Annotated in this window: 51 protein-coding genes and 1 tRNA gene (1 of these 52 only partly in view); 12 read left to right on the plus strand and 40 right to left on the minus strand. The window is 56.6% G+C overall.

Features of this window, described 5'->3' with window-relative positions; all coding sequences use genetic code 11:
- The 3 genes from AB3U87_RS07140 to pmbA all read right to left on the minus strand — a co-directional run.
- Nucleotides 1-396: the 5' portion of a hypothetical protein gene (locus AB3U87_RS07140; protein WP_394148775.1), read on the minus strand. Its footprint begins 36 nt before the window's first position; the window shows 396 of its 432 coding nt (coding positions 1-396); it begins with the start codon at nt 394-396; its stop codon lies beyond the left edge, outside the window.
- Nucleotides 393-761, minus strand: a complete 369-nt coding sequence (locus AB3U87_RS07145) for a tlde1 domain-containing protein (protein ID WP_125290340.1) — start codon at nt 759-761, stop codon at nt 393-395. Before AB3U87_RS07145 ends, AB3U87_RS07140 begins: the two co-directional genes overlap by 4 nt.
- Nucleotides 762-1,334: 573 nt before the next feature.
- Nucleotides 1,335-2,675, minus strand: coding sequence for a metalloprotease PmbA (gene pmbA, locus AB3U87_RS07150; RefSeq protein WP_125290339.1), 1,341 nt, complete (start codon nt 2,673-2,675; stop codon nt 1,335-1,337).
- A gap of 162 nt (nt 2,676-2,837) precedes the next feature.
- Between pmbA and yjgA the strand changes: the two genes are divergently transcribed.
- On the plus strand, nt 2,838-3,380 hold the full coding sequence (yjgA, locus tag AB3U87_RS07155; protein ID WP_253455830.1) for a ribosome biogenesis factor YjgA: 543 nt from the start codon (nt 2,838-2,840) through the stop codon (nt 3,378-3,380).
- A 45-nt stretch (nt 3,381-3,425) separates the two neighbouring features.
- Here yjgA and mpl read toward each other — a convergent pair whose 3' ends face one another.
- A complete protein-coding gene (mpl, locus tag AB3U87_RS07160; RefSeq protein ID WP_125290337.1) occupies nt 3,426-4,778 on the minus strand; it encodes a UDP-N-acetylmuramate:L-alanyl-gamma-D-glutamyl-meso-diaminopimelate ligase in 1,353 nt (450 codons plus the stop codon).
- Between the two features lie 169 nt (nt 4,779-4,947).
- On the opposite strand from mpl, the gene fbp reads away from it, so the two are divergent.
- Both fbp and ppa read left to right on the plus strand, forming a co-directional pair.
- Nucleotides 4,948-5,946 carry a class 1 fructose-bisphosphatase gene (fbp, locus tag AB3U87_RS07165; protein ID WP_253455834.1) on the plus strand — a complete coding sequence of 333 codons (999 nt, stop codon included), beginning with the start codon at nt 4,948-4,950 and terminating at the stop codon, nt 5,944-5,946.
- A 186-nt stretch (nt 5,947-6,132) separates the two neighbouring features.
- The gene (gene ppa / locus AB3U87_RS07170) at nt 6,133-6,660 is read left to right on the plus strand and encodes an inorganic diphosphatase (RefSeq protein WP_125290335.1); all 528 of its coding nucleotides are present in this window, start codon (nt 6,133-6,135) and stop codon (nt 6,658-6,660) included.
- A gap of 50 nt (nt 6,661-6,710) precedes the next feature.
- Here the strand turns inward: ppa and AB3U87_RS07175 are convergent, their stop codons facing one another.
- From AB3U87_RS07175 to tamA, 4 genes are all read right to left on the minus strand, one after another.
- Nucleotides 6,711-7,148 (minus strand): DUF29 domain-containing protein, encoded by a 438-nt coding sequence (locus AB3U87_RS07175; protein WP_394148776.1) that lies wholly within the window; start codon nt 7,146-7,148, stop codon nt 6,711-6,713.
- A 156-nt stretch (nt 7,149-7,304) separates the two neighbouring features.
- Nucleotides 7,305-7,658: a gamma-glutamylcyclotransferase family protein gene (locus AB3U87_RS07180; RefSeq protein ID WP_125290334.1), complete on the minus strand. Its 354-nt coding sequence runs from the start codon at nt 7,656-7,658 to the stop codon at nt 7,305-7,307.
- Between the two features lie 2 nt (nt 7,659-7,660).
- Nucleotides 7,661-11,434 carry an autotransporter assembly complex protein TamB gene (gene tamB / locus AB3U87_RS07185; RefSeq protein ID WP_394148777.1) on the minus strand — a complete coding sequence of 1,258 codons (3,774 nt, stop codon included), beginning with the start codon at nt 11,432-11,434 and terminating at the stop codon, nt 7,661-7,663.
- Complete coding sequence (gene tamA, locus AB3U87_RS07190; protein ID WP_370734835.1) at nt 11,431-13,146, minus strand: autotransporter assembly complex protein TamA; 1,716 nt, start codon at nt 13,144-13,146, stop codon at nt 11,431-11,433. Before tamA ends, tamB begins: the two co-directional genes overlap by 4 nt.
- Nucleotides 13,147-13,670: 524 nt before the next feature.
- Here tamA and paeA point away from each other — a divergent pair.
- Nucleotides 13,671-14,996, plus strand: a complete 1,326-nt coding sequence (gene paeA / locus AB3U87_RS07195; RefSeq protein WP_253455841.1) for a polyamine export protein PaeA — start codon at nt 13,671-13,673, stop codon at nt 14,994-14,996.
- Nucleotides 14,997-15,052: 56 nt separating this feature from the next.
- Here the strand turns inward: paeA and AB3U87_RS07200 are convergent, their stop codons facing one another.
- A complete protein-coding gene (locus tag AB3U87_RS07200) occupies nt 15,053-15,259 on the minus strand; it encodes a DUF1107 domain-containing protein (RefSeq protein WP_246760837.1) in 207 nt (68 codons plus the stop codon).
- Between the two features lie 290 nt (nt 15,260-15,549).
- Between AB3U87_RS07200 and AB3U87_RS07205 the strand changes: the two genes are divergently transcribed.
- The gene (locus AB3U87_RS07205) at nt 15,550-16,104 is read left to right on the plus strand and encodes a YtfJ family protein (protein ID WP_369895295.1); all 555 of its coding nucleotides are present in this window, start codon (nt 15,550-15,552) and stop codon (nt 16,102-16,104) included.
- Between the two features lie 39 nt (nt 16,105-16,143).
- Here AB3U87_RS07205 and cysQ read toward each other — a convergent pair whose 3' ends face one another.
- Nucleotides 16,144-16,884 carry a 3'(2'),5'-bisphosphate nucleotidase CysQ gene (gene cysQ / locus AB3U87_RS07210; RefSeq protein WP_253455845.1) on the minus strand — a complete coding sequence of 247 codons (741 nt, stop codon included), beginning with the start codon at nt 16,882-16,884 and terminating at the stop codon, nt 16,144-16,146.
- A gap of 318 nt (nt 16,885-17,202) precedes the next feature.
- Between cysQ and AB3U87_RS07215 the strand changes: the two genes are divergently transcribed.
- Nucleotides 17,203-19,140: a bifunctional 2',3'-cyclic-nucleotide 2'-phosphodiesterase/3'-nucleotidase gene (locus AB3U87_RS07215; protein WP_394148778.1), complete on the plus strand. Its 1,938-nt coding sequence runs from the start codon at nt 17,203-17,205 to the stop codon at nt 19,138-19,140.
- 68 nt (nt 19,141-19,208) lie between these two features.
- On the opposite strand, the gene AB3U87_RS07220 is transcribed toward AB3U87_RS07215, so the two are convergent.
- Together AB3U87_RS07220 and fklB are read right to left on the minus strand one after the other, a co-directional pair.
- The gene (locus AB3U87_RS07220; protein ID WP_394148779.1) at nt 19,209-19,499 is read right to left on the minus strand and encodes a hypothetical protein; all 291 of its coding nucleotides are present in this window, start codon (nt 19,497-19,499) and stop codon (nt 19,209-19,211) included.
- A gap of 283 nt (nt 19,500-19,782) precedes the next feature.
- Entirely contained in the window at nt 19,783-20,403 is a 621-nt protein-coding gene (gene fklB / locus AB3U87_RS07225) for a BamJ family beta-barrel-assembly machinery protein (protein WP_125290327.1), read from the minus strand.
- A 277-nt stretch (nt 20,404-20,680) separates the two neighbouring features.
- Here fklB and AB3U87_RS07230 point away from each other — a divergent pair, with 277 nt between their 5' ends.
- Nucleotides 20,681-21,220 (plus strand): OapA family protein, encoded by a 540-nt coding sequence (locus AB3U87_RS07230; protein ID WP_253455851.1) that lies wholly within the window; start codon nt 20,681-20,683, stop codon nt 21,218-21,220.
- Nucleotides 21,221-21,337: 117 nt separating this feature from the next.
- Here the strand turns inward: AB3U87_RS07230 and rplI are convergent, their stop codons facing one another.
- The 4 genes from rplI to rpsF are packed head-to-tail and all read right to left on the minus strand — an operon-like array spanning nt 21,338 to nt 22,780.
- A complete protein-coding gene (gene rplI / locus AB3U87_RS07235) occupies nt 21,338-21,790 on the minus strand; it encodes a 50S ribosomal protein L9 (RefSeq protein ID WP_125290325.1) in 453 nt (150 codons plus the stop codon).
- A gap of 38 nt (nt 21,791-21,828) precedes the next feature.
- The gene (gene rpsR, locus AB3U87_RS07240) at nt 21,829-22,056 is read right to left on the minus strand and encodes a 30S ribosomal protein S18 (RefSeq protein ID WP_000135199.1); all 228 of its coding nucleotides are present in this window, start codon (nt 22,054-22,056) and stop codon (nt 21,829-21,831) included.
- 4 nt (nt 22,057-22,060) lie between these two features.
- Complete coding sequence (priB, locus tag AB3U87_RS07245) at nt 22,061-22,378, minus strand: primosomal replication protein N (RefSeq protein ID WP_125290423.1); 318 nt, start codon at nt 22,376-22,378, stop codon at nt 22,061-22,063.
- A 6-nt stretch (nt 22,379-22,384) separates the two neighbouring features.
- Nucleotides 22,385-22,780, minus strand: coding sequence for a 30S ribosomal protein S6 (gene rpsF, locus AB3U87_RS07250; protein WP_125290324.1), 396 nt, complete (start codon nt 22,778-22,780; stop codon nt 22,385-22,387).
- A gap of 386 nt (nt 22,781-23,166) precedes the next feature.
- Here rpsF and AB3U87_RS07255 point away from each other — a divergent pair, with 386 nt between their 5' ends.
- Nucleotides 23,167-23,370 (plus strand): hypothetical protein, encoded by a 204-nt coding sequence (locus tag AB3U87_RS07255; protein ID WP_253455853.1) that lies wholly within the window; start codon nt 23,167-23,169, stop codon nt 23,368-23,370.
- A gap of 6 nt (nt 23,371-23,376) precedes the next feature.
- On the opposite strand, the gene yjfP is transcribed toward AB3U87_RS07255, so the two are convergent.
- Entirely contained in the window at nt 23,377-24,126 is a 750-nt protein-coding gene (yjfP, locus tag AB3U87_RS07260) for an esterase (RefSeq protein WP_253455855.1), read from the minus strand.
- Nucleotides 24,127-24,301: 175 nt separating this feature from the next.
- On the opposite strand from yjfP, the gene AB3U87_RS07265 reads away from it, so the two are divergent.
- Nucleotides 24,302-26,236: a methyl-accepting chemotaxis protein gene (locus AB3U87_RS07265; RefSeq protein WP_301730300.1), complete on the plus strand. Its 1,935-nt coding sequence runs from the start codon at nt 24,302-24,304 to the stop codon at nt 26,234-26,236.
- Between the two features lie 48 nt (nt 26,237-26,284).
- Complete coding sequence (gene bsmA / locus AB3U87_RS07270; RefSeq protein ID WP_394148780.1) at nt 26,285-26,608, plus strand: biofilm peroxide resistance protein BsmA; 324 nt, start codon at nt 26,285-26,287, stop codon at nt 26,606-26,608.
- On the opposite strand, the gene AB3U87_RS07275 is transcribed toward bsmA, so the two are convergent.
- The 21 genes from AB3U87_RS07275 to nnr all read right to left on the minus strand — a co-directional run bounded on the left by AB3U87_RS07275 (nt 26,582) and on the right by nnr (nt 53,856).
- Nucleotides 26,582-28,189, minus strand: a complete 1,608-nt coding sequence (locus AB3U87_RS07275) for an isovaleryl-CoA dehydrogenase (protein ID WP_394148781.1) — start codon at nt 28,187-28,189, stop codon at nt 26,582-26,584. The genes bsmA and AB3U87_RS07275 overlap by 27 nt on opposite strands.
- Before the next feature lie 100 nt (nt 28,190-28,289).
- Nucleotides 28,290-29,024, minus strand: a complete 735-nt coding sequence (gene rlmB, locus AB3U87_RS07280) for a 23S rRNA (guanosine(2251)-2'-O)-methyltransferase RlmB (RefSeq protein ID WP_253455864.1) — start codon at nt 29,022-29,024, stop codon at nt 28,290-28,292.
- Nucleotides 29,025-29,092: 68 nt separating this feature from the next.
- Entirely contained in the window at nt 29,093-31,546 is a 2,454-nt protein-coding gene (rnr, locus tag AB3U87_RS07285; RefSeq protein WP_394148782.1) for a ribonuclease R, read from the minus strand.
- Nucleotides 31,547-31,565: 19 nt separating this feature from the next.
- Nucleotides 31,566-32,009, minus strand: coding sequence for a nitric oxide-sensing transcriptional repressor NsrR (gene nsrR / locus AB3U87_RS07290; protein WP_253455868.1), 444 nt, complete (start codon nt 32,007-32,009; stop codon nt 31,566-31,568).
- A gap of 186 nt (nt 32,010-32,195) precedes the next feature.
- Nucleotides 32,196-33,494 (minus strand): adenylosuccinate synthase, encoded by a 1,299-nt coding sequence (locus AB3U87_RS07295; RefSeq protein ID WP_253455869.1) that lies wholly within the window; start codon nt 33,492-33,494, stop codon nt 32,196-32,198.
- 131 nt (nt 33,495-33,625) lie between these two features.
- A complete protein-coding gene (locus AB3U87_RS07300) occupies nt 33,626-33,826 on the minus strand; it encodes a DUF2065 domain-containing protein (protein ID WP_125290314.1) in 201 nt (66 codons plus the stop codon).
- 86 nt (nt 33,827-33,912) lie between these two features.
- A complete protein-coding gene (locus tag AB3U87_RS07305; RefSeq protein ID WP_394148783.1) occupies nt 33,913-35,154 on the minus strand; it encodes an alginate export family protein in 1,242 nt (413 codons plus the stop codon).
- Between the two features lie 20 nt (nt 35,155-35,174).
- Nucleotides 35,175-37,451, minus strand: coding sequence for a phosphotransferase (locus AB3U87_RS07310; protein WP_394148784.1), 2,277 nt, complete (start codon nt 37,449-37,451; stop codon nt 35,175-35,177).
- Nucleotides 37,438-39,255 (minus strand): ABC transporter ATP-binding protein, encoded by a 1,818-nt coding sequence (locus AB3U87_RS07315; RefSeq protein ID WP_394148785.1) that lies wholly within the window; start codon nt 39,253-39,255, stop codon nt 37,438-37,440. The genes AB3U87_RS07310 and AB3U87_RS07315 overlap by 14 nt, the downstream gene beginning before the upstream one ends.
- Nucleotides 39,255-40,430 carry a glycosyltransferase family 4 protein gene (locus AB3U87_RS07320; protein ID WP_301252893.1) on the minus strand — a complete coding sequence of 392 codons (1,176 nt, stop codon included), beginning with the start codon at nt 40,428-40,430 and terminating at the stop codon, nt 39,255-39,257. The genes AB3U87_RS07315 and AB3U87_RS07320 overlap by 1 nt, the downstream gene beginning before the upstream one ends.
- A gap of 30 nt (nt 40,431-40,460) precedes the next feature.
- Complete coding sequence (locus AB3U87_RS07325) at nt 40,461-41,666, minus strand: glycosyltransferase family 4 protein (protein WP_394148786.1); 1,206 nt, start codon at nt 41,664-41,666, stop codon at nt 40,461-40,463.
- Nucleotides 41,666-42,688 (minus strand): glycosyltransferase family protein, encoded by a 1,023-nt coding sequence (locus tag AB3U87_RS07330; RefSeq protein ID WP_394148787.1) that lies wholly within the window; start codon nt 42,686-42,688, stop codon nt 41,666-41,668. The genes AB3U87_RS07325 and AB3U87_RS07330 overlap by 1 nt, the downstream gene beginning before the upstream one ends.
- A gap of 467 nt (nt 42,689-43,155) precedes the next feature.
- Nucleotides 43,156-44,160: a protease modulator HflC gene (gene hflC, locus AB3U87_RS07335; protein WP_253455887.1), complete on the minus strand. Its 1,005-nt coding sequence runs from the start codon at nt 44,158-44,160 to the stop codon at nt 43,156-43,158.
- A gap of 2 nt (nt 44,161-44,162) precedes the next feature.
- Nucleotides 44,163-45,395: an FtsH protease activity modulator HflK gene (gene hflK / locus AB3U87_RS07340; protein ID WP_394148788.1), complete on the minus strand. Its 1,233-nt coding sequence runs from the start codon at nt 45,393-45,395 to the stop codon at nt 44,163-44,165.
- Nucleotides 45,396-45,457: 62 nt separating this feature from the next.
- Nucleotides 45,458-46,738 carry a ribosome rescue GTPase HflX gene (hflX, locus tag AB3U87_RS07345; RefSeq protein WP_125290306.1) on the minus strand — a complete coding sequence of 427 codons (1,281 nt, stop codon included), beginning with the start codon at nt 46,736-46,738 and terminating at the stop codon, nt 45,458-45,460.
- 178 nt (nt 46,739-46,916) lie between these two features.
- Nucleotides 46,917-47,228, minus strand: a complete 312-nt coding sequence (gene hfq, locus AB3U87_RS07350; RefSeq protein WP_246760812.1) for an RNA chaperone Hfq — start codon at nt 47,226-47,228, stop codon at nt 46,917-46,919.
- A 100-nt stretch (nt 47,229-47,328) separates the two neighbouring features.
- Nucleotides 47,329-48,279, minus strand: coding sequence for a tRNA (adenosine(37)-N6)-dimethylallyltransferase MiaA (gene miaA / locus AB3U87_RS07355; protein ID WP_301730308.1), 951 nt, complete (start codon nt 48,277-48,279; stop codon nt 47,329-47,331).
- Nucleotides 48,272-50,227, minus strand: a complete 1,956-nt coding sequence (gene mutL / locus AB3U87_RS07360) for a DNA mismatch repair endonuclease MutL (RefSeq protein ID WP_394148789.1) — start codon at nt 50,225-50,227, stop codon at nt 48,272-48,274. Before mutL ends, miaA begins: the two co-directional genes overlap by 8 nt.
- A 13-nt stretch (nt 50,228-50,240) precedes the next feature.
- Nucleotides 50,241-51,872: an N-acetylmuramoyl-L-alanine amidase AmiB gene (amiB, locus tag AB3U87_RS07365; RefSeq protein WP_370734794.1), complete on the minus strand. Its 1,632-nt coding sequence runs from the start codon at nt 51,870-51,872 to the stop codon at nt 50,241-50,243.
- Complete coding sequence (gene tsaE / locus AB3U87_RS07370) at nt 51,869-52,336, minus strand: tRNA (adenosine(37)-N6)-threonylcarbamoyltransferase complex ATPase subunit type 1 TsaE (RefSeq protein WP_253455898.1); 468 nt, start codon at nt 52,334-52,336, stop codon at nt 51,869-51,871. The genes amiB and tsaE overlap by 4 nt, the downstream gene beginning before the upstream one ends.
- Nucleotides 52,333-53,856, minus strand: coding sequence for a bifunctional ADP-dependent NAD(P)H-hydrate dehydratase/NAD(P)H-hydrate epimerase (nnr, locus tag AB3U87_RS07375; RefSeq protein ID WP_301252883.1), 1,524 nt, complete (start codon nt 53,854-53,856; stop codon nt 52,333-52,335). Before nnr ends, tsaE begins: the two co-directional genes overlap by 4 nt.
- Between nnr and queG the strand changes: the two genes are divergently transcribed.
- Nucleotides 53,855-54,994, plus strand: coding sequence for a tRNA epoxyqueuosine(34) reductase QueG (gene queG / locus AB3U87_RS07380; protein ID WP_394148790.1), 1,140 nt, complete (start codon nt 53,855-53,857; stop codon nt 54,992-54,994). The genes nnr and queG overlap by 2 nt on opposite strands.
- A 313-nt stretch (nt 54,995-55,307) precedes the next feature.
- On the opposite strand, the gene AB3U87_RS07385 is transcribed toward queG, so the two are convergent.
- A tRNA-Gly gene (locus AB3U87_RS07385) sits at nt 55,308-55,383 on the minus strand.
- A gap of 533 nt (nt 55,384-55,916) precedes the next feature.
- Nucleotides 55,917-56,153, minus strand: coding sequence for a hypothetical protein (locus tag AB3U87_RS07390; protein WP_370734795.1), 237 nt, complete (start codon nt 56,151-56,153; stop codon nt 55,917-55,919).
- Between the two features lie 790 nt (nt 56,154-56,943).
- On the opposite strand from AB3U87_RS07390, the gene AB3U87_RS07395 reads away from it, so the two are divergent.
- Nucleotides 56,944-57,408 (plus strand): winged helix-turn-helix domain-containing protein, encoded by a 465-nt coding sequence (locus AB3U87_RS07395; protein WP_253455906.1) that lies wholly within the window; start codon nt 56,944-56,946, stop codon nt 57,406-57,408.
- Nucleotides 57,409-57,424: the final 16 nt, after the last annotated feature.

The raw sequence follows: 57,424 nt of genomic DNA on the forward strand, positions 1-57,424 counted from the left end.
TTCTATATTACACTCATAATCATTCGCAATGGTAGAGACAAGGAAAATATCCTCTTTTCCCTCCTTATCTTTAACAGTAAACTTAATTATGAGGTTAACAGGATTATCCTGTGAATATATTTCTTTGTTATCGCTTATCGATAAAAGGGTATCGGTTTTATAGGTTTTTTCGGCATAGTATTGTGATAACAAATCAGAGACAGGTTCGTTGAATAGCAATTCCGTGGTTACCCCATCGGGTGGTATGCTCTTAATGTCAATATGCATTTCCTCATGCATTTTATCCATCATTCTTATGGCAGTACCTGATATGGGCGACTTACAATTATTATCAAGCATCGGCGCGGCAAGCGTACAGGTGCTGCAAATAATTAAGGGGAGAAGAAAATATCTCATTCAACAATAATCTCCTTATCCTTTGAATCCCAAATTGCTTTACGGAACCTTGGATCCAGTATGATGCAGCCATTTGAGGCTTCGCCTGGATGCGTTTGACTTTCTCCATGAATTAGAAAACCACTCCGATTACACATATTGTTGCCTTTATCTGGCTCAAGGCGAAGCGTGAATCGACCCGCTTTTTTATGTGTGAATGGAACGCCTGTGATCCGGTATTTACCTCTGGGCAACGGGCCTCTATCGCGCAGACATTCATACTCAGGATTATCTTTATAGCCCGGAGCACCAGCATAAAGCGCGCTGAACTTGTATTCCCCGTTACGCTTAAAGGTCTTCATCATTACATTATACGTCCATGCCATTGTTACTCTCCTTGTTTACCTCACATGTTATAAAGCCTCTTAGCAAGATTACTTAACAGATATCGCTTAAGCGTTTCTATAGCGGCAGCAAAAAATTTAGGCCTCTTATAACCTCAATCAAAAAAGAATTGATTTTGCATAAACCTGGCGTATTATCGATTCAAGGTGGGATTTCTACGCATGCCACTTACGCATCATGAACCCTGGCAACCGACGGGGTTGTGAAGGCTATATGAGGAAGGTTATCTAATTTTTTCTATTTTACCGGCGATTTCATCGCCTCTATATTTATATAGCGGCGCTAGTGTAGGTTTTTATGGTTGGTATTCTTTGCCTGGCGGGATTTCTAAATTGATAGTTACGATAGCTATCACTTTTTGTGCATTTATTTACGGTTTCAGCATCAAAATTCATTAAAGCCCTCCAAAGCAAATATTAATCCATGCAGAAATCTCACTGTGGCGGAGATCTTTTCATTTTAAGGTTTTACAGGGCAGAACTCATCACCATCAGTAGCAGGCTGGGAAGTAAAGGGAGGCGCAGTCTGCGCCTCCCTTACATAAGCCACCAGAATTATTGTCCGGCGATTTTCATTTCCGGGATCAGCACGGAGCCGCACTGAATATTGCTGCGGGTTTCGATATCGCTGCCCACCGTGACCATATTGCGCCACATGTCCTTCAGGTTGCCTGCGATAGTGATTTCGCTTACCGGATACTGAATTTCGCCGTTTTCGACCCAGAAACCGGCCGCGCCGCGCGAGTAGTCGCCGGTGATGCCGCTAACGCCCTGGCCCATCAGTTCCGTCACTACCAGACCGGTGCCCATTTTTTTCAGCAGCTGGTCGAAGCTGTCGCCCTGACCGTTGATGCGCCAGTTATGGATGCCGCCCGCATGGCCGGTGCTTTTCAGGCCCAGCTTGCGCGCCGAGTAGCTGGTCAGCAGCCAGGTTTGCAGCACGCCGTCTTTGATGATGTCGCGCTGTTCGGTACGCACGCCTTCGCTGTCGAACGGCGTAGAGGCCAGGCCTTTACGCAGGTGTGGCTGCTCCTGGATGGTCAGCCATTCCGGCAGGATCTGTTTGCCCATCGCATCCAGCAGGAAAGTGGATTTGCGGTAGACGCTGCCGCCGCTGATCGCGCCGACCAGATGGCCAAACAGGCCGGTCGCCACTTCCGCCGCAAAAATAACCGGCGCTTTCATGGTGGCGAGCTTGCGCGGCGAGAGGCGTGACAGCGTGCGGCGGGCGCACTCTTCGCCGACCCACTCCGGCGACTTCAGGTCTTCGATAGCGCGGCCGATGGTGTAGGCGTAATCGCGCTCCATATCGCCGTTAGCTTCGGCAATAACGCTGGCTGAAATCGAATGGCGGCTGGATGAGTAGCCCTGGATCATGCCGTGGCTGTTGCCGAAGACCTTCATGCCGATATGGCTGTTGAAGCTGCCGCCTTCGGTATTGGTAATACGCTTGTCGGCTTTGAGCGCAGCCTGCTCGGCCCGCGCCGCCATCTCGATCGCTCTGTCAGGATCAAGATCGGTGGGATGGAAAAGATCCAGATCCGGCGCATCAAAAGCCAGTAGATCGCGATCCGCCACGCCCGCATAAGGATCGGCGGAGGTATAGCGGGCGATATCGACAGCCGCCTGCACGGTACGCGCAATGGCGTCCGGGCTGAGATCGGTCGAAGACGCGCTGCCTTTGCGATTCTGATGATAAACGGTAATGCCTAAAGCGCCGTCGCTGTTAAATTCAACGTTTTCTACTTCGCCGTAGCGGGTGCTGACGCCGATCCCCGTGGTTCTGGTGACGGCGACTTCCGCCCCATCGGTGCTGGCTTTGGCCAGCTCGAGTGCTGTTGCGACCGCCTCTTCGAGGGTTTTACGCTGTTCTGCAACTTGGGAGAGTAATTTCATCGACCTACCATATAATTAACAGAGGGCTTTTCTGGGTATACGCCACCAGATTTCCGGACTCTTCAGGGTTTCAGGTTTACCTGAGTCTAACAGACTCAGCGAACAATTTCGCAGTAGCCTGAGTTTCCTGATAGCATTAGCCTCTTTTTTAGGGAGCCTCCCATGACCAAACAGCCTGACGACTGGCTCGATGATGTACCAGATAACGAAGAAGAAGATGATGAAATTATCTGGGTCAGTAAAAGTGAAATTAAACGTGATGCCGAAGAGCTGAAGCGCCTGGGCGCCGAGCTGGTAGAACTGAGCGGTAACTCGCTGGATAAAATCCCGCTGGATGAAGATCTGCGCGCCGCCATCGAGCTGGCTCAGAAGATCAAGAAAGAGGGACGCCGCCGTCAGCTGCAGCTGATTGGCAAAATGCTGCGCTCGCGCGACGAAGATCCTATCCGGCAGGCGCTGGACAAGCTGAAGAACCGTCACAACCAGCAGGTTGCGCTGTTCCATAAGCTGGAGATGCTGCGCGATCGTCTGGTTGCCGAAGGCGATGACGCGATGGCGGACGTTTTACAGCTTTATCCGAACGCCGATCGTCAGCAGCTGCGCTCGATGATCCGCAACGCCCAGAAAGAAAAAGCGGCCAATAAGCCGCCGAAAGCTTCCCGCCAGATCTTCCAGTATCTGCGCGAGCTGGCCGAAGCCTCCTGAAAACGCTGCGGGTTTGCTTGCCCGCAGCGCCGACTGGCTGGCCCGTTACGCCAGCCGATCCAGCAGCTTCTGATGAATGCCGCCAAATCCCCCGTTGCTCATCACCAGGATGTAGTCGCCCGGCTGCGCCGTTTTAGCAATCATCTCTACCAGCGTATCCACGTCCGCGCTCCAGTGAGCGGGCTGTACGCACGCCTCTGCCACTTCGGCGACCTGCCACGGAATATGGTGCGGCTGCAGCAAAAACACTTCATCGGCCCGGCCCAGCGCAGGCGCTAAATCGTCTTTGCTGATGCCCATTTTCATGGTGTTGGAGCGTGGCTCCAGCACCGCCAGGATACGCGCTCTGCCGCCTACCTTGCTGCGCAGCGCGGTCATGGTCGCCAGAATGGCGGTAGGATGATGCGCAAAGTCATCGTAAACCTTAATGCCATTGGCTTCGCCGCGCAGTTCCAGGCGACGGCGGGCGTTGATAAAGTCGTCCAGCGCCTTACCGGCATCTTCCGGCTTCACGCCTACGTGGCGTGCAGCGGCAATGGCCATCAGGCCGTTATGCATGTTGTGCTCGCCCACCAGCGACCAGTTCACTTCCGCCACGCGCTCGCCGTCCAGCCAGACTTCCCAATGCGAGGCGTCCGGCGTCAGCTTTTTCGCCTGCCAGCGGCCGTTTTCGCCGGTGCTTTCCTGCTCGCTCCAGCAGCCCATCGCTATCACCTGCTTCAGGTTGCTGTCCTGCTCCGGCACGATAATCCGTCCCTGACCCGGCACGATGCGCACCAGATGATGGAACTGCCGCTGGATCGCTTTTAAATCATCGAAAATATCCGCATGGTCGAACTCAAGGTTATTCAGGATCAGCGTGCGCGGGCAGTAATGCACGAACTTTGAGCGCTTATCGAAGAACGCGCAGTCATATTCATCCGCCTCAATCACGAAGAATGGGCTTTTTCCTAAAGTTGCGGAAACGTCGAAGTTACCCGGCACGCCGCCGATGACAAAGCCCGGCTCCAGCCCGCACGCCTGCAGGATCCACGCGGTCATGCCCGCCGTAGTGGTTTTTCCGTGCGTTCCGGCAACCGCAATCACCCAGCGGTCGCGCAGGACGAAATCGTGCAGCCATTGCGGGCCGGAGAGGTAAGGAATATTCCGTTCCAGCACCGCTTCCACACAGGCGTTGCCGCGCGTCATGGCGTTGCCGATGATCACTAAGTCGGGCGCGGGATCGAGCTGGGAAGCATCATATCCCTGAATTAAATCAATGCCTTGCTTTTCTAAAAGCGTGCTCATCGGCGGATAAACGTTGGCATCGGAACCGGTCACTTCATGACCCAGCGATCGGGCCAGCATTGCCAGACCGCCCATGAATGTGCCGCAGATACCGAGGATGTGAATACGCATAAAAGGTCCGTTTACTGAAAGGGTCGGTGCACAGTGTAGCGTCCTCATCGTGCGGAAGAAACGGAATTTGCCCTATGTTCTTTAGCCCTCATTCGGCTAAACTGCCTCGACATACGTTGGCAGTTTGTATCGCAGGCTGCTGTTCAACCGCAGATTCAGGGATTGTGTTATGAAAACGTTAGGCGAATTTATCGTCGAGAAGCAACACGACTTTCCTCACGCCACAGGTGAACTGACGGCGCTGATTTCAGCTATCAAGCTGGGCGCAAAAATCATTCACCGCGACATCAACAAAGCGGGGCTGGTCGATATTCTGGGCGCCAGCGGCGTGGAAAACGTGCAGGGCGAACAGCAGATGAAGCTCGATCTGTTTGCCAACGAAAAACTCAAGGCCGCGCTGAAAGCACGCGGTATCGTAGCCGGTATCGCTTCTGAAGAAGAAGATGAAATCGTTATTTTCGAAGGCGTTGAGAACGGTAAATACGTGGTGTTGATGGATCCGCTGGACGGCTCTTCCAACATCGACGTTAACGTTTCCGTCGGCACAATTTTCTCTATCTACCGCCGCATCACGCCGCCAGGCACGCCGGTAACGGAAGAAGATTTCCTGCAGCCGGGCAGTCAGCAGGTTGCCGCGGGCTATGTCGTCTACGGTTCCTCTACCATGCTGGTTTACACCACCGGCTGTGGCGTGCACGCTTTCACCTACGATCCTTCGCTGGGCGTTTTCTGCCTCAGCGCGGAAAAAATGGCTTTCCCGGAAAAGGGCTACACCTATTCCATTAACGAAGGCAACTACATCCGTTTCCCGCAGGGCGTGAAGAAATACCTGAAGTTCTGCCAGGAAGAAGATCAGCTGACCCATCGCCCTTATACCTCGCGCTATATCGGCTCGCTGGTGGCGGATTTCCACCGCAACCTGCTGAAAGGCGGCATCTATCTCTATCCAAGCACCGCCAGCCACCCACAGGGCAAGCTGCGCCTGCTGTATGAGTGCAACCCGATGGCGTTTCTGGCCGAACAGGCCGGCGGCAAGGCCAGCGACGGCAAAAACCGCATTCTGGATCTGGTGCCGGAAACCCTGCATCAGCGCTCGCCGTTCTTTGTCGGCAACACCGATATGGTTGACGACACCGAGCGTTTCCTGCGCGAATATCCGGACGCTTAAGGCCGACGGCTATGCAGACAGGGCGATCTTCGGATCGCCCTGTTTTTTTTGCGTGCGCTTTGCCAGCACGTTAAATAATCGGCCAGCGTACTGGAGCATTCTGAAAGCCCAAAAAGGGGGCATACTTTCATATCCAGTTGGCTATAATGAGCGTCACTTGATTTAAGACGATTAAAGGAATTCACCATGAGTTTAAACCAGGTTCCAGCGGGTAAAGATCTGCCAGAAGATATCTACGTTGTTATTGAAATCCCGGCCAATGCCGATCCAATCAAATATGAAGTAGATAAAGACTCCGGCACGCTGTTTGTTGACCGTTTCATGTCTACCGCGATGTTCTATCCGTGCAACTACGGTTACATCAACCACACGCTGTCTCTGGACGGTGACCCGGTAGACGTGCTGGTGCCGACGCCATACCCACTGCAGCCAGGCTCAGTGATCCGCTGCCGTCCGGTTGGCGTGCTGAAAATGACCGACGAGTCTGGCGAAGACGCCAAGCTGGTTGCGGTTCCGCACACCAAGCTGACCAAAGAGTACGATCACATCAAAGATGTGAACGACCTGCCGGAACTGCTGCGTGCGCAGATCACCCACTTCTTCGAGCAGTATAAAGCGCTGGAGAAAGGCAAATGGGTGAAAGTGGAAGGCTGGGACAACGCTGAAGCGGCGAAAGCTGAAATCATCTCCTCTTTCGAGCGCGCGAAGAAGTAAACCGCCGCCCGGACAGTAGATAAAAAAACACCGCTCAGTGAGCGGTGTTTTTATTTATACGAAGGCAAAAAATTATCATCCATTAGCTGCTCCCAACCCCACGGCAAGATCTGGGGAAAGGCATCGGCTTCCAGGCCGGTTTCCCGCGCGGCGGAAAGGATGGCATCGCCATACGCATCCTTCATCAGTTCGGAAAGCTCATTTTTCAAACTGGGGTTACGGTTTAATCGCCGCACAATTTTACGCCGCTGTTCGGCAATGGTCAGCTGCCAGCTACGTCCCCGATAAGTAGGCTGATATTGCCATTTCAGCAGGTGCATAAGCAGCACCTCAAGACGCGATTCCAGTTCGCGACGTTCACTGTTGCCCATGCTTCTGATTTCCTCAAGCAGGTTCCCTTTGTCCAGCTGCGCCAGATTACCGGCTTGCAGTAATTCCGCCTGTTCCAGCGTCCAGCCGTAGAAGTCATTTTCATATTGAGAAGCCATGATTTTCTCTGCGAAGTAATCAATATTGATAGAAAGTCAGTGTGTCAGAGACGATCGGCGCCGTCAAAATCAAGCTCACTTTTTGTGCAATGCACCGCATCCAGCCCATAAAAAAACACCGCTCAGTGAGCGGTGTTTTTATTTATGTCACGCGTGTCAGGCAGGATCCTGGTTATCCCGCAGCAGCCAGTCTCCGCTGGCTATCCGCTGCTTGCCCTCTACCGAACGCTGATAAACGTACAGCCATGCGCTGCCGTAAGGCGTCGGCATCAGCTCGCGCTTATACTCTCCGCCTTTGGTTCTGAGCGCGTCCAGCTCGCCCAGCGTGGAGGCGTCCACCCGGTAGACCTCGCAGTAAACCTGCCCGCTACCCGCGACGACGCCGGGGTAAAGACCCAGATTATATAGCTCGTAGCCGTCGATCTGATGATCGCCCAGCCACTGCCCGTTGGTCATCCAGTGACTGTTGCCTTGCTTGCGTCTCAGGCTGCCGTAGACAATTATTCGCATTGCTAGAACTCAAACTGATAGAGCACATCAAGCGCCTGGTCTACACCAGACACCGCTTCCAAATAAAGTTTGGGCATCAGGCGATAACGTAAGGTTAAGGTCGCCAGTGAATCAAATATGCCAACACCATATTTTACCTGTAGACCCGGCAGCACGTAACCGCTGACCTGAACCTGCTGGCTGTCGCCGACGCCCGCCGTGTCCAGCGCGAGATTACTTACGCCGAAAGTCTCCCCGATTTTACCCACAACCTGCCCACTTTGTGCAAGCCCTAATCCCACCAGCGCCGAGGTTAATGCGCTGCTGTCGCTGCCGGTCGCGTCCAGACCCTGTCCACGCAGCAGATAAGAGAGCGCTTCCTGCTGCGACATAGCCGGATCGGAGAAGACTTCCGCCTTCGGCTCGTCGGCCAGACCGGTAACGCGCACGCCTGCTGTGACGTCATTTTCCGTGGCTTCCGGGTTGCGGATAGCCTCGATGTTGAGGTAAGGCTGGTTGGCCGGGCCAGAGAATTGCAGCTCGCCTTTACGCACGATCAGATCCTGACCGTAGGCATGGAAACGCCCGGAAGGAATGTTGATCTGGCCGTTCAGCCCCAGCCCGCGTTTATCCTGCGCCAGCTTCAGATCGCCGTTCAGCTTCGCTTTCAGCCCAAAGGCGCTCAGACGCACGTCGTTACCGACGTGAATAACCAGGTTGCTGTTGATCGGAATCGAGGTGCTTTTCGGCGCAATCGGCTTGAGGTTTTCATCCAGCAGCACTTCATCCGACGAGACGCCGACGGCGCTTTCCGGCACTTCCTGGACGGTCACGCGCGCCCAGGGAATATCGACGCGGCCGTTCAGGTTAAACGCCTGCGGTGTGGCTTCAAACTCCAGATCCGGCGAAACGTCCATGCGGATCATCGGCGGCACCGTCACGCGGATTTTGCTGCCCTTCGCCGCAATACGCGCCCGCCAGGCGTCCAGCTGCGCCCAGTCCGCGTTGCCGCTGAGCGCCAGCTGCCCCTGAGACGTCTCGATCAGACCCTGTAGGGTAGAACTCATGCCGTTAAAGACCATGTTCAGATTGGCTGAGGTCAGATCGACCGGCACAAAGCTGCCCTGAACATCGACGTTTTTCAGCCCCAGTTGACCAAAGACCTGCGGTTTTTGCAGGCTGCCGCCCAGGCGCAGCGCGCTGTTAAGCACGCCGGCCACTTTTTCGCCCTGCATCAGCGCCGGATTGAGCAGCGTCAGATCGATGTTTTTGATATTAACGTTGCCGGAAAGCCCGCGTTTGTTCTGCGGATCGGCGATCTGCACGTTGCCGTCCAGCTGGCCGTTTTTAGCGATGCGGATCAGCCAGTCGAGCTGGGCGCGACCGTTACGCAGCGCCGCGTTCAGGTTCAGCGTATCAAAGGCTACGGGCAGCGTATTGCCGTCCACATCCTGCGCGACCTTCACGCCGTTGCCTTTCAGCGAGACGCGGCCCTGCGGCAAACCGCCGTCTGCTGTCCAGCTGACGTCGGCATCGCCGCTGAAGACACCGCTGAGTTTGGTTTCATCCGTCAGGAAAGGTTTCACCATCGCCAGATCGAAACGGTTGAGCGTCACCTTCGCATGGCCGGACGGGCCGGCTTCGATGGTTTGCGGCACGCACAGTTCAGCGTTGGGGTTTTGCCAGCAGTGCGGGCCAACCGAGACCGTCTGGCTACTGTTGAGATAGTCCAGCGCAATGGCGCGCGTTAAGCGCCATTCCCCTACCGGGGTGTCGAAGCGGGTATTGTTCAGCGTGCCGCGCCAGCGCTGCTGGCTGCGATCGAAGCTGCCGTTCAGCTGGAGCTGGCCGGAAACCGGATCGCCATTGACCGTCAGCTTCAGCTGGTGCGCTTTTTCATCGCCGCTGGCGTCCAGATCCAGCCGGTTAACCGTCAGCGTGTCCTGCTTCAGCCGATCCACGCGCAGCGCCAGCTTGCCCTGGATCTGCTCGCCTGATTTCACGTCGCCCTGTAGCGCGACGCGGGCGATGCTCATCGCCTGCCAGCGGAGGCCGGTAGCGGTTAAATCAGCCAGCAGCTGCGGCGTTTTCAAATCGCCGCGCGCTTTGATGGTGCCCTTCGCCACGCCGCCCAGGCCAGGCAGCGCGTTATCCAGATGCTCAGCGTCAATATTGGCGTCCAGCGACAGCTTGTCGCCGAGCGAGCCTTTAACATCGACATTATTACGGCCCAACACCAGTTTGATGCCGGGAATATCCCACTGGTTGTAGCTGTTGCCGTAAAGCGAGCCGTCAGCGCTAACCGCATTCTGTTTCACGTTGCCGCGCAGCTTCAGTTCAGGTACGCGCATTTGCCAGCTGCCGCCGTACAGGCTGCCGCGCGTGGTGATTTTACCTTCCAGCTTCGCTGGCCAGTCGGGATACTGCCGGGCGGTGTTGATGCCGTTAAGCTGAAGCTCGCTGCGCCAGCTGATCGCCTTGCTCCAGTCCACCAGCGCCGTCAGGTCGGTGGTGCCCTCCAGCGCGGCCAGCCGCAGCTTATCCAGCGAGAACTGCTCCGCGTTACCCTTGCCGTCCAGCGTAAGCGTGGCGGGCGGAATGGCCTGGCCGCGCAGCGCGGCTTTCAGCGACATAACATAGTCCGTCGCTTTGCCTTTTATGCTGAAGTTCAGGTTATCGGCCTGATACTGCGTTTCGCCGGTCAGCGGCCAGCGCAGCTGCGCGCTTTGCATCGTCATCGCCAGCGGCAGGCCCGCTTCGGCCAGCTTCGTTTGCGCGTTCAGCTGCATCCGCACGGGGCCGGAAAGGTTCAGTGCCAGATCCAGCTGCTCACGCAGGCCGCCGCCGACGGTCATTTTGATCTTCTCGCCTTTGATCGGATCGACGTTAAGCGAGCTGGTGAGGTTGAAATTCACCGGCCAGGCATCCGCCAGCTGTGCCTGACCGCTGGCGTTGAGCTGACCCTGCGGCGAATCTACATCCAGCGTTTCCAGACGCAGCAGGCGATCCTGCGTTTGCGCCTTCACCAGCAGACGCGTGATGGCGATATCGGTATCGCCGGTAATGCGCAGCTGCTCGCCGAGGATCTGCTGGACGTTTACATCCAGCGGCATTTTGAAATCAGGCAGATCCGGCAGCAGCGGTTTGGCGAACATCGCCTTCAGCGTTTCGCCCAGCGGCGGCTCGTTAGCCTGCGGCTGCTGCACTTTTGGCTGCACCACCTGCTCGTCGGCCACTTTGGCCGCCTTCGGCAGCGCAATCAGCAGGCCCTGAATATGGGTCGGCGTTAAGGTCAGCGCGCGCTGCTGCCAGCTGAGGCCAGAGGTAAAGTCCGCCAGCGAGATCGCCGTGTCGTCTACTTTTACCGTGACGTTATGCAGCGCCAGCTGGCGCAGCGTAATCGGGTACGGCGTGCTGAGATCGCCGGAAGAGGCTTCATCCTCTTTCGCTTCCGGCGCGGGCGGCCCCAGCTTTTTGCTGTCCACCACCACGCTGACGTCGCGCAGTGCAAGGTCATTGACGCAGAACGCGCTGTTTTTCAGGCAGCCCAGCTGCAGGGCCAGATGAAACTCGCCGGCATTAACCGTCACGCCAGGCATCTCATACTGCACGCCTTTTAACGTCAGGTTACGCCAGCCGCCGCTGACCTGTTTGATGTCCAGCCCCGGCACCCAGCGCGCCGCGCCGTTCAGCACCAGATGTAATCCGGTGGTGGTGCCAATTAAAAATGCCACGCTGCCGAGCAGCACAACCAGGAAAATCAGGATGCCAATAAGGACCTTTTTCCAGCGACTCATAATTCAGGCCCCAATCCGATATAAAACTGTATGTCCCGATCTTCGCTGTCGCCGACCGGACGGGCGATATCCAGCTTGATCGGCCCAACCGGCGACTGCCAGCGCACGCCGAAACCGGCGCCGGTTTTGACATTGCTCTGCTTGATGTCGTTGACCGCTTCGCCGGAATCCACAAACACCGCGCCCCACCATTTACCGGTTACGTTGTACTGATATTCCACCGATCCGGTCGCCAGCTTCGAGGCGCCGGTCAGCTTGCCATCGTCGTCGCGCGGCGAAATGCCTTTGTACTTGTAGCCGCGAATGCTGCGGTCGCCACCGGCGAAAAAGCGCAAATCAGGCGGCACGCGTTCAAAATCGTTGGTTTCAATCCAGCCGAGATTGCCGCGCAGCACGAAGCGATGTTTATCCGCCAGCGTGCGGATCCAGACGTTTTGCGCCTGCACCACGGCGAAATCGATATCCGAGGCCCAGGTCGTATCGGAGACATCCAGCGAGTAGCGCTGCGAGTCGCCCCACACGGGCATCAGGCCGCCGCGCGAACGGGTGCGGTTAACGCTGACGCCGGGATAGATCAGCATGGTGGTGTTGGTGACGTTACCCTGGGTAAAGTGATCCAGGCTCCAGTGCAGATTAATGGCGCGCTGCCAGCCCGTAGAGGATTCCCAGTAGCGGGACGCGGCCAGCGTGGTGGAGTCGGATTTGGTGTCGTTCAGGTCGGTTCTTTTCAGGCCGCCCTGCAGCAGGTAATACTGCTCGACCGGGTTTTTCAGCAGCGGGATTTTATAGCTGAAGTCGAGCTGCTGCTCCGGCGCAGAGATATTGGCGCTGGTGGTAAAGCTGTGGCCGTAGGAGTTTACCCAGGGCCTTTTCCAGGTCGCTTTAACGCGCGGGCCGACGTCGGTGGAATAGCCCACGCCCGTTTCGATGGTGTTTTCCGTACGCGGACTGACCACGCCGTGCAGCGGTAATATTTTATTTTTGCGGGATTGATCGAACTGCGGCGCGACCACCACGGAATTAAACCAGCCGGTAGAGGAAAGGCGGCGGTTCAGCTCGGCCAAATCGCGCGAGCTGTAGTAGTCGCCCTTTTTAAACGGCACCAGGTTTTGCAGGTATTCCTCGCGGATCTGCGACCCTTCAAAGGTGACGTCGCCAAAGCGGTAGCGCTGACCGCTGTCGTAATCGATATCCCAGAAAGCTTCGTGCCGCTCGACGGAAACGCCCAGCTGGCTTTTGCGGTAGTCGCCGTCAAAATAGCCTTTGCGCAGCGCCAGATTGCTGAGCGAGCTTTTAAAGCTGTCGTAGTCGCTGTGGTTAAGCACGCCGCCAATTTTGGCTTTGCCGGTGCGTACCAGCGTCTGGTAATCCTCGTCGGTGCGCGCGCCACCGCGAATAATCACCGTTTCGCCCGCCAGCTTCACCGGCGGGCCGGGCGTGACTTTCGTCAGCAGCACCGGACGTCTGCCGCCCGCAGGCGGCGGCTGCAGTTCAAATTCAATTTCCGGCTCGTAGTAGCCCAGCGCCTTAAGTCCTTCCTTAACCGCTTCGCTGACGCGCGCGCGGAAACGCCCATCGGAGGTCACTTCCTCGCTTGCGATGGTCGACAATCTTGCGCGCACGTTTTTTTGTAATTCCCCAGACAGGCCAGTGACCTGCAAACGCACCGTAGCCGCCTGAGCGGCAGGCACGGCTGCGATCAGACCTAACATGCAATAGACATGGATTCGTGGCACGCTAACTCCTGAATTTATTGCCGGCCCGGATTCCAGATGGGCGCAACTGCTGAATCTTGAAAATAGCCCGCTTAAGCATGGCAACTTTTTACGGGTTCAGAGGCTCTTTTCCACTGAAAGGCCGAAATTTGCGTTATTGTGTGCAAAGAATCGCCAGGTTACAACCATGGATCGTGAGGGAATGTTACGCTATATCAGCCTGCAATGCAGACTCGGATAAATCTCACCGCCGGTTCGCCTGCAGCGCCGTAATTGTAAGCAATCCTCACCACAGCTATAATCTCTGGCAGAGGCCGCGCTGCGGCCAGTTAACGTCTTTCTGCCCAAGCCAAATGGCGCAGACATTTTTGGCACGGATAGCCCGGTGCCGCTCACAGGTACAGAAGGTCAGCTGCTCCTCATCTGCTGCCCAGGCCAAAAATGACAGGTAATCAACTTAAGGCCTGCTTTAGCGCATTTTCCTCTGAAAGCGCCTGAAGCGGCCATTTAATGGATGTTTTATGTTAGACAGCTTGCTTGTCATCTTAATGCTGATCGCCATCAGCTCATTTTTTTCACTTTCGGAAATCTCTCTGGCCGCCTCGCGCAAAATCAAGCTGAAGCTGCTGGCGGACGACGGCAACATCAACGCCCAGCGCGTGCTGAAGATGCAGGAAACGCCGGGGATGTTTTTTACCGTGGTGCAGATAGGCCTGAACGCCGTGGCTATTCTGGGCGGTATCGTGGGCGATTCCGCGTTTTCGCCCGTGTTCCGCTCGCTTTTCGATCGCATCACCGGCCCGGTACTGGCGGAGCAGCTGAGCTTTATCGCCTCTTTTACCGTGGTGACCAGCCTGTTTATCCTGTTCGCCGATCTTTTCCCAAAACGTCTGGGGATGATCGCGCCGGAAACCGTCGCGCTGAAAATCATCAATCCGATGCGGATGTGCCTGTTTATCTTTCGGCCGCTGGTGTGGTTCTTTAACGGCGGCGCCAATATTATTTTCCGCCTGTTTAAAATCCCGCTGGTGCGCAAGGACGATATCACCTCAGACGATATCTACGCGGTGGTAGAAGCGGGCGCGCTCGCTGGCGTACTGCGCAAGCAGGAGCACGAGCTGATTGAAAACGTGTTTGAGCTGGAGTCGCGCACCGTGCCCTCCTCCATGACCTCGCGCGAGAACGTGGTGTGGTTCAATCTGCATGAGGATGAGTCGAGCCTGAAGGAGAAGATTGCCAATCATCCGCACTCCAAGTTTCTGGTCTGTAATGACGATATCGACCATATCGTCGGCTATGTCGATTCCAAAGAGCTGCTGCTGCGCGTGCTGGGCAACCAGAGCATGGCGCTTAACAGCGGCGTGCAGATCCGTTCGGCGTTGATCGTGCCGGATACGCTGACGCTCTCCGAGGCGCTGGAAAGCTTTAAAACCGCAGGGGAAGATTTTGCGGTGATCATGAACGAATATGCGCTGGTAGTGGGGATCATTACCCTGAACGATGTGATGACCACGCTGATGGGCGATCTGGTTGGCCAGGGAATGGAAGAGCAGATCGTGGCGCGCGACGAGAATTCCTGGCTGGTGGAAGGCGGCACGCCAATCGACGACGTGATGCGCGTACTGGATATCGACGAGTTCCCGCAGTCCGGCAACTACGAGACTATCGGCGGCTTTATGATGTATATGCTGAGAAAAATCCCTAAACGCACCGACTTCGTGAAGTTTCACGGCTATAAGTTCGAGGTAGTGGATATCGACAGCTACCGTATCGATCAGCTTCTGGTGACGAGGATTGATGAAACCCGACAGGGTGCCGCCGTGCTGAACAAAATGGTCGAAGAATAAAAACAGAAAAGGCGCGAATTTCGCGCCTTCTTTCTTTTGAACCGGCCTGCCGGTTGCTAGTTGAACTCGGTCTGCAAACGCAGCACCTGACGGTTCACTTCTGACATCACGCTATAGTGCTGCTTATCTTTAATGCGTGGGATCAGGATCTTACCTTTATCGAACTCAAATGCGCCTACATCTTTGATGTAGATCCGGCCACGGAATAGTGTTTTGACATATTTGGCCACCTGCAGCGGATTATAGCGCTGGAAAATCTTCATGTTACAACTCCTGAAAGATGATGCGTGCTGCGTCGTTTCCAAGTTCGGTACGAATCTTTGCAGCACAAAGTGGATACACTATAGACCAGGTTTCACTTCTAAAATTCCTAAAACCGAGTTTTTTTACTGTTTTTACACATCATGACAGTAGGCTCTTTCACCCGGCTGCATGAACGCAGTATAAACCTTCGACCTTTACGGAATTGTGCGTTGTGTTGCAAAGATGTTGTATCGCTGCGACAGACGCATCATCCACGTTTATTATTGCAGAAACATGACTAATGAGTTCAATCATGATTTTTCGTCTTTTACTGCTGCTGTTAACGTTGCTGTCGTGCGCCGCCAGCGCCCATAACCTGGTTACAGGCCAGCGCGTGCCGCCTGTCGGCATTACCGATCAAGGCGAGCTGCGTTATCAGCAGGAGCAGTTCAGCTATCGAGTCTGGAACAGCGCCGCGCTGCCGGGCAAAGTGCGCGTTCTTCAGCACATCGCCGGACGCGCCTCGGCCAAAGAGAAAAATGCGGCGCTGATCGAGGCGATTAAATCGGCCCGGTTTCCCCACGATCGCTATCAGACCACCACGCTGGTGAATACCGACGATGCTATCCCCGGCACCGGCATGTTTGTCCGCAGCAGCATTCAGAGCAATAAGAAACAGTATCCCTGGTCGCAGTTTATCGTCGACAGCGACGGCACGGCCAAACGGGCCTGGCAGCTGCAGGATGAAGGGTCGGCGATTATTGTGCTGGATAGCGGAGGAAAGGTGCGTTTCGTCAAGGATGGCGCGCTGACGCAGCAGGAAGTCCAGCAGGTGATTATGCTGGTGCGTCAGCTGTTACGCTGACGGACAGAGGGAGGCGCCGGTGCCGCCTCCCCTGGCCGATTAAAAGATCGAGACGCGGAAGCCCGGATTCAAAAAGGCTTCGCGCGGCGCATAGTCCAGCGTTTTCCCCTGCCAGTCATGCACGTGCGCGCCTGCGGCAATGGCTACGGCGTGGCCTGCACCGGTATCCCAGATATTCGTTGGCCCAAAGCGGGGATAGAGCTGCGCCTTGCCTTCCGCGACCAGACAGAACTTCAGCGAGGAGCCAATAGCAATGGTCTGATGCTCGCCCAGCTGGCTAAGGTAATCCTCCAGCTCGCTGTCGGAATGCGAACGGCTGACCACCACCAGCGGCGGGCGCGCCTCGCGCACGTGGATCTGCGTTTTTACGCCGCCCTCTTCCTTCCAGGCTTTCCCCTCGGCGGCCGAATACATCACGTCCATCACCGGCGCGTAGACCACGCCCAGCACGGGCTTGCCGTTTTCAATCAGCGCAATATTGACGGTGAACTCGCCGTTCCGCTTGATAAACTCCTTGGTGCCGTCCAGCGGATCGACCAGCCAGTAGCGCTGCCAGTGCTGGCGGATCTCCCAGCCCGGCGGATCTTCTTCAGACAAAACGGGCACGTCGGGCGTCAGCGTGGTCAGCCCCTTCAGGATCACCTTGTGTGCGGCGATATCCGCTGCGGTGACCGGCGAATCATCGGATTTTGTGGCAACATCAAGCGGCGCCTGACCATCGTATATCTGCATGATGGCAACGCCCGCGTCTCGTGCCAGCTGGCATATATTCTCTAACATTGTCCACCTCTTGATTTGCTGGCTGGCGCTGGCTATCACTTTGCCAGCGCCAGCGCTCTCTGTTGATCATAGTCGATAGCAAAGATCGAAGGCCAAACGATCCGCCAGCGCTTAATTATCAATAGCATAAATTATTTTACGCCGCAGGGGCTGCTGTTTTTCATCAGGTTGACCCCGCAACGGCCTTAATCGTTCCCGACGGGCCGGGCCATAAGAGATAAATATTTGTAGCTGCTCACATAATTATGAGAAAGAAGGTATTAGTTTCATAAAACTTTGCGACGTTAGGGATTACACAAACGCTATTAAGGAGAAACAATGATTAAGTCCGTTGTGACGCCCGTTGCGCTGCTGGTCAGCTGCGCGCTACACGCTGCCACGGTCGATTTCCGCCTGCTGGAAACCACCGACCTGCACAGCAATATGATGGATTTCGATTACTACAAGGATACCCCAACGGAAAAGTTCGGGCTGGTGCGTACCGCAACGTTAATTGAGGCGGCGCGTAAAGAGGCCGCCAACAGCGTGCTGGTGGATAACGGCGACATTATTCAGGGCAGCCCGCTCGGTGACTATGTGGCGGCCAGGGGCTTACAGCAGGGCGAAATCCATCCCGTTTACAAGGCGCTGAACACGCTGGATTACACGGTAGGCAACCTGGGCAACCATGAATTCAACTATGGCCTGGATTACCTGCAAAAAGCCATCAGCGGCGCGAAATTCCCCTACATCAATGCCAATATCATTGATATCCACAGCGGTAAGCCGCTGTTCACGCCTTTTTTGATTAAGGCGACGGAAGTGACGGATCGCGAGGGCAACAAGCATCAGCTCAAAGTGGGCTACATCGGTTTTGTGCCGCCGCAGATTATGGTGTGGGACAAGAAAAACCTCAGCGGTAAAATTACCGTGGAGGATATTACCGAAACCGCCCGTAAATGGGTACCGGAGATGCGCCGCCAGGGCGCGGATCTGATCGTGGCTATCCCCCATTCCGGCCTCTCCAGCGAGCCGTGGCACGCGATGGCGGAAAACTCCGTTTACTACCTCAGCCAGGTTCCCGGCATCGACGCCATCCTGTTTGGCCATGCGCACGCCGTTTTCCCCAGCAAAGATTTTGCCGCGATCAAAGGTGCCGATATCGCTAAAGGTACGCTGAACGGGATACCGGCGGTGATGCCGGGCATGTGGGGCGATCATCTGGGCGTGGTCGATCTGGTGCTTAATAACGATGCAGGCCGCTGGCGGGTAAGCGAAGCGACCGCGCAGGCCCGGCCCATTTACGATACGGCGGCGAAAAAATCGCTGGCGGCGGAAGATCCGGCGCTGCTGAAGGTGATGGCGCCCGATCATCACGCCACGCGTGAATTTGTCAGCCAGCCTATCGGAAAATCGGCAGACGTGATGTACAGCTATCTGTCGCTGGTTCAGGACGATCCGACCGTGCAGATTGTGAATAATGCGCAGCGCGATTATGCAGAGCGCTTTATTCAGGGCGATCCGGATCTGGCCGCCCTGCCCGTGCTTTCCGCCGCCGCACCGTTCAAGGCCGGCGGCCGTAAAAACGATCCGGCCAGCTATGTGGAAGTGGAGAAAGGCCCGCTGACCTTTCGTAACGCAGCGGATCTTTACCTCTATCCCAATACGCTGGTGGTCGTAAAGGCCAGCGGTAAAGAGGTAAAAGAGTGGCTGGAATGCTCGGCGGGTCAGTTTAACCAGATCGATCCGGCCAGCACTAAACCGCAGCCGCTGATTAACTGGGATTTTCGTACCTATAATTTCGACGTGATTGACGGCGTGAGCTACCGAATCGACGTCACGCAGCCTGCCCGCTACGATGCGGAATGTCAGTTGATTAATGACAAGGCTTCCCGTATCCGCGATTTAACCTTCCAGGGAAAACCAGTCGATCCCGAGGCGACTTTTCTGGTGGCGACCAATAACTATCGCGCCTACGGCGGCAAATTTGCCGGAACCGGCGAGGATCACGTCGCTTTTGCTTCTCCGGATGAAAATCGCGCTGTCGTAGCGGCATACATTACGGCGCAGACCCGGGTGCATGGCGAAGTCAGCCCGCAGGCGGATAATAACTGGCGGCTGGAAAATATTAACGCTAAGGTCCCTCTGAATATCTTTTTTGAGACCTCGCCATCTTCAAAAGCAGCTGAATTTATTAAAAACCATGGCCAATATCCGCTGAAGCAAGCAGGCCAGGACGATATCGGCTTTGCGCTTTACCATATTGGCCTTAACTGACGAATCTTTCATAAAAAAGCCAGCCTGGCACACAAGGCTGGCTTTATTTATTACCAGAGGTAATAAATTTATGCGCCCGTAGAGGATTTCAGGCTATTAATGGAGTCAATACCATATTTGACCAGGCCAACCACACCCGCACCAATATCGTTAATCGCACCGGAAATGTTTAACTCCAGTATTTTACCAATTCCGCCGCCCAGTTGGGAAACAGCGTCAACGGAAGAAGTTGTTAAGCCACCGGCAGAGGCGCCCTGGTCGATCACAGAACCGATAAGAAAGCCAATACCTTTGCCGACATCAGAAAAAAGCCCGGCGCCTGCAACCGCGGCCATTTCATTGTTGGTCAACTCGCGCATTTATAGTTCTCCTTGATAATAATATCATCAGCATTACTATGGCATTCATTGCCACGTCGAGAACTTATTTCAAAAAAGCGGCGTAGTCAAACCTTCCTTCAGGATAAAAATAATCCAGCAGGGTATTTTCAGAATCGGCTGAATATATTTTCAACGCGTGAGAAAAGGCTATTAGTTAAAGCATCCGCGTTATTTAACGCGTAATAAAATTCATATCAGGCAATATTGAGGAATAACAGTTCTCCTGCCGGAACAACAATCGTTATCCCGGCAGGATCGGCTGTTACAGAATTTCTAACAGCTCAACTTCAAACACCAGCGTGCTGAATGGCGGAATGGAAGCGCCAGCGCCGCGCTCGCCGTAGGCCAGGTTCTGTGGGATAACCAGCTCCCACTTTGAGCCGACCGGCATCAGGGTCAGCGCTTCGATCCAGCCTGGGATAACGCCGCTGACCGGGAACTCAGCCGGTTCGCCGCGCGCCACGGAGCTGTCAAACACGCTACCGTCGATCAGTTTGCCGGTATAGTGAACGCGAACGCGATCCTGGCGAGACGGAATAGCGCCGTCGCCCTGCTTGATGACGCTGAACTGCAGGCCGGATTCGGTGCTGCTCACGCCGTCACGCTGACCGTACTCTTCCAGGAATTTCTGGCCTTCGGCGGCCATCGCCTGCTGACGCTCGCGACGAACCACGTCGGCACGCTCGTGCACTTCACGCAGCGCGCGGTGAACAACGTCAACGGGCACAGCCGGGGAGTTCCCTTCCAGCGCGTCGCGCAGGCCAGCCAGCAGCGCTTCTGGCTGCAGCCCCTGCAGCCCGGATTCCAGCAGCTGCTGGCCAACCTGTAAACCGATACCGTAGCTTGCTTGTGCTTCTACGCTGTCTAAAGAAGGGGTAGTCATGGATTTTCCTTTACTGGTAATAAAACTGAGGACGAAGCATAACAGCGCAGGCAACAGGGGTAAAACGCCATCTTCTTCAGGTGACATTTTCAGCGTAAAAGGAAACAATAACGCTGCTCCGCTTACGCTATAAAAGCCGCGCGGAGAGTGCGCTATCAGCTATATTTCAGTAGAGGTTAACATGGGCCATATTGCCCGCAGACGAAGGAAACGCCGGCCGGCTTTGTTAAAGCGGTTTATTTTATTCGCGCGAGGATCGCGCAAGGAGGACGACGCCATGCCCGTCACTAAAGCGTCACCAGCATCGAAGTGGTTCAACTGGCTCTGGCACCTGGCGGATTCCGCGCGCTGGATGGATCCGCTGCCGTCTTTCCACCGTCGCGGCATTATCCTGGCCGGGGCGCTGGTTTTGCTGGCTTTTTTGTGGCCTTCGCCGCGACAGCCGGAGCAGACGGAGCGCCCCGTTAACGTTGAGCGCACCACAACAGACGTGCCGCTACAGGCGGAGCTTAGCGGTCGGGTGGATAACAGCCAGCAGCCTAAAGGCGATGCTCAGGGACAGTGGACAAACTACCAGATTGCCAACGGGCAAACGCTGGCGCAGCTGTTCCGCGACCACAATCTGCCGGTAAATGATGTATTTGCAATGGCCCGCGTGGAGGGCAACGACAAGCCGCTGAGTAATTTGCAGGCCGGTCAGGCGGTCAGGATCCGCCAGAATTCGCACGGCGTGGTGACGGGACTGGCCGTAACTACGGAGCAGGGGGAAATTTTATTTACCCGCCAGCCGGACGGCGCGTTTCTGCAGGTTCATTAGCCAAACAAAAACGCCGACGCGATGTCGGCTTTTTACATTACAAACTTGCTCAGAAAACGCTTTTCACAAACAAAAACGCCGGCACAAGGCCGGCGTTTTTAAGCGGTAGAGAAGCGATTAAGCTTCAGTAACCACGTTTACAGTCAGTTTAGCGAAGACTTCGCTGTGAACCTGGAAGTCCACTTCGTGCTCACCGGTAGTGCGCAGAACGCCGTTCGGCAGGCGAACTTCGCTCTTGGCTACTTCAACGCCGGCTGCAGTTACAGCGTCAGCGATGTCGCGAGTACCGATAGAACCGAACAGTTTACCTTCGTCGCCTGCTTTAGACGCGATGGTAACGGTGCCCAGTGCATTGATTTTCTCAGCGCGAGCGTTAGCAGCGGACAGAACGTCAGCCAGTTTGGCTTCCAGCTCTGCACGGCGTGCTTCGAAGAACTCAACGTTTTTCTTGGTAGCAGGAACAGCTTTGCCCTGTGGTACCAGGAAGTTACGAGCGTAGCCCGCTTTAACGTTTACCTGGTCGCCCAGGGTGCCCAGGTTTGCTACTTTATCAAGCAGAATAACTTGCATTACCTTATCCTCTTAAAGTCGTTAATTGACAACAGCCGTTACTGATGACGATCGGTATACGGCAGCAGAGACAGGTAACGCGCGCGCTTGATAGCACGAGCCAGCTGACGCTGGTATTTAGCGCGAGTACCAGTGATACGGCTTGGTACAATCTTACCGCTTTCAGTAATGTAGTTTTTCAGCGTTGCGATATCTTTATAATCGATCTCTTGAACGCCTTCCGCGGTGAAACGGCAGAACTTGCGACGACGGAAATAACGTGCCATTTGGCTAGTCTCCAGAATCTATCAATTCAATCTGCTCGGCATGCAGCACCGTCTTATTCAGCCCATTGCGCCCTTGATGGCTGCTAATGAAACCTGAAACGGTGACCGGCGTGCCGACCGTTATACTTTGAGTAATGGCCTGATGGGCTTTGCCGCTGATAATCACCGGCATGCGACACCAGGCTTGCCGGGTAAAACCGGCCTCCACCTGCATCGATCTGTGCTCAAGCACGAACTGGCAGTGTGGAATACCTGAGGGGCTGACTTTACGCATCGGCGTCTTGCACACGGTGCCAGACAGCGTCAGCCGATTAGCCTCCACGGTCAATTACTCTTCAGAATCCCCAGCATCTGCTTCATCAGAGGTTTCGTTAGCAAAATCTTCACGACGCTCACGGCGCTCGTCTTTCGCTTTAACCATCGGAGAAGCTTCAGTTACCGCGTGCTTAACGCGCATAACCATGCTGCGGATAACGGCGTCGTTGAAGCGGAAGTTAGTTTCCAGCTCATCGATCGCTTCCTGCGGCGCTTCAACGTTCAGCAGAACGTAGTGAGCTTTGTGCAGTTTGTTGATCGGGTAAGCCAGCTGACGGCGGCCCCAGTCTTCCAGGCGGTGGATCGTACCTTCTGCACCAGTGATGGTCGCAGAGTAGCGCTCGATCATGCCAGGAACCTGTTCGCTCTGGTCAGGGTGAACCATAAATACGATTTCGTAATGACGCATCGAATTTGCTCCTTACGGATTATTCAGCCTCCTGTCGGGGTCAACCGCGGCCCATGGAAGCAAGGAACGTTATAAGCCGTGACCTGACAACTATCGGGTCACAACCTGAGAATGCGGCTGAAAAATTGACGCGTAATCATACTGGCGGCGGGGGGGAAACTCAAGGTAAAGTCGCGGCCTGATGTAAATTATTTGTCAGCCTGAGCCAGGCTGCGGTGGGAAGCGAAAGGGATCAGGCAATTAGCCTGTTTTTTCGCCCCTAAAGCGCGACGGTAAAAAGCAAGAATTACTAATACACTTTATCGCGAACGGCGCTAAACTTACAGGGTGAAGACAAGACCCTGACGCCCGGCGTCAGATTTGTTACCTGATTGTGGAGTTGAATCATGAAAACCATCGCAATCGCCACCTTACTCGGACTCGCCCTTTCCACCCCCGCCCTTGCCGATACCGACTGTGGGCAGAGCGTAGCCAGCCAGGCGGCGAACAGCTACGTCTATGTAAACCGTATCGATTCGCCAACGGGACAGATGACGGACAAGCCTTTGGTGACGATCCCCGCTGCGCAACGACTGGCGCAGCAGCTGTGATCCCGTCTACAAATGACGTTTGAAAAATGCTGTCGTGGCTTCCAGCGCCGACGGCGTGATGCGATGCCCGATGCCCTGCTCCGTGAGAAACGTCAGCCCGGCATCGAGCTTCGCTTCTCTTAACGCTTTTTCCAGCCGCACGCTCTCTGCCACCGGTACCATCTCATCCGCTTCACCATGCCAAATCAGCAGCGGCCGATCGGCAATTTTCTCCAGCTGCCGACTGATATCATAATCCGCCAGCGGCGCCATTCGCTGAGCAAAAGCCTGCGCCTGCTCAGGCGTATGCACGGCCAGCGGCGGAAACAGCGTGTGGGACAGCGACATATAATAGCCCGACCCCATCAGGCAGGCGACGCTGGTAAAACAGGGGTAGCGCGCCATCGCGCCCAGCGCGGTCATGCCGCCCATTGAGGCACCCGCCGCCGCAAGGCGCGTACCCTCAATCAAATTCTGCTGCCGCAGCGAGGCTATAAGCTGCGGTACTTCATCAATATTGCTTTTCAGGATTTCCCAGAAGTGGGACAGGCGATATTCGCTATCGCCGTTATAGCGCGCGCCGTGCATATCCGCGTCGGGCAGGATCACGCGAAAGCCCGCCAGCGCCAGCGCCACGCCGAAATAGCTATAGACTTCTTTCGACGAGGTAAACCCGTGATAAAAAAGGATAGTAGGCAGCGGCTCGTCTCTTTTGCCTGTCGGCGCGGCGTGCAGACATTCAATCCCCGCAAAAAATTCCGTACTGACTTCAATCATCACTTTCCCCTTAAGTCGTTGCGCTGCAGGCTACAAATGCAAATAGCCAGCTAATCATGCTGTTATTTGAGTTTATTGCTTATTTAATTGATCTGCATGCTGAAGCGCTCACTAAATATTTTCTTTTTCCAGCCGTTAACCGTTATGACCCCCCTCTTTTAATACAGGCTATTTTATGAAATTTCTCGCATTTGGGCGCTGGAGCCTCGGCGTTAAGCTGTCGGTAATAACCTCGCTAAGCGTAGCCGCATTATTTTTAGTTTTAACGCTGGCGCTGACCAATAACGCGTCGAATCAAATGCAGGCATTAACGCTGGAAAATATGGAAAACCAGGTCGACGGTATCGGCGATATGGCCACCATGTTCAACAGCACGCTGAGGGAAGAAGTTGCTAACTATACCGCGCTTTTTCAAAGCTTTTTGCCGAAGCAGTTCTCCATCGATCCTGGCGAACGCGTAACGATTGGGGCCGAACAGGCGCCAGTCCTGCGTGCGGGGCTAAAAACGCTGAATCTGGACGAAAGCCTGGTGGATGATTTTCTGGCGCGCACCGGCGCTATCTCGACCGTTTTCGTGCGTACCGGCGACGATTTCCTGCGCGTGTCGACCTCGCTACGCAAAGAGAATGGCGAGCGTGCTATCGGCACCCGGCTGGATCGCGCCAGCCCGGCCTGGAAAATGGCGCAGCAGGGCCAGATCTTCCAGGGCGTCGCCATGCTGTTTGGCAAACGCTATATCACGCAGTATCAGCCGGTAAAAGACGCCAGCGGACAGGTGGTCGGCATTCTGTTTGTCGGCGTGGATATTACCAAACAGTACGCGTTGATTAGAGAAAAAGTGCTGGTGAAAAAGCTGGGCGAAAGCGGTCACTTCTCCGTGCTGAGCGATGCCGCAGGCAAAACACGCGGCCAGTATGTCTTCCATCCTGAACGCGAAGGCCAGCTGCCGGCCTGGCCGGAAGCCACCCGCCAGCTGCTGCTGAGCCAGACTTCTGGCAAGGTGGAAGTCAAAGACGCCAACGGCGAAACGCAGATCATGGCCTGGCATCATCTGCCAGACTGGCACTGGATAATTCTGGGCGAAGTCAATAAAGCCAGCCTGCTGGCGCCGATCCAACATACCCGCAATCTGTTCCTGACGCTGGGCGCCGCGCTGGTTGCGCTGTTCGCGCTGGGCTTTATCACCACCACGCATCGTTGGATAAGCAGGCCGCTACAGCAGGTCATCGAGCTGGCCGAGCACTACTCTGCCGGTAATTTGCAGGCCACGCTGGAAACCCGGCGCCATGATGAAGTGGGCAAGCTGATCGTCGCGATCAACGGTATCGGCGACGGCCTGGATCGTATCGTGTCTCAGGTTCGTGAAGCCGCTCAGGAGATCAGCAGCGGAACGGATGCTATCGCCTCCAGCAGCGAAAACATCAGCGAGCAGATCACGCGTCAGGCGGCCAGCGTGGAAGAAACCTCTGCCAGCATGGAGCAGCTGAGCGCTACCGTGGCGCAAAACGCCGCTAACGTTTCCCAGGCGTTGACGCTGGTAGGCGAAGCGGCGGCGGCGGTCGGTAAAGGCGGCGAAACGGTGACGCGTTCCGTGACGACCATGACCGACATCAAGAGCGCTTCACAGAGCATTGCCGATATTACTCAGGTAATTGAATCTATTGCTTTCCAGACCAATATCCTGGCGCTGAACGCCGCAGTGGAAGCGGCGCGCGCGGGCGAGCACGGTAAAGGCTTTGCGGTGGTGGCGGCGGAAGTTCGCGCGCTGGCGCAGCGCAGCGCCACGGCGGCCAAAGAGATTGACGGCCTGATTGAAAACTCGCTCAGCAAAGTGGTACAGGGCCACAATCTGTCCGAGCAGACGCGCCAGTCAATGGAGGATATCGTTGGCCGTATCGAGCAGGTGAAAGTGCTGATGAGCGAAATCAACGTTGCGTCTAAAGAGCAGTCGGCGGGCATTGGCCAGGTCAATATTGCCATGAACCAGATTGGCCAGGCGACGCACGAAAGCACCGAGCTGGTTGCCACCTCAGAGCTGACCGCGCAAGAACTGAGCCGCAAAGGCCATCACCTGACCGCTCTGGTGCAGGTTTTCCGCGTCAAGGCATAAAGCATCGGGATAGCTTACACTTCAGGCAGTCCATCAAGAGGAGTGCTTATGTCCAGGTTATCCCTGTTTTTCGTGCTGCTGCTTACGGGCTGTAGCCTGACCCAAACCACGCCGCAGCCGCCCCCGCCGGTACAGGCGCAGGCGCAGGAGATCACGCGCGCGCAGAGCATGACGCTGACGCGGCTCGGCACCGTCAGCGTGTCGGTACGCGGCTCGCCGGACGATGCCGCGCGGGCTATTGCCGCTAAAGCCAACGAGGCGGGCGCGAAGTATTACGTCATCCAGATGGTCAGCGAAACGGTCATGCCGGGCCGCTGGTATTCAACGGCGGTGCTTTATGGGCCGTCAGCTAGTGCCGGTGGCGCGCAGTAGCAAACGCTGACAGACTTTTTCCGACAGCGGCGCCGGCCCGCGCAGCTGTCGGCACCAGGCGTCGGCTATGCAGGGTTCCAGCTGCCTCATGACCTGCACGCCGCAGGCCAGGTTGAACAGGCTTTCGCAGATCGCACGCGCCTGGGCTTCCTGCGGATGGCGCAGCAGCAGCTTTAACTGGCGCCAGGCACTGTCGAAGTAGCGGCTTTGCCCTTTCACCGCCTCAAACTCTCTGGCCAGCAGCTCCATGGCGGCTGGCTGCTTACTCAGCACGCGCAATACGTCCAGGCACATCACGTTACCGGCACCTTCCCAGATGCTGTTAACCGGCATTTCACGATAGAGCCTCGGCAGCTCGCTCTCCTCGCAGTAGCCAATACCGCCCAGCATTTCCATCGCCTCCGCGACAAAGCTGATGCCGCGTCTGCACACCACATATTTCGCCGCAGGCGTAAACAGTCGGCTGAAGAGTTTGCCCGCTTCACCGCTTTCCGCCGACCATGCGCCGGCCAGCCGCAGCAGCATCGCCGTCTGCCCTTCCAGTAGCAGGGCCTGCGAACAGAGCTGCTGACGCATCAGCGGCTGATCGATCAGGCTTTTGCCCTGCACCTGACGCTGATGGCAATGATAAAGCGCAATGGAAAACGCGCGGCGCATCATCGCATGGCTCGCCAGCGCGCAGTCAAAACGGGTATAGCCGCCCATTTTTAAAATCTGCCGGACGCCTTCGCCCTCTTCGCCAATCAGCCAGCCGCTGGCCGCAAAGAACTCCGCTTCGCTGCTGGCATTGGACCGATTGCCCAGCTTGTCCTTCAGCCGCTCCAGATGCACGGCATTACGGCTGCCGTCCGGCAGCAGGCGCGGCAGGAAAAAGCAGGAAAGCCCGCCTTTGGCCTGCGCCAGCACCAGATGCGCATCGCTTTGCGGCACTGAAAAAAACCATTTATGGCCGGTGAGCCGGTATTCGCCGTTGCCCACGGGTTCGGCGCGTGTGGTGTTGCTCAGCACATCGGTGCCGCCCTGTTTTTCAGTCATGCCCATGCCGATAAGCAGCCCGCGCTTGTGCTCGCCCGGCTGCAAATGCGGATCGTAACGGTCGGAAAGCAGCGGCGTAAGCCAGCCGCTAAAAGGCGCAGGTAAATGGGATTTCAGCAGCGGAATAGCGCCGAAAGTCATGGTGACAGGGCAAAGCGTGCCTGCTTCCACCTGGGCGTGCAGGATAAAGCGGGCGGCCCGCGCGACAAAGGCTGCGGGCGGCGCATTCTCCTGCCACGGCAGGTTATGCACGCGGTTGCTGCACAGCCCCTGCATCAGCAGATGCCAGGCGGGATGAAAGCGCAGATCGTCCAGCCGTTCGCCTACAGCATCGTAGCGCAGCAGCTCCGGCGGATAGCTGTTGGCCAGCCTGCCCAGCTCTGACGACTCGGCGCTGCCCAGCTGCTGCCCGACGGACGCCAACAGATCGTTGTCCCAGCCCGCGCCTTCGCGCAGCACGGCCTCGCGCAGCGGCGTATCGGAAAGAAAAAGATTGCTGTTGGTCAGCGGACGGGGCTGATTAAAGACGTGGTGGGTACGGTTCATCCTGACCTCCTTCTGTAGGCACACACTCAGTATGCAAAAGAGGACGGCGCAGGCGAGGAGCAGAGAGGGATTTCGGGGCGCGGATCACGCCCCGGCGTGATTATTTCGCGCGCTGACGCACGGCCTCAAACAGGCAGATGCCGGTAGCAACCGATACGTTCAGCGAGGAAACGCTGCCCGCCATAGGAATGCTGATTAGCTCGTCGCAGTGTTCACGGGTCAGACGACGCATGCCTTCGCCTTCCGCGCCCATCACCAGCGCCATCGGGCCGGTCATTTTGCTCTGGTACAGCGTATGATCGGCTTCACCCGCCGTGCCGACGATCCAGACGTTGGCTTCCTGGAGCATACGCATCGTGCGCGCCAGGTTGGTGACGCGGATCAGCGGGACGTTTTCCGCCGCGCCGCTGGCCACTTTTTTCGCCGTGGCGTTCAGCTGAGCGGAGCGATCTTTCGGCACGATCACCGCATGAACGCCAGCCGCATCGGCGCTGCGCAGGCAGGCGCCCAGGTTATGCGGATCGGTTACGCCGTCCAGGATCAGCAGGAAAGGTTTCTCCAGCTTTTCCAGCAGATCCGGCAGATCGTTTTCCTGATACTGGCGGCCGGCTTTGACACGCGCCACGATCCCCTGATGCACGCCGCCCTCGACCTGGCTGTCCAGCCACTGACGGCTGGCGACCTGGATCACGATGCCCTGCGCTTCCAGCGCCTTCACTACCGGCTGCAGACGGCGATCGTCACGGCCTTTAAGGATAAACACTTCCTGAAAGCGCTGCGGATCGCTGTCAAGCAGCGCCTGCACGGCATGGAGTCCAAAAACTATTTCACTCATTCACTGTTACTCAACTGGTCGTTACATGCCGCATCCGGGATGCGGCGAGGTTATGCGTCTGCCTGCCTTCAGGATGCGGGCGTATCGGTCTTTTTCGCGGCGCGTTTGGAACGCGTCGCGGCGGCGATTTTACGGCTTTTATCCGACGGCTTGCGCGGTTTTTTCTCGGTTTTCGCGCCGTCTGCCGCACCGGCCTTGCTTTTGCCGTTGCGGAAGGCGCTGTCCGGCTCGAAGTTCACCTTTTTGCCCTGGTCGCGACGGCGTTTGCCGCTGTGCTGGGCGGCGGGTTTCTTCGCCCGATCGCGCTCGGTTTTGCCTTCGCCACGCGGTTTGCGCGCGCTTGAAATAAGCGCGAAGTCAATTTTGCGCTCGTCCATATGTACCGCGTCCACGCGCACTTCAACCGTATCACCCAGGCGATAGGATTTGCCGCCGGACTCGCCAACCAGGCGCTGCCCGATGGCGTCAAAGCGGTAGTAGTCGTTGTCCAGCGTGGAAACATGCACCAGCCCGTCGATAAACAGATCGTTTAAGCGGACGAAGAAGCCGAAGCCGGTAACGCTGGAGATCACGCCGGTAAAGGTTTCGCCCACCTGATCCTGCATAAAGTCGCACTTCAGCCAGTCGGCTACGTCACGCGTCGCTTCGTCCGCACGGCGTTCGGTCATTGAGCAGTGCTGACCAAATTGCAGCATCTGCTGCATTTCATAGTGATAGCCACCGGTCGGCGTGGTGTTGCCCTGCAGCGTGTTGTTCTCTTTCGCCAGCAGATATTTGATAGCGCGATGCAGCAGCAGATCGGGATAACGACGGATTGGCGACGTGAAGTGCGCATAGGACGCCAGCGCCAGGCCGAAGTGGCCACGGTTTTCCGGGTCGTACACCGCCTGCTTCATCGAGCGCAGCAGCATGGTTTGCAGCATTTCGGCATCGGGACGCGAAGAGATCTGCGTCAGCAGCTCGGCGTAATCCAGCGGATGCGGCTTGTTGCCGCCGCCCAGCGTCAGGCCCAGCTCGTTCAGCACGGAACGGAAGCTTTTGATGTTTTCTTCACTTGGACGATCGTGATCGCGGAACAGCGCCGGCTCGTGGTTTTTCTCCACAAAGCGCGCCGAAGCGATGTTCGCCAGGATCATGCACTCTTCAATCAGCTTGTGGGCGTCGTTGCGCGCCACCTGCTCAACGCGCTCGATACGGCGATCGGCGTTGAAGATAAATTTGGCTTCGTCGGTTTCAAAGGAGATACCGCCGCGCTGCTCGCGCGCTTTTTCCAGCACCAGATACATGCGGTGCAGCTCTTCCAGATCCTTCACCAGCGGCTGGTACTGTTCGCGCAGCTCCTGATTGCCCTGCAGGATGCTCCAGACCTTGTTATAGGTCAGGCGCGCCCAGGAGTTCATGACCGCTTCGTAATGCTTGTAGCCGGTCAGCTTGCCGGTGGCGGAGATGGTCATTTCACAGACCATACAGAGGCGATCCACCTGCGGGTTCAGCGAGCAAAGCCCGTTGGACAGCACTTCCGGCAGCATTGGTACCACCTGCGACGGGAAATAGACCGAGGTGCCGCGGTTAACCGCTTCGTCATCCAGCGGCGTGCCCGGACGAACGTAATAGCTGACGTCGGCGATAGCTACCCATAAGCGCCAGCCGCCGCCGCGTTTTCTTTCGCAGAAGACGGCGTCATCAAAGTCGCGGGCGTCTTCGCCGTCAATGGTGACCAGCGGCAGATCGCGCAGATCTACGCGGCCCGCTTTGGCTTCTTCCGGCACTTCTTCCTTCAGCTGGGCGATCTGGCGCTCCAGCGCTTCCGGCCAGACGTGAGGAATATCGTGGGTACGCAGCGCCATTTCGACAGCCATGCCGGTACCCATATTGTCGCCGAGCACTTCCACCACTTTACCGATAGCCTTGCTGCGACGGGTAGGACGCTGCATCAGCTCCACCACCACCACATAGCCCATACGGGCGTTCATCAGCTCTTCCGGCGGGATCAGGATATCAAAGCTCAGTCGGCTGTCGTCCGGCACCACAAAGCCGACGCCGGCTTCGGTAAAGTAGCGGCCAACAATCTGGTTATTACGCGGCTCCAGCACGCGCACTACGCGCGCTTCACGGCGGCCTTTGCGATCGGCGCCCATTGCCTGGGCCAGGATCACATCGCCGTGCATACACATCTTCATCTGCTCGGCAGAGAGATAAAGATCGTCTTTGCTGCCCTCGGCACGCAAAAAGCCAAAGCCGTCGCGATGGCCGATAACCTTGCCGCGCAGCAGATCGAGACGCTCCGGCAGCGCATAGCACTGGCGACGAGTGAACACTAACTGTCCGTCGCGCTCCATCGCGCGCAGGCGGCGGCGCAGCGCTTCGGTTTGCTCTTCGCCAGAGATAGAAAGTTCATCCGCCAGCTCTTCACGGCTGGCGGGCTTTTCGCGTTTATCTAAATGGGAAAGGATAAATTCGCGGCTGGGAATGGGGTTCTCATATTTTTCAGCTTCCCGTTCCTTAAATGGATCTTTTGACATAGCGGTTCCTCCGTTGTCATCAGCTGCGGAAAGAGGGTTGCTCAATTCGCAGCAATTGGTAGAGCGGATGGTTGTCGGTAACCAAATCGGCCAGCGTGTAGCCGTCCAGCACGGCGAGAAAACACTGTACGGCCTCGTGCAGCGCCGTTTTCAGGCGGCAGGCCGGGGTGATGTGGCAAAAGTCACTGTGGCAGTTCACCAGCTGGAGCGGCTCCATATCGCGGACGACCTGGCCTATCACGATCTCGCTGGCCGGTTTACCCAACCGGATGCCGCCGTTTTTGCCCCGTACCGCAGCGACATAGCCTGCCCGACTCAGCTGATTGATAATCTTAACCATATGATTACGCGAGACGCCGTAAGCCCCGGTGACTTCCGTGATGCTGGTCATCCTGCCTGCGGGCAGCGCGGCCAGAAAAATCAGCGCGCGTAAACCATAATCAGTGAAACTTGTTAGCTGCACGGTTACCTCAACGGCACGGCGCTAAACGCGCCAGCAATCCGCTCAAAAATGAGTGTGTTGTCAATGATGATAAACCAGCCTTCGCATTCGAGGCCATTTTATTTCAGTAAGCGCTGATAAAGAGAGGGCGGGACGAGAGAGCGGGAGAGGAAATCAGGCCGGATATTGTCCGGCCTGGCTAACATCTTATGCGTCAAAAGGGTCACGCAGGATCATCGTCTCGCTACGGTCAGGACCGGTAGAGATGATGTCTACCGGCACGCCGGTCACTTCTTCAACGCGCTTGATATAGTTGCGCGCCGCCTGCGGCAGGCCTTCCAGCGTTTTCACGCCAAAGGTAGTTTCGCTCCAGCCCGGCAGGGTTTCATAAATCGGCTCAATGCCTTCCCAGCCTTCTGCTGCCAGCGGCGTGGTGGTCACTTCGCGGCCGTCCGGCATACGGTAAGCGACGCAGATTTTAACTTCTTTCAGGCCATCCAGCACGTCCAGCTTGGTCATGCAGAAACCAGACAGCGAGTTGATCTGCACCGCGCGACGCACGGCAACCGCATCCAGCCAGCCGGTACGACGACGACGGCCGGTAGTGGCGCCGAACTCGTTACCCTGCTTGCACAGGAATTCGCCGGTTTCGTCGAACAGCTCGGTCGGGAACGGGCCTGCGCCAACGCGGGTGGAATAGGCTTTCACGATGCCCAGCACGTAATCCACATAGCGTGGGCCCAGACCGGAACCTGTCGCTACGCCGCCCGCGGTGGTGTTAGAAGAAGTTACGTACGGATAGGTGCCGTGATCGATGTCCAGCAGCGTGCCCTGCGCGCCTTCAAACATGATCAGGTCACCGTTTTTACGCGCGCCGTCCAGCAGTTCGGAAACGTCCACCACCATGCCGGTCAGGATATCGGCAATGGCCATGATATCGTTCAGCACTTTGTCGTAGTCGACCGCTTCTTCTTTGTAGTAGTTCACCAGCTGGAAGTTATGGTACTCCATCACTTCTTTCAGCTTGGCCGCAAAGGTTTCTTTATTGAAAAGGTCGCCAACGCGCAGACCGCGACGGGCAACTTTGTCTTCATAGGCTGGGCCGATGCCGCGACCGGTGGTGCCGATCGCTTTGGCGCCGCGCGCTTTTTCACGCGCCACGTCCAGCGCGACGTGATATTCCAGGATCAGCGGGCAGGCTTCGGAGATAAACAGGCGGTCGCGTACCGGAAAGCCGCGATCTTCCAGACCCTTCATCTCTTTCATCAGCGCGGCCGGTGAAAGCACCACACCGTTGCCGATGATGCTGGTTACGTTTTCACGCAGAATACCAGAGGGAATTAAATGGAGGACGGTTTTTTCACCGTTGATGACCAGCGTGTGGCCCGCGTTATGACCACCCTGATAGCGAACCACGTATTTCGCACGTTCGGTCAGCAGGTCAACAATCTTTCCTTTACCTTCGTCACCCCATTGGGTGCCCAGTACGACGACGTTCTTACCCATTTCTAAAATCACCGATTGCTTAAAAATGGATTCTACCACCGTAAAACACGTCTTTCAGCTCTTTTAGCACACGTTTGCGTACTTTTTTCCCCGTCGCGCGGTCCGGTGCCGACGGGCGCTTTTTCGTACCGTTATCCGCCGCCGTGGACGCTGACGCTATACCAGATCACCAGGCCGGCGACCACCAGCCCGCCGCCGAAACGACGCAGTAATCGGTCGGGAACCTGCGCCATCGTGAGGATCAAACGCCGCCAGATACGCGGCAGCAGCATCGGGCCAATCCCTTCTAAAATCAGCACTAATGCCAGCGCTAACCAAACATTTGCATTCATAAATGACGATCCGGAAAAAAGAGCCGTAGTATGCCACGGCTTTTTACCGGTTTGGCCGGGAAAATGAAAGAAATCATGTTAAAGCGCTAAAACTGTATTCCCGCTTTCAGCCACCACGAGCTGGCGCTGCTGGCGTGCTCGCTGCGTTGCCCTGAACCGTTATAAAAGCGGGACGAAGGCGCAAACCAGGCGGCGCTGGCCTCTATTCGGATATGCGGCGATGCTCGCCAGCCCGCCACGATATCCAGCGCCGATCCCAGCTTTTTCGTGCTCAGACGATCGTATTTAGCCTGCAGCGCCGTACTGTTTTTGACCTGCTGGCCCAGGCGATCCTGACGGTAGTAATGGCCGATAACATCAAGCGAAAGACGGTCAGTGATATTCACACCCACGCCTGCGGTGAGGATATGGATATTGCTCAGTTCAGGATCGAGCGTGTCGCCATAGATTTTATATTTCGCCAGGCCGCCGAACCGGGCCTCGTTCCCCTGTAATCCGGTCTGTCGATAGCGCCTGGAAATGTTATCGCCATCGCGGTCGCCGCTGCCCCAGGCGTAGCCCAGCGTCAGCCGGGGACGTAACGCTATCTGTTTAAAGGTCAGCGTGACGCCGCCGTCCAGCGCATAGCCCCGCAACGCCTGCCGCGCTTTTTGCCCGCGTACCGCGCCGATATCCAGCCAGTGGCTGACCGGTGCCTGCGGAGGCGACCAGGATCGCAGCCCCATGTTGAGCTGCCTGTCGCCTTCTGCGGCGCGATTATACTGCCAGAAGCTATAGCCGCCGACTCGCCACTGTGGGTTGATCCCGTAACGAGAGAACAGCATCAGCAGCGTGGTCTTATCGCCGCGCGTGTGGCTATCCAGCAGGTTTCGCTGCCAGTAATTGACGCGTCCCACGCCTACTGCCGTTTTTAGCGCATCGCCAAAGCGCGCATGGACGCCATCCACGTTTTCATCAACCAGCCATTCCCGCTCGTCGCGCAGCAGCCAGCGCCCCAGCCGCAGTTCGGTTTCCGGCAGCAGCAGGTTATCAACACGCAGCCAGAGCTGGTTGAAGTTCAGCGTATCGGTGGTATTGCCGCCGCTTCCCGTCTGGCGCTTTCGTTTCTGGATCAGCTCCAGCTCGCTGAAAAAAGAGACCGGCTCGTCTTTAAATCCCCGCACGTTCAGCCGCAGCGTCGGCTCGGTTTCTGTTTGATTGCTGCGATCTTCGCCATATCTGAGCTTGCTGTTCTGCAGCGTTTTCGCCTCGTAAATCGCCCGCCAGTGAAAGCTGACCGGCTCTGCCTGCGCCTCGGCCGGGTAAAAATGCGGCAATACTATAAGCACAAGCACGCCGCGCCGGATCATCAGCATCCTCTCCGTGCAGCCGCGTGCTTTAGCCGCGCCTCGCAAAGCGCCAGCAGACTGGCCGTTGTGTGGTGACGTTCAGGAAAGCGCAGGCTGATGGCGATATGGCGCGCCAGCGCCAGCGTGGTAAAAATGCTGATATTAGCGATATCCGCTGCGGCCGATCGCGCCAGCCAGGCCGCCAGAAAAGCATCTTCATGCACGGCCAGCGCTTTGTCGTCGCCGTAGTCCCGCAGCGCCTGCTCGCGCAGATGAGCGATATAGTTGCCTGCATCCAGCGATGGCGGCCCCAGGGCGGCAAGATCGAAATCCAGTACGGCAAGCTGTCCCGGCCGTGCGGCCGTCAGCAGCAGCTGGGCGGGATAGAAATCACGATGGAGAAAAAGGCCGGGCGTGGGGCTTAGCGCCAGCGCCAGTTGCTCACAGGCGCGGCTGACGTCGGCTATCCTGGCAGCCCATGCAGGCCGCGTCGTCGCGGCCTGTTTCAGCCGCTGCCGCAGCGTCTCCAGCTCGTCTTTTACCGACCAGCGCTTACCCGCAACGGCCCGCTGCGCGGCGCGGCTGTGCTGTAGCCGGGCCAGCGCCGTGCCGACCAGCTCGCCCGTTGCCGCCAGCTGTTTATTATCCGGCGACAGCGCTTCGGTGACGCGCTCACCGGCGATATGCTGCTGGAGCCAGAGATTTTGCGCTTCGAGCACGGCCAGAGGCTCAGGCACGATAATATCGCTGTCACCGCTAAAACCGTTGCGCCACAGCGCCTGCTGGACAAGAAAACCATGCGGCTCGAACCCTTTATAACGGTATTTGCCAATAACGCTCAGTTCGTCCGGCGCTGACATCCAGCGCCAGGCCAGCACTGCGCGACGACCGGGCTTGTGGGTAACGAGCGTAGCCTCCTCCAGCATGGCGGCGGCAGGCAATCCCAACGCCTGACGCAGCAGCGGCGCTATGCGCGGCTTGCTCAGCAGCCCGGACAGCGCCGCTGCCGGATCGGCGGGCGGCTCGCGCTGCGCCATCAGCTCTCCGGCCCGCTGCAACAGTTCGGCGATATGCTGCGGCCAGCCCGCCGTGCGCTTGCGAAACGGTTCAGCGGCCAGCTGCAACAGCGCCAGCGCCGTATAATCAGCCAGCAGCGGCGGCAGATGGCTGCGCTGCTGACGATATCCCTCATGTAGCACGGCGACAATCCGCCTGGCCTGGTTTGGCGTCAGCGTTTTCTCAATGACCTGCAGTTCCAGCCTGGCCTGAAAAGCGGCCAGATCGACGGCGGGATGACCGGCTGTGGCTCTGTCCCAGTCAATCAACCGCAGCTGGCTCTCCACGGTGCGTTTGACCACCTGATCGACAGTGAAATCGCCGTGGATAACCACGCGCCGGAACAGGCGACCCGTCAGTTTTTTTGCCAATCCGGTTAACAGTGAGATAAATTTTTCTTGCTGGATGGGCACCACAACCTTCAGCGTGTTCAGCACCTGCCATGCGTCCCTGATGCCGTCCGGCAGCGGCGCGTCTGGCAGCGATATTTTCAGGCTGTGCAGCCTGGCCAGTTTGCCTCCCAGCAGGAAAACATCCTGCTCCGTCAGGTTGCCGGCCTGCTCCACGCACAGCGTTTCCCCCTCAATCCAGCGGGCGATCAGCAATCGTTGCTCGGGCAGCGCCGCCAGCAGTTCAATTTCGCCGGTGGCGTGCCCCAACCGGTTGCCTGTCAGCATTGCCTGATAACGTTCATCGCTGGCAAAACGCAGCGTGGCCCAGGGCCGACCGTTGCAGCGCAGCAGCGCCAGCAGCCTGCGTTCCGGCTTATAGCGCAGGATGTCCAGCTCAAGGCACGCCCCGTCGGCAATGTCAGGCAGCCAGCTGCGCAGCTGCGCGTCCCGCTCACGCGAGCCATTCAGCAAAGCGAGGCCGGGAAGCGCGCGATCGTGCTGTGGATAGCTCAGGATGATCCCCAGCTCGGGAATAGCCAGCGGGGCAAAAGGATCGCCGTTGTTAATGAGCTTTTGCCGTCTGGGATGCCGCCAGGAAACCTCGAAGCGCGTCAGCGTCAGCGCCTTGGCGGCCAGCCAGCGCCGCTCTCCGTCAGCGAACTGGAGGATCAGCGTTGCGACGCAGCTGGTGGCGGGTTTATAACGGATATAGTCGATTTTAAGCGAGCGCAGCCCGGCAAACGGCGGTAAAGCACGTATTCTTGCCGTCAGCAGATCTTCATCAAATAGCGCCGCCAGCCCCGGCAGGTCGCCGTCTTTCCCGATCGGTTCATGTTTATCCCGTAGCATAGGATACGTCCCTGTTGTTGCTTTGCTGTAGTGCCCACAGACAGGCGTAGCGCCCGCGCCTTTCCAACAGCAGCTCGTGCGTGCCCTGCTCAACGATTTCGCCCTCTTCCATTACGAGGATCCGCTGGGCTCGCGCGGCAAAGGAAAGGTTATGCGTTACGATAATCGTAGTGCGGCCAGCCATCAGCCGGGTCAGCGCGCCGGTCAACCGATGCTTGCTTTCGCAGTCCAGGCCCGTATCCGGCTCGTCCAGCAGCAGCACCGGGCTTTGCCTGACGGCGGCGCGTGCAATCGCGATACGCTGGCGCTGGCCGCCGGACAGCGAGTGTCCCCTTTCGCTGAGCACGGTGTCGTACCCCTGCGGCAGCCGCATAATAAACTCGTGCGCGCCTGCCAGCCTGGCGGCGGCGTAAACCTGTTCATCCGTCACGGCTTTCAGCGCCGCCATGGCAATATTTTCCCGAACGCTCAGGCCGAACAACAGGCTGTCCTGAGGCACATAGCTGATATTTTGCCGCACGCTTTTAATCGTACAGTGCCGAATATCCCGCCCGTCGAGCAGAATACGGCCCGCCTGCGGATCGTACAGCCGCAGCAGCAGGCTAAGCAGCGTGGATTTCCCCGTGCCGGAAGATCCGACAATAGCCAGCGACTCGCCGACGCCCAGGGAAAAGCTGATATGCCGCAGCGTGCCGTGCTGTTGCGAGGCCGAATAGCTAAAGCCGACGTCTTCGTAGCAGATTTCGCCGCGAACGCTGACCGTCTGCGCGTCCGGCCGATCGACAATTACCGGCCGGACATCCATCAGGCTGGTGACGCGCTCGCCTGTGGCCAGCGCTTTGGACAGGCGTCCGGCATATTTAGCGTACTCGCGCACGGGCCGAAATGAGTTTTTAAGGTAGGAGACAAAAATCAGCAAATCGCCGGGCGACATCCGGCTTTTCAATACTTCGCTTGCGCCATAATAGAGGACCGCTGCCGTGGCGAAAGCGATGATCAGATCGGCTTTCCGTTCCAGGCCCGCCAGCAGGCGACGGGACTGTACGTTTTGCCGCAGGCTTTTTAAGTCGTCAACCGCGAAACGGCCGGCGGCGACGGGTTCCAGCGATAACGCCTGCACCACGCCTATCGCGCCGAGGAATTCAGCGGCGCTGGCGGCCAGCGCTCCTTCCCGCTTGCGCTGATCGCGGCTGACCTTATGCACCTCCACGCTGGTGCGGCGAATGCTGAACAGCAGCAGCGGCATCAACAACAGCGACAGCAGCGTCAGTTTCCAGTTGATATAGAGCATCATGCCGAACATGCCGGTCAGGATCAGGATATTCGCCAGCATGGGCACCATCGCCGTAATCATCGCCTCGCGCAGCATGCCGATATCGTTGATCAGCCGCGTGGTGAGATCGCCGCTCTTCGCCTGATGATGAAAGCTTAACGACAGGCTCTGCAGATGACTGAACAGCGCCTGACGAAGCATGCTGATGATGCGATTGCCCGCCATCGCCAGGCCGACGGTGCTCAGGTAGCTCAGGCCGGCTTTGACGGCGGTAATCAGGATGACGCTGCCGGCGCAAAGCAGCAGCAGACCCGCCGCGCTAAAATGGCCAACCAGCGTATTCAGCCTGCCCGTAACCGGCGCGCCAGGCTGCGCCAGCACCTCGTCGATAATAAAGGCCAGCGGCCACGGCTCCAGCAGGCGCATGCCTGTCGCCAGCAGCAGGAAAAGGAACGAACGCACGATTAAGCCGCGCTGCTGGCGAAGCCAGGGAGCGAAACGGGCAGCAATGGGCAGCCAGGGCAGAGACATTAGCTTGCGCTCCCGACAGGCATTTGCGCCAACCGCAGCGTCTCGCTGACTATTTTATCCCAGCTGTGATGCTCCGTGACGAAGCGTCGGGCGGCTACCCCCAGGCGCTGGCGCAGCAAAGGCTGGTCCACCAGCTGCCGAAGCAAAACGCAAAGCGCCGTGGCATCGCCCGGCTCTACCAGCATGCCCGTGACGCCGTGGTCAATCACTTCGGCAAGATGGCCGACCCGCGTTGCCACAACCGGCAGCTGCGCGGCCATATACTCATAGATTTTCAGCGGCGAAAAGTAGAAGTCCGCCAGCTGCGGATAGGGCGCGACGGCAATGTCTATCCTGTTCAGCCAGTCCGGCACCGTCGCCGGGCTAACGGCACCGGCGAAAGCGACGCCGGAAATCGCTCTCGCCTGCACCGTTTTTTGCAGTTTCTGCCGCTGTGGCCCATCGCCAACAATCAATAGCCAGACGTCAGGACGCTGCAGCTGGAGCAGTACAAAAGCATCCAGCAGCGTTTCTACGTCGTGCCAGGCCTTAAGCGTGCCGACAAAGCCGATGGTTATCGCTCCCCAGCTGGTTTCCGGCTGTGGCGGCGCGATGGGAGGCCGAAAGCGCAACGGATCGACACCGTTAGCAATAATGTGGATGCGTTCAGCAGAACCGGTAAAGTCAGTCAGCCACTTTTTTACGCCGGGCGAAACGGCAATAACCACCGTCGCGCTGGCAAGCAGCTTTTTCAACACCGCCACGGCCTTCTTTTCTGCCACCAGCTCGCGGTAGCGTTTTTGTTCCTCAATCAGCGGCGCGTTGACTTCCAGCACCGTGCGCCAGCCCTGTCGGTGCGCATACGCCAGTCCGGCGAAGCTCCACAGGGAATAGCGTTCATAGACCAAATCAAACGGGCCTTCCGCCTGGAGCGCCTGCTCCAGCTGAGAATTAACGGCCAGCGCCGTTTCAACCCGCGTCAGCGCATTGTCCACCGCTGGCGGATCGAAGGGATCGAGCGAAACAAGTTTGATCCCTTGCAGATCGTCGGGCGGCGTGGCAATGCGACGAGCAAAAAGCACGATCTTCGCGCCCTGTCGGAGAAGCGCGCGCAGCACTTCCTGAATATGGACGGATGCACCCTTACAGCCAAAAACGGGGATCCCGCTATCTGCACAGATGAAAGCAACTCGCATAAATGAAAATCCTTTTTTCATACGCAGAATTTATTTCTGCTGTGGAGTAAATATCTTTTGCATTTCCATGATGTTACGGTCGATGTCGTAGTCGCGAACAATCATCCTGCGCGCCTGCCTTGCCAGCTTTTCACGCATATCCTGCCCGCTCAGCAGCATCACTATCGCATCGGCCAGCCCGATGGCATCATCAGGGTCGACGCACAGCCCGGTTTGACCATCAATGACCAGCTCCGGGATCCCTGCCACGCGTGTGGAAATCACCGGTGTACCCAGCGCCATCGCTTCAACCAAAATGGTTGGCAGACCGTCGCGATCGCCGTCCTCGCTAATGGTGCAGGGCGCAACCACCATGGCGCTCTCCTGCATCGCTGCCGCCACCTGCTGGCGCGGTAACAGACCGGTAAAAGTCACCTGTGCCTGTAGCTCGCAGGCCGCGACAGCCGCCTCAAGCGCCGCCCGTTCCGGGCCGTCGCCAATCAGCGTGCAGTGGAACGGAATGGCTCTGGCCTGCAGCTGCGCCAGGGCGGCAAGCAGCGTCCGAAACCCTTTTTTAGGCACCAGCCGCCCCACCGCCAGAATAGCGGCCTGCCGCCTGAGCGGGGAAAGCCAGGGAAACTGGCGCAGATCCAGACCGTTATAAAGCCGGCTGACTTTCTGCCGATCGCCGCCGTAACGCTCGCATAGCCAGGCAAGATTGTAATCGGACACGGTTATCACATGGCTGGCGTCCTCTATTTTGCGGGCCAGCCGGATATCCGTGTCATAGCGGTAATAGATGTCTTTTGCATGGGCGGTAAAAGACCAGCTTATGTTGCTGAACTTTGCACCAAGCCGCGCCACGGTAGCGGCCTGGGTGGCAAAATGCGCATGCAGATGCCGCAGTGCGTGCTGTCTGACGGCCAGCGCGAGCGCTATGCCCTGCGCCAGCTCGTGCACGTCGTGATCCCGCTCCTCTGCCAGCCGGGTGGCAAAATCAGGCAGCACCTCCAGTGCCTCTTTTACCAGGCGCCAGAAAAGTTCGGTGTTACGCTGCTTATTCGCCAGGCGAATAACCGGCGCTTTCACCGTGCCGATATCGGGCTGAAAATGCGTTTCCATCACCGGCCCGAGCGCAAAAATCGTCAGGCTGAGGCCCGTACGCTCATGCGCCAGGATTTCACTGACGACAAATGTTTCTGAGAAACGTGGGTAGCGTTTCAGCACGTAGCCCACGCGCAGCGGTTCAGACGCCATCAGACATACTCCCCGATACGCCTGCCGTTGAGTATTTGCCGGACGCTGACGGCTACCTTTTCCAGACCGTCAAAATTCAGCTTTTCACGCGGATTAACAAAATGGCGCGGCTGCTTCAGCCAGTCGCCCAGCCGTTCCTGGGTCAGATGAGCCGGATGCAGCGCGTCAATCAACCCCAGCGCGGCAAGTTTCGTCGCTCTGATCCACTGTTCCTGGCGGGGAGCGATGCGCGGCACAATCAGCGCCGTTTTATTAAAAGCCAGGATTTCCGTCAGGGTATTATATCCGCCCATCGCAATAACGCGGCTGGCGTAGCGCAGCAGTTTTAGCGGTTCCGCCACGAATTCCACCACGGTTTTTTCAGGAAACCCTACGGCCAGTTTTTTTAGCCGTAGCCGCTGCGGCTCGGGCATCATCGTTCCGGTCACTAATACGCCGTGCATCCCTTTGGGCAATACGGTGCTGACGAAGCTTTCCGCCAGGCGAAAGCCATCCTGCCCGCCGCCCACGACGCACAGCGCATAAGGCCGGGCGACAGGCGCAGCCTCATCATCACCAAAGCTTTGAATGCGGCGCGTCGCGTCCAGATAGCCGGTAAAAATCATCTTATTTTTGGTCGCGGCGTCAAAGTGATATTCGCGAGCCAAATCGTAAAGCGCCCTATCGCCGTAAACCCAAATCGATGAATAAAATTTCCTGAGCGCCGCACTGTTTTCTTGCTTATGCCACTGTTTTTTCACCGCTTCGGGGTCGTCAATAATATCGCGCAGGCCTAATATCAGATGCGTTTTTTTAGCGGCCAGCAGCGGCAGACTGAGATCCAGCTCGCGCATGGCGCCGCGCGGCACGTTATCCACAATCATAATATCCGGTGAGAAAGCGTTGATAGCCGCGTAAATAATTTGCGAGCGAAGCCTGACCAGCGGCTGAACCTTTTTGCCCAACGCGCGGGGGCGATACTTTCCCTCTACGGTCTTCTGCCAGGAAGGCAGGATAAGGCTGTCTGCGCCGGGCGGCAGCATAAAGGCACCGGCTGCACGCACGCCTGAAATAAGCAATATCTCAGCATCAGGGCAGGCTGCTGTTATTGACTGACTGAGCAACATATTTCGGCGTATATGGCCGAATCCCATTGTATCATGTGAATAAAAGACACAGCGGGGATTTCTGGAAGGATCCATTTCCATTCATCCTGTTATTAACGCTATTTTAAGATGGCCGCCCGGTTATTTCACCCGTAAAACTCCCGGCTTATTTAAAAGCGGCAAACGCTTATCATGGTTAAATATTTGCAGCCATTAATCATTTAATAAAATAAGCGTAAAAAAAGGCTACACAAAGCGCGGCAGGCCGTCAACGGCAAAGGGGAAAAAGCGGAATAATCACATTTTTGCGCGAATATTAATTAATAATTAATTAACAAATGCATCACGCTTGCGGCGAGAAATAAAAAAGCCGGGGAGGATCCCCGGCCTGAGTGTGAAGACGCTTAGCGAGTCGCTTTGGAAGGCGACTGCATAAAGCGGAAGAAGTCGCTGTCCGGGCTCAGTACCATTACGTCCTGATTGCTGTTGAAGCTGCTGTCGTAGGCGCGCAGGCTACGGATAAAGGCATAAAAATCCGGATCCTGACTGAAGGCGTCGGCAAAGAGTTTCGCCGCTTCGGCATCCCCTTCACCGCGCGTCATCAGCGCGGTACGCTGCGCTTCGGCCAGGGTGCGCGTGACCTCATAGTCAGCGCCCGCACGCAGTTTCTCTGCCTCTTCCTGACCCTGTGAACGCTGGCTACGAGCAACCGCTTCACGCTCGGCGCGCATACGATTGTAGATAGCGTCAGACACCTCGGTCGGCAGGTTGATCTGCTTGATACGCACGTCAACGACCTGAATGCCCAATGCCGCCATACTGTTCGGATTCACCGCTGGCTCTTTGCTGCTGGTTTCGCGCTCTACGCGCGCCGCAGCGGAAGCGATAGCATCATCGGCCGCTGGCGTGGCGATCTCGTCATCCTGGCCTGCGCTGCCGGTGTTCAGGGCGTCACGCACGTCGGTAGTCAACCGTCCACGCGAGTCGGTAACGATATCTTTAACGTCCAGACGACCAATCTCAGAACGCAGACGGTCGCTGAATTTACGTTTCAGCAGCACTTCCGCCTGCGAAACGTCGCCGCCGCCGGTAGCCAGATAGTAGCGGCTGAAATCGCTGATGCGCCATTTGATATAGGAATCCACGATCAGATCTTTCTTCTCTTTGGTGACGAAGCGATCGGCCTGGTTATCCATCGTCTGCAGGCGCGCGTCCAGCGACTTCACGGATTCCAGGAAAGGGATCTTGAAGTGCAGGCCCGGCGCATAGACCAGCGGTTTATTTTCATCGTCGCGCAGTACTTTGCCAAAGCGCATAACGATGCCGCGCTGGCCTTCCTGCACCACAAACAGCGATGCGTAAAGCACCACCAGCACCACAATTAATACCACGATTAATGGCTTACGCATCCTTAATCTCTCCCTTCGCGCTGGGTGTCGTTACGCTGAGCATTAACCCGACGCTGATCCATAATGCTGTCCGGGCTGAACGACGAGCCGTTGCTGGCGCGTTCATTGCTGCCCGAGGCTGCCGGCAGATGGAGCAGGCTGTTATTGTTCTGCCCCGCTGACGCTGGGGTGCTCTGGCCGCGCATCAGCTGATCCAGCGGCAGCACCATCAGGTTATTACCCTTATCGTTAACCAGCACCTTACGGGTGTGGCTCAGTACGCGCTCCATGGTTTCAATATAGAGACGCTCGCGGGTAATCTCCGGCGCGGCTTTATATTCCGGCAGCAGCTTGGCGAAGCGTGCCACTTCACCCTGCGCTTCCAGCACGGTACGCGTTTTATAAGCGCGTGCTTCTTCCAGAATACGCTGAGCCTGGCCGTTGGCGCGCGGCTGGACTTCGTTGGCGTAGGCTTCCGCTTCACGAACGTACTGCTCGCGGTTTTCACGCGCGGCAATGGCATCGTCAAAGGCGGCTTTCACCTCTTCCGGCGGACGAGCGGCCTGGAAGTTGACGTCCAGCAGCGTAATGCCCATATCGTAAGGACGGATCGTCTCTTCCAGCTCGCGCTGGGTATCGCTACGCACGACTGTACGACCTTCTGTCAAAATGCGATCCATCGTTGAGCGGCCGATTACGCCGCGCAGCGCGCTGTCCGTCGCCTGGCGCAGGCTGTCGTCCGCGCTGGTTACGGCAAAAAGATAGCGTTCCGGGTTGGTCACGCGGTACTGCACGTTCATTTCCACGCGCACCACGTTCTCGTCCGAAGTCAGCATCGTTCCTGATGCAGCCAGTTCGCGTACCGCCTCAACGTTGACGGCACGAACCTGATCGATAAAGGTCGGCTTCCAGTTCAGGCCCGGCTCTACCAGATGGCTGAACTTGCCAAAACGTGTTACCACGCCGCGCTCCGCCTCTTTAATGGTATAGAAACCGCTGCCTGCCCAAATCACTACCGCAGCAACGGCAACGATGCCGATCAGGCGACCGCCGCGTCCCGGCGCCTGCTGGCCGCCGTCGTTTTTACCACCGCCGAAACCGCCAAGCTTTTTGCTTAACTTGCGGAAAATATCATCCAAATCAGGAGGCCCTTTATCGCGCCCTCCTTTGTTTCCCCCGGGGTTGCCGCCTTGATTATTGCTGCTCCCCCACGGGTCGCGGTCCTGTCCGTTATTCCCGGGCTGATTCCACGCCATGTTTCTGCTCCATTTATTGTGTATGCGGTGTTATCCCAGAGCCGGGATACGCGAGTCGGGCGTCAAACAATGTAATCCACCAGCTCCGGTTCCTGTTTACACAGGCGGCGCCAGTCAACGATGGGCATGCGTATCTGTAACCCTACGCTGCCGTCATCTTCATTCCACTCTTTTTCTATCGCCTGCAGCTGATAAAAGCGGCTGCGCAGCCGCCCCGCTTCCGGCGGCAGGCGTAAATCGTATTGGGCTATTTCGCCTGCCAGCCGCTCGGTCAGCGCCTGAAACAGCAGCGGAATGCCTTCGCCCGTTTGCGCGGAAACCCAGACGCGAACCGGCAGGTTTTCATCATTGCGATCGATCCTGGGGACAAAATCTTCCAGCGCATCAATCTTATTCATCACCTGTAGCGTCGGAATGTCGTTTGCTTCGATCTCTTCCAGCACTTCTTCTACAGCTTCAATATTCTCATCCACGCGCAGATCGGCGGCGTCGATAACGTGCAGCAGCAGCGTGGCCTGCCGTGTTTCCTGCAGCGTCGCTTTAAAAGCGGCGACCAGATCGTGCGGCAGGTGACGGATAAAGCCAACGGTATCCGCCAGCACCACTTCGCCTACGTCCGCCACGTCCAGACGACGCAGCGTGGGATCCAGGGTCGCAAACAGCTGGTTGGCGACATAGACCTCGGCAGAAGTAATGCGGTTAAAAAGGGTGGATTTTCCGGCGTTGGTATAGCCGACCAGCGAGAGCGTAGGCACATCGGCCTTGTTGCGCGCCTGACGTCCCTGATCGCGCTGCTTCTCTACTTTCTCAAGCCGGGAAAGGATAAGCGTGATGCGGTTGCGCAACAGACGACGGTCGGTTTCCAGCTGTGTTTCACCCGGGCCACGCAGGCCGATACCGCCTTTCTGGCGTTCCAGGTGGGTCCAGCCGCGTACCAGACGCGTGGCGAGATGGCGTAGCTGAGCCAGCTCGACCTGAAGTTTACCTTCGTGGGTACGCGCACGCTGCGCGAAGATATCCAGGATCAGGCCGGTGCGGTCGATTACGCGGCACTGGCACAACGCTTCAAGGTTGCGCTCCTGGGCCGGACTAAGGGCGTGATCGAAGAGCACGACAGAAGCGCCGCTGGCTTTAACCGCCTCGGCTATTTCTGTGGCTTTACCTTCACCAACAAAATATTTTGGATGTGGCGCCTTGCGGCTTCCGGTAATTACGCGTAGTGCTTCGACACCAGCGGAAGAGACAAGAGTTTCGAACTCCTGTAAATCTTCCATATCTCTGTCTTGGGAGAAATAGATGTGTACCAGTACGGCCTGCTCACCGGCATCATAACGGTCAAACAAACTTAAAACCTCTCAGAACCTTGTTGAACCTGCTTTACGATGGCCATACTGCCTGGGATCAGAGGCAAAATGCACATTTGCGCTAACTAGCGACGCCCGTTCGCCTTTTCCTGAGAAGAGGCGCGAGTCAGGGACATTGCCAGGACGGGCGAGCCGGCCCGTCCTGAAAGAAGAGCGATTACTCTGCGTCGTCACTTTCCTGCTGGGGCTGCGATGATGCTCCCTGATTACTGCCACCGTGATGATAGTTGCTGCTTCCGCCACCCGCGTTGTTGCTATGATGGGAGACCGGACGGGACGGAACAACGGTAGAAATGGCATGTTTATAAACCATCTGGCTAACCGTGTTTTTCAGTAAAATTACAAATTGGTCAAATGATTCAATCTGACCCTGCAGTTTAATACCATTCACCAAATAAATCGAAACCGGAACACGTTCGCGACGCAGTGCGTTCAAGAACGGATCTTGCAATGATTGCCCCTTAGCCATTCTATCTTTTCCTTATATGCTTGTTGTTTACTACTTAAGAGCTTGCGCTCTGAAATACTGCGTAAAAATTTGCGCACGATAACGCACCAATTGTACACAATCACCCAGCCTTCGCACTAAGAACCTGTAATACCTCTGCCAGCGCCGCCTCAGGTTGTTCGCTATCCAGCCAGTGAACATCCTTCCAGCCGCGCAGCCAGGTTATCTGGCGCTTGGCTAATTGCCGTGTTGCGCAAATTCCCCGATAAACCATTTCATCGTAATCGATCTCGCCCTGCAAAAATGACCACATCTGGCGATAACCCACACAACGAATGGAAGGCATGTCCGTATGCAAATCACCTCGTGCAAAAAGTGCCCGAGCCTCCGCTTCAAATCCTGACGCTAACATTTGCTGAAAACGCAGCGCGATACGCTGATGGATGGTTTCCCGCTCACGAGGAGCGATGGCGAACTGCACCACCTCGTACGGCAACGCTTCACCTGCGGTTTTCGTCAGTTCTGTTAAAGTTTTACCTGAAATAAAAAAAACTTCCAGTGCTCGCGAGAGTCTCTGGGGATCATTCGGATGAATACGATTTCCAGCAATGGGATCTATTTCACATAACTGACGGTGAAGCGCTTCCCATCCCTCTTCACTCGCCCTTTGCTCTATACGCTGGCGTACTTCAGGATCGGCCGGGGGCAACGGCGATAATCCTTCCAGCAGCGCCTTGTAGTAGAGCATGGTACCACCAACAAGCAGCGGGATACGCCCGCTTCGGGTAATCTCTGCCATTTCCGCCAGCGCATCGCGGCGGAACTCCGCCGCCGAGTACGTTTCAGCGGGATCGCGAATATCCAGTAAACGATGGGGCGCCAGCCGCAGCTCCTCTGCCGAGGGCTTGGCGGTGCCGATATCCATACCGCGATAAATCAGGGCGGAATCGACGCTAATCAGCTCAACCGGCAGCTGCTGGCGCAAGGCTATCGCCAGCGCCGTCTTGCCGGAGGCCGTAGGCCCCATCAAAAATATAGCCTTAGGCCGGCCAGCCGTAGATAAGTCACTCATGCTTCAGGGCATTCATCGCCAGTTCAGTATCAACATACTGTAGTAGTCCGGATGGCGGCGATTTAATCAGCTGCGGGCAAAGTCTTTCGACCTCTGCCAGCAGCGCAATCGCCTGCGAGTGATTCCAGTGCGGACGCTCGGTCACAGCGTGCCGCGCTAACCATTGCGCCACCTGCCTGACCGCAATCTCCGGCTGTTGAGCAAGGTAGCCTAACAGTTCTGGAATCAAGATTTGTAAATTTTGTTGGCGCAATGGTAAAGGTACGGCGCGCAGCGTGATGTGCTGCCCGTCCGCTTCCAGCTCTATGCCCATTTGCTGCAATAACGACGCTAAACGACTGGCAGCTTCGCGCTCCGGCTTCGCCATTTTTATCCTGACCGGGATCAGCAGCGGCTGCGGTTTTAACCCTTCTTCGCCAGGCTCCAGCTGCGCCTGCTTCAGCCAGCGCTCCGCCACCGGCAGCGAAATCAGAGCCAGGCGCTCGCGAGATTCCACCAGCGCAAAGTCGTTATGCAGCACGGTCAGCACGCGGCCAAAGCTTTCGCTGTGACCGCTGAGCGTTGGCTCGGGTTCAGGCTGCGCGCGTGCGCTTTTTGGCTCAACCGGACGCGACGACGCCTCGCGCGCGGCGGGCAATTCAGGCGTTTGCAGCAGCTGGCGATAGAGCGCGCCCTCTTTTTTCTGGTAGCCCGGCTCCTGATGTTGCCAGCCTGCCGCGGCTTTCCCGCCGCTGTTGCCTCCGCCGTTACTTCCGCCGTGGCCGCCAGCATTACCTTCACCATTACTTCCGCCGTTGCCGCCGCCATTACCTCCACCGCTACCTCCACCGTTACTGCCAGCGTTTCTGGCCGGTGCAGGCGCGGAAAAATGGTTGCCGCCCGCCGCCTGTCGGTTCTCTGGCTGCCAGCGCTCGGTCGGCGCTTGAGCAGACACGCCCGGCAGCGTTTCCGCCCCGGCTTCCTGCAGCACGCTGATCACGCCCTGATAGATAAAGTCATGCACCAGCCGCGACTGATGGAAACGCACTTCATGCTTGGCAGGATGCACGTTGACATCTACCTGATGCGGATCGATGGTCAGGTAAAGCACATAGGCAGGCTGATGGTCGCCCAGCTTATCCTGATAGGCCTGGCGGATAGCATGATTGATCAGGCGATCGCGCATCATGCGGCCGTTAACATAGCAATATTGCAGATCGGTAACGGCGCGAGCGCCGATCGGATCTGCGACCCAACCCTGTAGCACGAGATCGCCGTGCTGCCATTCGATAGCCAGCGCATGGCTGAGAAAAGCAGTTCCGCAGATTGCGCCCAGGCGGCATTCGCGCTGCTTGCTGTCGCTGACGGCGCGATACTGGCGGATAAGCTTCCCGTTATGGGTCAGCGAAAACGCCACGTCGAACCTTGCCAGCGCAATACGCCGGATCACCTCGTCGATATGGGTGAATTCGGTTTTTTCCGTGCGCATAAATTTCCGGCGGGCGGGCGTATTATAGAAGAGGTCCAGCACTTCAAGCGTGGTGCCGACCGGATGCGCCGCAGGCTTGATGGTCACGTCCATCTCTCGCCCTTCCGCGTAGGCCTGCCAGGCTTCCGCCTGTTCAGCCGTACGCGAGGTCAGCGTCAGGCGCGAAACGGAGCTGATACTGGCCAGCGCTTCGCCCCGAAAGCCGAGGCTCATAATGGCTTCCAGATCGTCAAGCGTGGTGATTTTACTGGTGGCGTGGCGGGCCAGCGCCATCGCCAGCTCGGCTTTGCTGATGCCGCAGCCGTTATCGCGGATACGGATCAGTTTGGCGCCGCCTTTATCGATCTCGATATCTATTCTTGTCGCGCCAGCGTCCAGGCTGTTTTCGACCAGTTCTTTCACCACCGACGCCGGACGCTCTACCACTTCACCTGCGGCAATCTGGTTGGCAAGCTGTGGCGGCAGTACCTGAATCGGCATAAAAGATCCTTGTTTACGAGGTTGGAATAGTTAACGTCTGCCCCAGCATAACATTTTGCGATTTCATATTATTCGCCTGCTGTATCGCTTTCGGGCTGACGCCATAGTGTGCGGCAATGGCGGTCAGCGAGTCACCGCGCACCACTTTATGCCGCTGCGGCCGGCTGGCGCTCACGCTCTGCGCGCCGGAAGCCGGCACTTTCAGCCGCTGGCCGACCCAAACGACATCCTTCTTCAACGTATTCATCGAACGCAGCATCGCCATGCTGACGCCGTAGTGGTCGGCGATCCCGGAAAGCGTCTCGCCTCTTTTCACCACGTGGCGCGTTACCGCACCGGCATAGCGTGTGCTGACCGGGGCGGGATTAGGCTGAACATCAACCGCTGTTGCGGACTGCAACGGTCGGTTTTCCTCCTTTGGGATGGATTGCAGCGGGTGCGCCAGGAAGTAGTTGCGCAGGCCTTTATAAATCGACTCGGCAATCTTCTGCTGGTAAGCGCTACTGCCGAGCAGTCGCTCCTCCGAAGGGTTACTGATAAAGCCGGTTTCCACCAGCAGCGAAGGGATATCCGGCGAGCGTAATACCCCCAGGCTGGCGTGTTCCGGGCGTCGTTTGTGCAGCGAGCCAACGCGCTGCAGCTGGGCGATAACCTTAACCGCTACGTCATAGCCAACGCGCTGCGAGTGGCCGAACTGCAAATCGAGCACCGCCTGGCTGAGATAGGGATCGGCCTGGCTGTTAGCCAATAGATCGCCCGCGCCGCCCAACAGCTCCGACTGTTTCTCGTGCTGCTCCAGCCATCCCGCCATTTCGCTGTTGGCGCGGCGGTTAGAGAGTACCCAGACGGACGCGCCGGACGCGCTACGGTTCGGCGCGGCATCGGCATGGACAGACACCAGCAGATTAGCGTTCTGCTTGCGCGCCACGTCCGAGCGGCCCATCACGGAGATAAAATAGTCGCCGTCGCGGGTCATCACGCCTTTAAACATAGGATCGGCATTCAGCAACGCTTTTAATTTGCGCGCTATGGCGATAGTCACATTTTTCTCTTTCAGCCCGTTCGCGCCGATAGCACCCGGATCCTGGCCGCCGTGTCCGGCATCTATCGCCACGATAATAGCTTCGTCAACGGCACGCACCGTTCTGCCCGGCACCGCGACTTCGTTGCCGTTGCTGACCGCCGTAACGGCGTTGCCCTTAAACGGATTGTCTGCCGGAACGGGCCGAGAAACGCTGCTGACGGCGGCAGATCGCGGAGCCGGACGCGTGCCGTTGATGGTGAAAACCACGTTATAGGTGCTGCCGTTACGCTGGGTCACGGCGCGCGTTTTTCCCGGCTGCGTCAGCTCGAACACCAGCCGGATGCTCTGCTTATCCTTTGGCGTGCTGGCGCGAATACGCTTCACCATATTATCGCCGCTGAACGTCAACGGCAGGCCTTTGATCACGCCGCTCTGGCGAATATCCAGCACCACCCGTTCCGGATTGTGCAGCGGAAAGAAGCCATACACCGGTTGACCACCGAAGCTCAGCGTGATCGAGGCCCTGTCGTTGCCGTTTGAAACCTGTATATCCGATAAATTAGCGGCCAGAGTGGAAAACGTACTCAGTAAAGCAGCCAGCAGCAGTCCCAGCTTGATCATTGTCCGTCTTTCTCCATGCGGGCCAGGATCGCCTCGCCCTCTGCCGAGCAGGCCTCAAGCTCTGCCTGACGGGCTTCGCCCTGATAACTGAGACGCAGTTCAATATCCGGCGGCGGAAGAAAGCCCGCACCCTGCTGCGGCCATTCGACCAGGCAAAGGCTGTCGCCGCCAAAATAGTCGCGGATCCCCATGAATTCCAGCTCTTCAGGGTCGGCCAGCCGGTAGAGGTCGAAATGATAAATGCGACGATCCGGCAGAACGTAAGGCTCTACCAGCGTATAGGTCGGGCTTTTCACGTTGCCCTGGTGACCCAGCGCCTGTAAGAAACCGCGACTGAACGTGGTTTTCCCCGCGCCCAAATCGCCATACAAATAGAGTGTTGCCGCGCTGTGACAGGCGCGGGCCAGGCTGGCTCCCAGTGCGAGAGTGGCAGCCTCGTCGGACAATGCGATAGCGGTCTTCATTCTTTTCTGTTCAGGATCTCTGGGTTAACAAACAGGTACAGCTCGGAAAACAGATCGGTCGCCAGCATCCCGCGCGTGCCCAGACGTTGCGATACGGCTTCCGCCGCAGCGCCGTGGGCCACGCAGCCTGCGCAGGCCGCTTCATACAGCGAGAGCTTCTGGCCTGACAAACTGCCGATAATGCCGGAAAGCACGTCGCCCATGCCGCCGGTCGCCATACCGGCGTTACCGACATCGGCAATCGCCATCTCGCCCGCTTCACTGGCAATCAGCGTGCCGGCCCCTTTCAGGACCACCACGCCGCCGTAGCGTTTAGCCAGGCTGCGAGCGGCAAGTAAGCGGTCACTCTCTATTTCGCTGGTTTTTACATTAAGCAGACGGGCCGCTTCGCCCGGATGCGGCGTAATGACTCGATTTTGACGTTTATCGCCAGCGATTGCCAGCAGGTTAAGCGCGTCAGCATCCCAAAGCATCGGTTTAGACGATTTTTTTACTTTTTCCAGGGCATCTTTACCCCAGTCACGCTGCCCCAGCCCCGGGCCAATCACAATGACGTCGGCCCATTCCAGCGCCTCATCAAGCGCCCGATCGCTTAGCGTCTGTACCATTAGCTCGGGCCGCGCCGTTAACAACGGTGAGACATTATCTTTGTGAGTAAGTACTCGCACTAAGCCTGCTCCGGCGCGCAACGCGGCTTCGCCCGTCATCCGGATGGCGCCAGCCGTTCCCTGATCGCCACCGATTATCACCAGCTTGCCATGGTCGCCCTTATGAGAAGTGGGCTTACGCGGCGGCAGCCAGCGCGTCAGCACGGAAGCATCGTAGCGCGCCATCGGTGCAGTTTGCCCTGCCAGCCAGGCATCCAGCCCAAGGGCATGGAAATGTAGCTGACCGACGCAATCCCGTGCTTTACCGGTCAGCAGACCCGGCTTAAGCGCGATAAACGTTAGCGTATGGGCGGCGTTAATAACTGCGCCGGGAGTGGTCCCGTTAGCAGCCACTAACCCGGAGGGTATATCTACGGCAAATACCGGCGCGCTGGCCGCATTCGCTTTCTCAATCAGCCGGGCGTATTGGTCGCCAGGGGCGCGGTTCAGCCCGGTGCCCAGTAGCGCATCGATAATAATATCGCTTTGTTCAGGCCAGGGCGTGTCCGCCGCATGGATTTCCCCGCCTGCCGCCAGCCACGCGTCGCGCGCCTGTGTCGCTTCTTCCGGCAGCGCCTTCGATCCTTCGCAGGCAATGACCGTCACCTCCTTCCCTGCCGATAGCGCCAGGCGAGCCGCAATAAAACCGTCGCCGCCGTTATTGCCATGGCCGCACAGGATCAGCCAGCGTTTCTTCTCCGGGTACAGGGCCTGAACGTGGCGGAATGTCGCTTCGCCCGCCCGCTGCATCAGCTCAAACAGCGTGATCCCCAATGCGTCCGCGCCCTCGCGCTCAAGTTGCGCAATCGCCTCTACAGGCCAGACAGAATAGGGTAAACTGGTCGGGTTATTTAGCTGGTTCAGGTTAGTCATGTCGCATCCTCTCGATCTTTCTCAATTCGCCCTGGAAATTAAACAGTGGGGGCTGGAACTCGGCTTTCAGCAGGTCGGTATCTGCGATACCGATCTTAGTCTGGAAGAGCCGCGCCTGCAGGCCTGGTTAGACAAGCAATATCATGGCGAAATGGACTGGATGGCGCGTCACGGTATGATGCGCGCCCGCCCTCATGAGCTACAGCCCGGCACGCTGCGGGTTATCAGCGTGCGCATGAATTATCTGCCCGCTAAGGCGGCGTTCGCCAGCACCCTAAAAAATCCGCAGCTTGGCTACGTTAGCCGCTATGCGCTGGGACGTGATTACCACAAAGTATTGCGCAATCGCCTGAAAAAGCTCGGCGATCGTATCCGTGAGCGCTGCGAAGAGGCTGAGTTTCGGCCTTTTGTCGACTCGGCCCCGGTGCTGGAAAGACCGCTGGCGGCCAAAGCGGGGCTGGGCTGGACGGGCAAACATTCTCTGATCCTGAACCGGGAAGCCGGCTCGTGGTTTTTTCTTGGCGAACTGCTGATCAACCTGCCTTTACCGGTCGATTCACCGCAGCAGGAGCAGTGCGGTCGCTGCGTCGCCTGCCTGACCACCTGCCCGACCGGCGCGATAGTCGAGCCTTACGTCGTGGATGCCAGGCGCTGTATCTCCTATCTGACCATTGAACTGGAAGGCGCCATTCCGGAAGAGTTCCGGCCGCTTATCGGCAATCGCATTTACGGCTGTGACGACTGTCAGCTAATCTGCCCCTGGAATCGCTACGGTCAGCTAACGGATGAGGATGATTTCAGCCCGCGCGCCGTGCTTCATGCGCCGCCCTTAACCGAGCTGTTTGCCTGGGACGAGGCGACCTTTTTACGCGTGACGGAAGGATCGGCGATCAGACGTATCGGTCATCTTCGCTGGTTGCGCAACGTCGCGGTAGCGCTGGGCAATGCGCCCTGGTCAGAGGAAAACGTGGCGGCCTTACAAAACCGTCAGGGAGAAAATCCGATGCTGGACGAGCATATTACCTGGGCGCTGACCCGTCAGCTGGCAAGGCGAGCGGAAAACGCGATTGAGGTGCAGAGCGGCCAGCAAAAGCGGCTGGTGCGCGTCATAGAAAAAGGATTGCCGCGCGACGCATAAATAACCACGTAGGCTGCCTGCGTCGTTAAGCCACTTTTCCACACGCTGTGCATAAAAATAAAAAGCCGTTGTCATTCAACTGCCACAGAAAGCGCAAGCGATCTCTATAACATTTTGAAATATTAATTTTTCTTTATAAATCAAAAAGATAAAAAATGTGCGTAACGTCTTTTATTCCTGAATAGCAGGCAGGGGTAGATCGCAACCTGTGGATAACTCTGTTGAAGGTTATTCTGTACAGGCTGAAAAAAGCGAAACCCAGCCGCTAAAGGGCTGTGGATAACTCGATCAGAAATGATAATGATGAATGTTCTGGAGCGGGAAACGAGACTCGAACTCGCGACCCCGACCTTGGCAAGGTCGTGCTCTACCAACTGAGCTATTCCCGCAAAGAGATAATACTAAGAGTTAACCGCGTTAAAATTGTTAACTTGTTGATTTTAAAAGAATTGTTATTCTCTTATGGTCGAACGGGTGCGATTATGAACGTATCATTGAGCAAAAACAAGCTTTTTTCTGCTGTCTGCGGCTAATTGTTGCTGGCGATCGTCGCCTTGCTACGCATCTATGCGTAGGCTGACAGACAGGGTGATAAACGCTCCTCGAATGCAGAGTAAACCCTCGGGCTGCGCGTTTATACCTCATGGAGAGGCCCTTCCCCTTCTTACTATGTTGTTTCATCACTTCGGCTCGTTTCCCTTGTTGGCGTTCCCTGCCGGGCTGCTGCCTGCTCTTAAACCCTACCGGTCATCCTGAACAGGCGAACCGTTAGCTGATTTAACAAAGCCTGCTGTTTAGGGGCAGCCCTCGCCATTATCCTGACCTGCTCCACAGCTGGTCATTAGCACCTCTCATAGATAACCTTCGATAACCTGTTCTTATCCGTATTTCCAGCAGTGACGCCTCCATTAATTTTATTACTTTAAAACTCTTTATAAAAAATATTATCAGGAAGGGTTTGATGACAGTTATCCACTGAAATGCCTTTATAGCCCATGCCAGCAATTTCTCCTTCGTACTCTCTGCGTGTTACAGGAACCGCAGGCTGCCCATGCTGAGTACTGAGCGCAAGGCCGGCTGATGTTTCCCTTTTCCATTTTAACGGCAACAGGCATATCCTGAACGAAAGTAAGCCCCCCCCTAAAATTAATGTCAACATTCTCAGCACAAGCAGAGAGGTTATGAACCACTAACCGCAAAACCCATTAAAATGTTGCTTTATAGTTAAACACTCAAGGCTAATGTTCGCTCGATCATCACGTTATCACCTGAATAAAGTAAACCATCGGCTTGTGAGCAGTCTGAAACTTCTAAAAAAACAATTCATTACCTCGCTAACCATCCCGTTCTTCCTTAAAAAAATCATTAAATATTAGCCAATTATATCTGATTCCTTTTATTTTTCGCTTAGCCTGTTATTTTCTCCTGTCTTAATTAAGGGTCGTCCAACTATTACCTGCCCTCGGTTACATTTGTGGCCCCCTGCCTGCCTTTTTTATGTTCCCATACAAGCAGATACGCTGGATCTCACTTTTTCCAGCCTGACACCAGGCTATGTTAAAAGTTATTAATATCTTCATCATATATAATTTACCCGGCTATTTAATTTACGGCTAAAGTGATTCATCCGACCAGTAAAAAAAAGATTGAATACAGGGGAAGTTGGCCGCACACTTACTTATGACATTTCTTTGTTATTGCAAAGGATAAAAGCATTGACAAAGATACGCGTTCTGGCGTTTACGGTAAGAATTGATAATTAAAAGGTGTTAAAGCATCCCAGCGCCGTCGACTTTATTTTTAAAAAATTACATTAATTAACAGTAAAACAGACGCGCGCGCCTGACGAGGCAAAAAAATTTCAGGCTCAGCCATGCGCCTGTGGCTGGTTATTAAAAACACATAACAATATCTTCAGGATATGCCACTTATTAAGGACGATAAGCACCATGGATAATAAAGATTCTATTGTTTATTGCATTAACAATCAGATCCATTTTGTTCCTCAGCAGAATAAGCTTATCTCGTGCAAAACGGGAAAAGAGCATGTCACTTACGTTACCGCTTCGCGCTGTTTGCATTTGCTGATTTGCCAAAGCGGGGAAATGGTCTCTCATCATTCCCTGTATGCGGCGGGCTGGGAAAATCATGGGAAAATTGTCACCCCGAATACGCTTTATCAGACTATTTCAAAATTAAGAAAGCAGCTACAGGATGCCGGACTGACGGAAAATATTATTCAGACTCACCCGCGTCGGGGATGGAGTATCAGCGACAAGGTTCCCATTGAGGAAAAAGCGATCGGTGCCATAGCGGATACGATGCTCCAGCAGCAAGGTCTGAAAGGGTTTTGTAGAAAAATTTTTAGCGCTTATCCAAAAAAAATGCTGACTTCCATTGCTCGTTTCCGCTAATCCGCTGTAGCGACGT

Source organism: Erwinia plantamica (assembly GCF_043420595.1).
GTDB lineage: Bacteria > Pseudomonadota > Gammaproteobacteria > Enterobacterales > Enterobacteriaceae > Erwinia > Erwinia aeris.

Excerpts from the sequence above, each read along its gene's own strand:
- ppa (WP_125290335.1), top strand. The coding sequence starts at position 6,133 with ATGAGTTTAAACCAGGTTCCAGCGGGTAAAGATCTGCCAGAAGATATC.
- bsmA (WP_394148780.1), top strand. The coding sequence starts at position 26,285 with ATGTCCAGGTTATCCCTGTTTTTCGTGCTGCTGCTTACGGGCTGTAGC.
- fklB (WP_125290327.1), bottom strand. The coding sequence starts at position 20,403 with ATGACTACCCCTTCTTTAGACAGCGTAGAAGCACAAGCAAGCTACGGT.
- AB3U87_RS07220 (WP_394148779.1), bottom strand. The coding sequence starts at position 19,499 with ATGCGCGAGTTGACCAACAATGAAATGGCCGCGGTTGCAGGCGCCGGG.
- pmbA (WP_125290339.1), bottom strand. The coding sequence starts at position 2,675 with ATGAAATTACTCTCCCAAGTTGCAGAACAGCGTAAAACCCTCGAAGAG.
- rpsR (WP_000135199.1), bottom strand. The coding sequence starts at position 22,056 with ATGGCACGTTATTTCCGTCGTCGCAAGTTCTGCCGTTTCACCGCGGAA.
- rplI (WP_125290325.1), bottom strand. The coding sequence starts at position 21,790 with ATGCAAGTTATTCTGCTTGATAAAGTAGCAAACCTGGGCACCCTGGGC.
- AB3U87_RS07320 (WP_301252893.1), bottom strand. The coding sequence starts at position 40,430 with ATGCGAGTTGCTTTCATCTGTGCAGATAGCGGGATCCCCGTTTTTGGC.
- AB3U87_RS07300 (WP_125290314.1), bottom strand. The coding sequence starts at position 33,826 with ATGAATGCAAATGTTTGGTTAGCGCTGGCATTAGTGCTGATTTTAGAA.
- tamB (WP_394148777.1), bottom strand. The coding sequence starts at position 11,434 with ATGAGTCGCTGGAAAAAGGTCCTTATTGGCATCCTGATTTTCCTGGTT.
- AB3U87_RS07175 (WP_394148776.1), bottom strand. The coding sequence starts at position 7,148 with ATGGCTTCTCAATATGAAAATGACTTCTACGGCTGGACGCTGGAACAG.
- AB3U87_RS07255 (WP_253455853.1), top strand. The coding sequence starts at position 23,167 with ATGAAAACCATCGCAATCGCCACCTTACTCGGACTCGCCCTTTCCACC.
- hfq (WP_246760812.1), bottom strand. The coding sequence starts at position 47,228 with ATGGCTAAGGGGCAATCATTGCAAGATCCGTTCTTGAACGCACTGCGT.
- fbp (WP_253455834.1), top strand. The coding sequence starts at position 4,948 with ATGAAAACGTTAGGCGAATTTATCGTCGAGAAGCAACACGACTTTCCT.
- AB3U87_RS07330 (WP_394148787.1), bottom strand. The coding sequence starts at position 42,688 with ATGCTGCCGCCCGGCGCAGACAGCCTTATCCTGCCTTCCTGGCAGAAG.
- AB3U87_RS07390 (WP_370734795.1), bottom strand. The coding sequence starts at position 56,153 with ATGTTGACATTAATTTTAGGGGGGGGCTTACTTTCGTTCAGGATATGC.
- AB3U87_RS07265 (WP_301730300.1), top strand. The coding sequence starts at position 24,302 with ATGAAATTTCTCGCATTTGGGCGCTGGAGCCTCGGCGTTAAGCTGTCG.
- mpl (WP_125290337.1), bottom strand. The coding sequence starts at position 4,778 with ATGCGTATTCACATCCTCGGTATCTGCGGCACATTCATGGGCGGTCTG.
- hflK (WP_394148788.1), bottom strand. The coding sequence starts at position 45,395 with ATGGCGTGGAATCAGCCCGGGAATAACGGACAGGACCGCGACCCGTGG.
- cysQ (WP_253455845.1), bottom strand. The coding sequence starts at position 16,884 with ATGTTAGAGAATATATGCCAGCTGGCACGAGACGCGGGCGTTGCCATC.
- AB3U87_RS07230 (WP_253455851.1), top strand. The coding sequence starts at position 20,681 with ATGCCCGTCACTAAAGCGTCACCAGCATCGAAGTGGTTCAACTGGCTC.
- rnr (WP_394148782.1), bottom strand. The coding sequence starts at position 31,546 with ATGTCAAAAGATCCATTTAAGGAACGGGAAGCTGAAAAATATGAGAAC.
- tsaE (WP_253455898.1), bottom strand. The coding sequence starts at position 52,336 with ATGAAGACCGCTATCGCATTGTCCGACGAGGCTGCCACTCTCGCACTG.
- AB3U87_RS07200 (WP_246760837.1), bottom strand. The coding sequence starts at position 15,259 with ATGAAGATTTTCCAGCGCTATAATCCGCTGCAGGTGGCCAAATATGTC.
- AB3U87_RS07295 (WP_253455869.1), bottom strand. The coding sequence starts at position 33,494 with ATGGGTAAGAACGTCGTCGTACTGGGCACCCAATGGGGTGACGAAGGT.
- AB3U87_RS07325 (WP_394148786.1), bottom strand. The coding sequence starts at position 41,666 with ATGGCGTCTGAACCGCTGCGCGTGGGCTACGTGCTGAAACGCTACCCA.
- amiB (WP_370734794.1), bottom strand. The coding sequence starts at position 51,872 with ATGATCAAGCTGGGACTGCTGCTGGCTGCTTTACTGAGTACGTTTTCC.
- rlmB (WP_253455864.1), bottom strand. The coding sequence starts at position 29,024 with ATGAGTGAAATAGTTTTTGGACTCCATGCCGTGCAGGCGCTGCTTGAC.
- AB3U87_RS07215 (WP_394148778.1), top strand. The coding sequence starts at position 17,203 with ATGATTAAGTCCGTTGTGACGCCCGTTGCGCTGCTGGTCAGCTGCGCG.
- miaA (WP_301730308.1), bottom strand. The coding sequence starts at position 48,279 with ATGAGTGACTTATCTACGGCTGGCCGGCCTAAGGCTATATTTTTGATG.
- yjfP (WP_253455855.1), bottom strand. The coding sequence starts at position 24,126 with ATGATTGAAGTCAGTACGGAATTTTTTGCGGGGATTGAATGTCTGCAC.
- hflC (WP_253455887.1), bottom strand. The coding sequence starts at position 44,160 with ATGCGTAAGCCATTAATCGTGGTATTAATTGTGGTGCTGGTGGTGCTT.
- paeA (WP_253455841.1), top strand. The coding sequence starts at position 13,671 with ATGTTAGACAGCTTGCTTGTCATCTTAATGCTGATCGCCATCAGCTCA.
- AB3U87_RS07310 (WP_394148784.1), bottom strand. The coding sequence starts at position 37,451 with ATGCTACGGGATAAACATGAACCGATCGGGAAAGACGGCGACCTGCCG.
- AB3U87_RS07275 (WP_394148781.1), bottom strand. The coding sequence starts at position 28,189 with ATGAACCGTACCCACCACGTCTTTAATCAGCCCCGTCCGCTGACCAAC.
- rpsF (WP_125290324.1), bottom strand. The coding sequence starts at position 22,780 with ATGCGTCATTACGAAATCGTATTTATGGTTCACCCTGACCAGAGCGAA.
- yjgA (WP_253455830.1), top strand. The coding sequence starts at position 2,838 with ATGACCAAACAGCCTGACGACTGGCTCGATGATGTACCAGATAACGAA.
- AB3U87_RS07180 (WP_125290334.1), bottom strand. The coding sequence starts at position 7,658 with ATGCGAATAATTGTCTACGGCAGCCTGAGACGCAAGCAAGGCAACAGT.
- tamA (WP_370734835.1), bottom strand. The coding sequence starts at position 13,146 with ATGTTAGGTCTGATCGCAGCCGTGCCTGCCGCTCAGGCGGCTACGGTG.
- AB3U87_RS07395 (WP_253455906.1), top strand. The coding sequence starts at position 56,944 with ATGGATAATAAAGATTCTATTGTTTATTGCATTAACAATCAGATCCAT.
- mutL (WP_394148789.1), bottom strand. The coding sequence starts at position 50,227 with ATGCCGATTCAGGTACTGCCGCCACAGCTTGCCAACCAGATTGCCGCA.
- AB3U87_RS07145 (WP_125290340.1), bottom strand. The coding sequence starts at position 761 with ATGGCATGGACGTATAATGTAATGATGAAGACCTTTAAGCGTAACGGG.
- nnr (WP_301252883.1), bottom strand. The coding sequence starts at position 53,856 with ATGACTAACCTGAACCAGCTAAATAACCCGACCAGTTTACCCTATTCT.
- queG (WP_394148790.1), top strand. The coding sequence starts at position 53,855 with ATGTCGCATCCTCTCGATCTTTCTCAATTCGCCCTGGAAATTAAACAG.
- AB3U87_RS07315 (WP_394148785.1), bottom strand. The coding sequence starts at position 39,255 with ATGTCTCTGCCCTGGCTGCCCATTGCTGCCCGTTTCGCTCCCTGGCTT.